We start from the raw sequence: 57671 nt of genomic DNA, 5'->3' as shown, positions 1-57671 counted from the left end.
GATCAGCGTGCAGCAGACCCTCGAGGAAGCCCTGTCGAAAGTGGCCGACGAGCCGATCACCGTGCAATGCGCCGGGCGCACCGATGCCGGTGTCCATGCCAGCGGCCAGGTGGTGCACTTCGACACCCGCGCCATCCGCAACCCCAAGGCCTGGACCATGGGCGCCAACAGCCATCTGCCCCACGACATCAGCGTGTCCTGGTCGCAGGAGATGCCGGCGCACTTCCATGCGCGCTTCAAGGCGTTTGCCCGGCGCTACCGCTACGTGATCTACAACGACCAGATCCGCCCGGCCCACCTCGGCGACCAGGTCACCTGGAACCACCGGCCGCTGGATGTCGAGCGCATGGCCGAGGCCGCCCGCTGCCTGCTCGGCACCCACGATTTCAGCGCCTTCCGTGCCGGCCAGTGCCAGGCCAAGTCGCCGATCAAGACCATCCACCACCTGCGCGTTACCCGCCACGGCAAGATGATCGTCCTGGATATCCGCGCCAGCGCCTTCCTCCACCATATGGTGCGCAATATCGCCGGGGTGCTGATGACCATCGGTGCCGGCGAGCGCCCGATCGGCTGGGCGGCGGAGATTCTGGCCAGCCTCGATCGCCGCCAGGCCGCGGCCACTGCGCATCCGTTCGGCCTCTATCTGGTGCAAGTGGAGTACCCGGAGGAGTTCGTGTTGCCCGAACGTTTCATCGGCCCGCATTTCCTCACCGGTTTCGAGTTCCCGACGGCTGACGACCCGACAGTCATTTGCTAACATCCGGGACTTTCGCCCTCTGGAGATTCGCTGCCCATGTCTGCCGTTCGCAGCAAGATCTGCGGGATTACCCGCGTGGAAGACGCGCTGGCCGCGGCCCAGGCGGGAGCCGACGCCATCGGCCTGGTGTTCTACGCCAAGAGTCCGCGGGCAGTGACCGTGCAGCAGGCGCGGGAAATCATCGCTGCGCTGCCGCCGTTCGTGACCACCGTGGGCCTGTTCGTCAACGCCAGCCGCTGCGAGCTCAACGAAATCCTCGAGGCAGTGCCGCTGGACCTGCTGCAATTCCACGGCGACGAAACCCCGGACGACTGCGAAGGCTACAACCGGCCCTGGATCAAGGCACTGCGCGTGCGTGCCGGGGATGACCTGGAAGCCGAGTGCAAACGCTACGCCCGGGCCAGCGGGATTCTGCTGGATACCTACGTGGCCGGCGTGCCCGGCGGTACCGGCGAAGCCTTCGACTGGAAGCTGGTGCCGGAACACCTGAGCAAGCCGATCATCCTCGCCGGTGGCCTGTCCCCGGACAACGTCGCCACGGCCATCGCCCAGGTGCGGCCGTATGCGGTGGATGTCAGCGGCGGCGTCGAGCAGGCCAAGGGCATCAAGGACGCGGCGCGGATCGACGCCTTCCTCGCTGCGGTACGCGGCGCGTGATGCGTGTCGATGTGACGGCGGCCGACAAGGCATCGTCCATAACTTTCGCAGCCGAGTGCTGCCAGGTCAGGCCCGTGGGCCGGCCATACGAATTGACGAGCGGTCGCACGCCGTCCGGGCCAGCGCACCCAGCGCGCCCGGGGATGCGCCCGGTTTTCCCGAAACATTTTTGAAGCTCAAGGGCATACGCGCGACCCGGCACCCAACCAATGCCTGCCGGCCGCCGCTACTGGAGAAATAAAGCATGAGCAACTGGTTAGTAGACAAACTGATTCCATCGATCATGCGTTCCGAGGTGAAGAAGAGTTCGGTTCCCGAAGGCCTGTGGCACAAGTGCCCGTCCTGCGAAGCCGTGCTGTACCGTCCGGAACTGGAAAAGACCCTGGACGTCTGCCCCAAGTGCAACCACCACATGCGCATCGGTGCACGCACCCGCCTGAACATCTTCCTCGACCCGGAAGGCCGTAACGAGCTGGGTGCCGAGCTGGAGCCGGTGGACCGCCTGAAGTTTCGCGACGGCAAGAAGTACAAGGACCGCCTGGTCGCCGCGCAGAAATCGGTCGGCGAGAAAGACGCCCTGATCTCCATGAGCGGTACCCTGATGGGCATGCCGATCGTGGTCAGCGCCTTCGAATTCTCCTTCATGGGTGGCTCGATGGGTGCCGTGGTCGGCGAGCGCTTCGTTCGCGCCGCCAACTACGCCCTGGAAAACCGCTGCCCGATGGTCTGCTTCTCCGCTTCCGGCGGTGCGCGCATGCAGGAAGCGCTGATCTCCCTGATGCAGATGGCCAAGACCTCCGCTGCCCTGGCGCGCCTGCGCGAAGAAGGCATCCCGTTCATCTCCGTACTGACCGACCCGGTCTACGGCGGCGTTTCCGCCAGCCTGGCGATGCTCGGCGACGTCATCGTCGGTGAGCCGAAGGCGCTGATCGGCTTTGCCGGCCCACGCGTCATCGAGCAGACCGTGCGCGAAAAACTGCCGGAAGGCTTCCAGCGCAGCGAGTTCCTCCTGGAGCACGGCGCCATCGACATGATCATCCACCGCGCCGAACTGCGTTCGCGCCTGGCCTCGATCCTGGCCCAGATGACCGGCAAGCCTTCGCCGAAATACGTACCCTCGGCCATCGACGCCGTGGTCGTACCGCCGGCGCCTGCCACCGTATGACCCAACGTACCCTTGGCGAATGGCTCGCCTACCTCGAGCAGTTGCACCCGTCGGCCATCGACATGGGCCTGGAGCGCTCCCGCGAGGTAGCGACCCGGCTCGGGCTGGGCAAGCCGGCGCCTCGGGTGGTGACCGTCACCGGCACCAACGGCAAGGGTTCGACCTGCGCCTTCATCGCTGCGCTGCTCAAGGCGCAGGGGCTTAAGGTCGGGGTCTACAGCTCGCCGCACCTGCTGCGCTACAACGAGCGGGTGCAGCTCGATGGCCTCGATGCCAGCGACGCACAGCTCTGCGAGGCCTTCGCTGCCGTCGAGGCGGCCCGTGGCGAAATCTCCCTGACCTACTTCGAAATGGGCACCCTGGCGGCCTTCTGGCTGTTCAGTCGCTCGGCGCTGGACGCCGTGGTCCTGGAAGTGGGCCTGGGCGGGCGCCTGGACGCGGTCAACCTGGTGGACGCCGACCTTGCCGTGGTCACCAGCATCGGTGTCGACCATGCCGACTGGCTGGGCAACACCCGTGAATCCGTGGCCTTCGAGAAGGCCGGGATCTTCCGCCAGGACCGTCCGGCCCTGTGCGGTGACCTGAATCCTCCGCAACCACTGCTGGACAAGGCCCGCGAGCTGAACTGCCCGTTCTTCCTGCGCGGTCGCGATTTCGACCTGGCCTACACCGAGCAGTGCTGGCAATGGCGCGGTGTCGATGTACGCGGGGCTGAAGTCGAGTTGCGCGACCTGCCGCTGCTGGACCTGCCGATGGAAAACGCCGCGCTCGCCCTGCAGGCCTATCTGCTGATGGACCTGCCGTGGGATGCGGCGGTGGTGGCCCAGGCCCTGCAGGCGGCGCGGATCGTCGGTCGCCTGGATCGCCGCCAGTTCGACTGGCACGGCAAGCGCCTGAATATCCTCCTCGACGTGGGCCACAACCCGCATGCCGCCGAGTACCTGGCCGAGCGCCTGGCGGCACGTCCGGTCGCAGGCCAGCGCCTGGCGGTATTCGGCCTGCTCTCCGACAAGGACCTCGATGGCGTGATTCGTCCGCTGCTGCCGCACGTTCGTCACTGGGCGGTAGCTACACTGGAGACTGCGCGCAGTCGTCCGGCCGCGGAGTTGCAGGTGGCACTGGAGAACCTTGGTGCTGCGGTGCAGTCATACTCCAGCGTCGCACAGGCCCTGGAAGGGCAGTGCGCGCAGGCGACGGCGGACGACGAGATCCTGCTGTTCGGATCATTTTTCTGTGTCGGCGAGGCCCTCGAGTGGCTGAACCGGCAGGCCAGGGAGGACTGAGCCAATGGCGGGGCTGGACAAGGTCATGAAACAACGCATGGTCGGGGCGCTGGTGCTGATTGCACTGGCGGTGATTTTCCTGCCGATGCTGTTCACCAAGGAAGACGAGCTGCGCCAGGTCAAGGTCGAGGCGCCGGCGGCGCCTGCAGTACCGGCCTTGCCGCAGGTGCAGGTCGAACCGGTGCAGGTGCCCGAGCCCCAGGTGATCCCGGACGAAAGCGTCGCGGCCCAGCCGCAGACGGCGCCGAGCACGCCGATTGCCCCGGTGCAGCAGGCCCCTGCCCAGCAGCCGGTTGTCCAGCAGGAAGCGCCGAAGCCGGCCACCCCGGTACCGACCCCGCCACCTGCGGCCAAGCCAGCGCCGGCTCCGGCAGTCGCGGCGACCCCGGCTCCGGCCAAACCGGCAGCACAAGCGCCGGCGCCCGCCCAGGCCAGCGCCAACAAGGTCGACCCCAACGGCCTGCCGGTCAGTTGGTCGGTCCAGCTGGCCAGCCTGTCCAACCGCGCCAGTGCCGACAACCTGCAGAAGACCCTGCGCAGCCAGGGCTACAACGCCTACATCCGTTCTGCCGATGGCATGAACCGGGTGTTCGTCGGCCCGCTGATCGAGCGTGCCGAGGCCGAGCGCCTGCGCGATGTCATCAGCCGCCAGCAGAAGCTCAAGGGCTTCGTTGTCCGTTTCCAGCCTGAACGTGGCTGAAACCTGCCGTCCAGCGCCTGCGCCGGACGGTAAATCACCGCTTACCCATAGTGTTCCGCTCTGGTAAAATGCGCCGCCTCAACCGTTTGCAGGCAACACCGTGGCATTTACCTGGGTCGACTGGGCGATTCTCGCGATCATCGCCATTTCTTCGCTGATCAGTCTCAAGCGCGGCTTCGTCAAGGAAGCTCTGTCCCTGCTTACCTGGATCGTCGCCGGTGCGATGGCGTGGATGTTCGGCGGCTCCGCCGCGCAGTACCTCGACGCCTATATCCAGACACCGTCCGCCCGGGTCATCGGCGGCTGCGCCATCGTCTTCGTCGCCACCCTGCTGGTCGGGGCGATGATCAATTTTCTGCTCGGCGAGCTGATTCGCGTCACCGGACTGTCCGGGACCGACCGCTTCCTCGGCATGGCCTTCGGCGCCGCCCGGGGTGCACTGCTCGTCGTCGTGGCCGTCGGGCTGTTGAGCCTGGGGCCGGTACAACAGGATCCATGGTGGCAGGAGTCGCGACTCTTGCCACAATTTCTATTGGTGGCTGACTGGTCGAAGAACCTCATCCTGGGGTTGACCAGCCAGTGGCTAGCCAGCGGAATCAGCGCTCCCGCTGATATTCCGTTCAAGGAACAGCTCCTGGGGCCAAAAGTCCCGTGAGCACCGTTCAATCCAGTTTCATTAAGTAGGGGTTGCGTCGCATGTGTGGCATCGTCGGTATCGTCGGTAAGTCGAACGTCAATCAGGCGCTGTATGACGCGCTTACGGTCCTCCAGCACCGCGGCCAGGACGCTGCCGGTATCGTGACCAGCCATGATGGCCGGTTATTCCTGCGCAAGGACAACGGCCTGGTCCGTGACGTCTTCCAGCAGCGCCATATGCAGCGCCTGGTCGGCCACATGGGCATCGGCCACGTGCGCTATCCAACCGCGGGCAGCTCGACCTCGGCCGAGGCCCAGCCGTTCTACGTCAACTCGCCGTACGGCATCACCCTGGCGCACAACGGCAACCTGACCAACGTCGAACAGCTGGCCAAGGAGATCTACGAGTCCGACCTGCGCCACGTCAACACCAACTCCGACTCGGAAGTCCTGCTCAACGTCTTCGCCCATGAGCTGGCGGTGCGTGGCAAGCTGCAACCGACCGAGGAAGACGTATTCGCCGCGGTCACCGACGTGCACAACCGCTGCGTGGGCGGCTACGCGGTCGTCGCCATGATCACCGGCTACGGCATCGTCGGCTTCCGTGACCCGAACGGCATCCGCCCGATCGTCTTCGGCCAGCGTCACACCGACGAAGGCGTCGAGTACATGATCGCCTCGGAAAGCGTGTCCCTGGACGTCCTCGGCTTCACCCTGATCCGCGACCTGGCGCCGGGCGAAGCGGTGTACATCACCGAGGAAGGCAAGCTGCACACCCGTCAGTGCGCGACCAGCCCGAAACTCTCGCCGTGCATCTTCGAACACGTCTATCTGGCCCGTCCGGACTCCATCATCGACGGCGTCTCGGTGTACAAGGCGCGCCTGCGCATGGGCGAGAAACTGGCCGAGAAGATCCAGCGCGAGCGCCCTGACCACGACATCGACGTGGTCATCCCGATCCCGGACACCAGCCGCACCGCGGCCCTGGAGCTGGCCAACCACCTGGGCGTGAAGTTCCGCGAAGGCTTCGTCAAGAACCGCTACATCGGTCGGACCTTCATCATGCCGGGCCAGGCTGCGCGGAAAAAATCCGTACGCCAGAAGCTCAACGCCATCGAGCTGGAATTCCGCGGCAAGAACGTGATGCTGGTGGACGACTCCATCGTCCGTGGCACCACCTGCAAGCAGATCATCCAGATGGCCCGCGAGGCCGGCGCCAAGAACGTCTACTTCTGCTCGGCCGCCCCGGCCGTGCGCTTCCCCAACGTCTACGGCATCGACATGCCGAGCGCCCACGAGCTCATCGCTCACAACCGCAGCACCCAGGACGTCGCCGATCTGATCGGTGCCGACTGGCTGGTCTACCAGGACCTGCCTGACCTGATCGAAGCGGTTGGCGGCGGCAAGATCAAGATCGAGCACTTCGACTGCGCGGTATTCGACGGCCAGTACGTCACCGGCGACGTCGACGCAGCCTACCTGGAACGCATCGAGCGGGCCCGCAACGACCTCGCGAAAGCCAAGAACCAGGCGGTCAGCGCGATCATCGACCTCCACAACAACTGATATAGGAGCAACGGCATGACATTGGAATGGGATGCCGGGCGCCTGGACAGCGACCTCGACGGGGTCGCTTTCGATACGCTGGCGGTACGCGCCGGCCAGCATCGCACGCCGGAAGGTGAGCACAGCGACCCGCTGTTCTTCACCTCCAGCTACGTGTTCCGTACCGCGGCCGATGCCGCGGCGCGGTTCGCCGGCGAGGTTCCAGGCAACGTCTATTCGCGTTACACCAACCCCACCGTACGGGCTTTCGAGGAGCGCATTGCCGCCCTGGAAGGCGCCGAGCAGGCGGTCGCCACCTCCACCGGCATGGCGGCGATCCTCGCCACGGTCATGTCCTTCTGCAGCGCCGGCGACCATGTGCTGGTGTCGCAGAGCGTGTTCGGTTCGACCATCAGCCTGTTCGAGAAGTACTTCAAGCGCTTCGGCATCCAGGTGGACTACGTGCCGCTGGCGGACCTGAGTGCCTGGGAACAGGCGTTCAAGGCCAACACCAAGCTGCTCTTTGTTGAATCGCCATCGAATCCGCTGGCCGAACTGGTCGATATCGCCGCACTGGCGGAAATCGCCCACGCCAAGGGCGCCCAACTGGTGGTGGACAACTGCTTCAGCACCCCGGCGCTGCAGCAGCCGCTGAAACTGGGTGCGGACATCGTCATGCACTCGGCAACCAAGTTCATCGACGGCCAGGGCCGTTGCATGGGCGGCGTGGTGGCCGGTCGCAGCGAGCAGATGAAGGAAGTGGTCGGCTTTATCCGCACCGCCGGCCCTTCGCTGAGCCCGTTCAACGCCTGGATCTTCCTCAAGGGCCTCGAAACCCTGAACCTGCGCATGCGCGCCCACTGCGCCAATGCCCAGGAACTGGCCGAATGGCTGGAGCAGCAGGACGGTATCGAGAAGGTGCACTACGCCGGCCTGCAAAGCCATCCGCAGCACGAACTGGCCAAGCGCCAGATGAAGGGCTTCGGCGCGGTCGTGAGCTTCGAGGTCAAGGGCGGCAAAGAGGGCGCCTGGCGCTTTATCGACGCCACCCGGCTGATCTCGATCACCGCCAACCTCGGTGACGCCAAGACCACCATCACCCACCCGGGCACCACCTCCCACGGCCGTCTGTCGCCGCAGGAACGTGAAGCGGCCGGGATCCGCGACAGCCTGATTCGTGTCGCGGTGGGCCTGGAAGACGTGGCCGACCTCAAGGCCGACCTCGCCCGTGGCCTGGCGGCGCTGTGATCGACTGGTCGGTTGCCGAGAGCAGCCATAACGGTCGCGTGGCGCTGGTCACCGGCGCCGCCCGCGGCATCGGCCTGGGCATTGCTGCCTGGCTGATCGCCGAGGGCTGGCAGGTGGTCCTCACCGACCTTGACCGCGTGCGCGGGGCCAAGGTCGCCAAGGTGCTGGGCGACAACGCCTGGTTCATCGGCATGGATGTGTCCGATGAAGTCCAGGTGACCCTTGCGGTCGCGGAAGTCCTCGGTCAGTTCGGTCGCCTCGATGCACTGGTGTGCAACGCGGCGATCGCCGACCCGCACAACACCACCCTTGAAAGCCTCAGCCTGGCTCACTGGAACCGCGTCATGGCGGTCAACCTGAGCGGGCCGATGCTCCTGGCCAAGCATTGTGCGCCTTACCTGCGGGCGCATTGCGGGGCCATCGTCAACCTGACCTCGACCCGTGCCCGCCAGTCCGAGCCGGATACCGAGGCCTATGCGGCGAGCAAGGGCGGCCTGCTGGCGTTGACCCATGCCCTGGCCATGAGCCTGGGCCCGGAGATCCGGGTCAATGCCGTCAGCCCCGGCTGGATCGATGCCCGTGATCCTTCGGCGCGACGTGCCGAGCCCCTGAGCGAAGCCGACCATGCCCAGCATCCGACGGGCAGGGTGGGGACGGTGGAGGATGTGGCGGCGGCGGTGGCCTGGTTGCTGTCGAAGAATGCCGGGTTCGTCACCGGTCAGGAGTTCATCGTCGACGGCGGTATGACGCGGAAGATGATCTACTGCTAGCGGCAAGCTTCAAGCTCTAAGCTTCAAGCAATATGCGTTACCTGTTCAATTTCACCTGTCTTCGAAACCACGCGTGCTGCTTTTGCCCTTGCTTGCAGCTTACGGCTTGCAGCTTGAAGCTAAAAAATGCCCTTTTTGAAAAAAACTTCAATGGGGCTATTGACTTAGGTTCGTTACCTGCGTAAATTTCGCGGCCTCAGCGAAGCAAACGTAACACAGCGGAAACACAGCGAAAGCGGTGAAGAAGTTTGAAAGTTAGGTTTGATGAGATTGGGTGATTAGCTCAGCCGGGAGAGCATCTGCCTTACAAGCAGAGGGTCGGCGGTTCGATCCCGTCATCACCCACCACTTCCTGAGAGTTCCTGACCCGGATCGCTTCGAAAGAAACGGTCTACCAGAGAGGAACAGGACGCAAGTCCACATCGCGCAGCGGTAGTTCAGTCGGTTAGAATACCGGCCTGTCACGCCGGGGGTCGCGGGTTCGAGTCCCGTCCGCTGCGCCACTTTTCTCCAGATCGGTTCATGACCGGTTTGAGGTCAGAAGGTACCGAAGCCTTCAGGCCAGATCCCAGTTTCAAGCAGACGAAAGTCTGTGCGATACGCAGCGGTAGTTCAGTCGGTTAGAATACCGGCCTGTCACGCCGGGGGTCGCGGGTTCGAGTCCCGTCCGCTGCGCCATATCCGCCTCGAGGCCCTTGAACTCCTCGAGGCAAAACGAAAAAAGCGACCTTAGGGTCGCTTTTTTCGTTTCTGGCGTTTCTCTTTTTCCTTTTCTGTTGCTCTTGAGGGCCTCATCGCTGGCAAGCCAGCTCCCACAGGGATCGCGTGCACCGCTGGACCTGTGGGAGCTGGCTTGCCAGCGATGAGGCCCCTGAGTCATGCCTGTGGGCAGATGCGACTAATTATTTCCACATGCCATCCGTTCTTCTGGGAGACAAGCCCGGCCGTTGTCATGGCCGGGGCGTGCACCTACAGGAAAACGAAAAATGGGCATCGAACGCGACGCATCCGGCCTGACCCTGTTCTGCCTGCCTTATTCCGGCGCCAGCGCCACCTGCTACAGCCCGTGGAAGCACAAGCTGCCCGCCTGGCTGAGCATCCGCCCGCTGGAGCTGCCCGGTCGCGGCATGCGCATGGACGAACCGCTGCACACCGATATGGCCGCCCTGGCCAACCTGCTGGCCGACGAAATCGCCGTCGAGCTGGACCGCCCCTACGCGATCTTCGGCCATAGCCTCGGCGGCCTGCTGGGCTTCGAGCTGGCCCACGTGCTGCGCGAACGCGGCCTGCCGGCACCGCTGGCGCTGTTCGCCTCGGCCACCGCCGGCCCGGCGCGCCGCGATGTCAGCGAGTACGCCATCGCCAAGACCGACGCCGAACTCATTGCCCGCCTGCGCGAACTCGGCGGCACCAGCGAAGGCGTGCTGGCCAACGAGGAACTGCTGGAACTGATCCTGCCGATCCTGCGCGCCGACTTCCTGGTCTGCGGCAGCTTCAGCTACGGCCAGCGCGAGCCGCTGGACCTGCCGATCCACGTGTTCGGCGGCAAGCGCGACACGGTCAAGGTCGAGGAGTTGCTGGACTGGCAGGAAGACACCTGCACCGGTTTCTCCCTCGACATGTTCGAAGGCCATCACTTCTACCTGATCGACGAACAGGCCCAGTTGCTCCGGCAGATCCGCCGCTACGCCGAGGAACACCTGTCCCGCTGGCGCAACCGCGCCGGCCGCCAGCCCGCCAAAGCCACCGGCTGAGCCCACGCGACACACGCGTCGGTTCAGCGCCGGCGCGTTTTCTTTTCGTCACCCGACCTCTTTTTTGCCAAGCCCGAATTCAAGCAGGAACTCTCCATGGACGCGTTCGAACTCCCCGTCACCCTGGCCCAGTCCCTTCAACGTCGCGCCGCGCAGACGCCAGACCAGTTGGCCCTGCGTTTTCTGTCCGACGAACAGGACCAAGGCACGGTGCTGACCTACCGTGACCTCGACCAGCGCGCCCGCAGCATTGCCGCCGCCCTGCAAGGCCAGGCGCAACTGGGCGACCGCGCCATCCTGCTGTTCCCCAGCGGCCCGGACTATGTCGCCGCGTTCTACGGTTGCCTCTATGCCGGCATCATCGCCGTGCCGGCCTATCCGCCGGAGTCCAATCGTCGCCACCACCAGGAGCGCCTGCTGTCGATCATTGCCGACGCCGAGCCGGCCCTGGTCCTGACCGCTGCCGCACTGCGCGACAGCCTGCTGGAGGTCGAGGAACTGGCGGCCGAAGGCGCCCCGGCGCTGCTGTGCGTCGACACCCTGGAGCACGTCGATACCTGGGTCGCCCCGGAACTGACCGGCGACCATATCGCCTTCCTGCAGTACACCTCCGGCTCCACCGCGCTGCCGAAAGGGGTGCAGGTCAGCCATGGCAACCTGGTCGCCAACGAAAAACTCATCCGCCACGGCTTCGGCATCGATATCAACCCGGATGACGTAATCGTCAGCTGGCTGCCGCTGTACCACGACATGGGCCTGATCGGCGGCCTGCTGCAGCCGATCTTCAGCGGCGTGCCCTGCGTGCTGATGTCCCCGGCCTACTTCCTGACCCGCCCGCTGCGCTGGCTGGAAGCGATCAGCGAGTACAAGGGCACCATCAGCGGCGGCCCGGACTTCGCCTACCAGCTGTGCGCCGCCCGGGTCAGCGAGGCGGCCCTGGCGCGTCTCGACCTCAGCGGCTGGCGCGTGGCCTATTCCGGCTCCGAGCCGATCCGCCTCGACAGCCTCGACGCCTTCGCCGGGAAATTCGCCGGCTGTGGCTTCGACGCCAGCAGCTTCTTCGCCTCCTATGGCCTGGCCGAAGCGACCCTGTTCGTCGCCGGCGGCAAGCGCGGCCAGGGCATCCCGCACCTGCGCCTCGACGAGCAGGAGCTGTCGCGCAATATCGCCACGCCTGGGCAGGGCAGCCCGGTGATGAGCTGCGGCACCAGCCAGCCGGAACACGCCGTGCTGATCGCCGACCCGCAAAGCCTGGACGTGCTCGGCGAGAACCAGGTCGGTGAAGTCTGGGCCAGCGGCCCGAGCATCGCCCACGGCTACTGGCGCAACCCGGAAGCCACGGCGAAAACCTTCGTCGAGCACGACGGCCAGACCTGGTTGCGTACTGGCGACCTCGGTTTCATGCGCGACGGCGAGCTGTACATCACCGGTCGCCTCAAGGACATGTTGATCGTCCGCGGCCAGAATATTTATCCACAGGACATCGAGCAGACCGTCGAGCGTGAAGTCGATGTGGTGCGCAAAGGTCGCGTTGCTGCCTTCGCAGTCACCCAGGACGGTATCGAAGGCATCGGCATCGCCGCCGAGATCGGCCGCAGCGTGCAGAAGAACGTGCCTGCCGACGAACTGATCCGCACCCTGCGCGAAACCGTTGCCGATGCTTATCAACAGGCCCCGGCTGTCGTCGTGCTGCTCAACCCCGGCGCACTGCCGAAGACTTCCAGCGGCAAGCTGCAACGCTCGGCCTGCCGCACCCGCCTGGCCGACGGCAGCCTCGACAGCTATGCGGTATTCCCGCACACCGGTGCCAAGGCCAGCGATGCCGCCCTGGCCCAGTCCAACCTCGGTGAGCTGGTCGCCCGTACCTGGCGCGAGCACCTGCAAGTGGACGATATCGCCGCCGACGATCATTTCTTCCTCCTCGGCGGCAACTCGATCCTCGCCACCCAGGTGGTCGCCAGCCTGCGTGACGCCCTGAAGATCGAACTGAACCTGCGCCTGCTGTTCGAAGCGCCGACCCTGCAAGGCTTCGTCGCCGCCATCGAAGGCGCGCAGTCGGGCGCCGTAGAGCAGGACGGCATCGTCCGTCTGGCCGGTGACGAAGGCCTGCCGCAATCCCTGGCGCAGAACCGCCTGTGGTTCACCTGGCAGCTCGATCCGCAAAGCAGCGCCTACAACATTCCCGCCGGCCTCAACCTGCGCGGCGAGCTGGACGAAACCGCTCTACGCAGCGCCTTCCAGCGCCTTGTCGAGCGCCATGAATCCCTGCGCACGCGCTTCTACGAAGCGGATGGTGTGGCCCTGCAACGCATCGACGCTGCCGGCCCGTTCGATATCCAGCGCATCGACCTCAGCGACCTCGATGAGGACGAGCGCCGCAGCCGCGCCCAGGCCCTGCGCGAAGAACAGGCACGCCTGCCGTTCGACCTGGAAAACGGCCCGCTGCTGCGCGTGCAACTGGTCTGCCTGGATGAACAGGAACACCAGTTGCTGGTGACCCTGCACCACATCATCGCCGACGGCTGGTCGCTGAACGTGCTGATCGACGAGTTCTCGCGCCTCTATGCCGCCGCCGTGCAGGACCAACTGCTGACCCTCGAACCCCTCCCGGTGCGCTACGCCGACTACGGCCAGTGGCAGCGCGAATGGCTGGCCCGTGGCGAAGCCGAGCGCCAACTGACCTACTGGAAAAACCAGCTGGGCGACGAACACCCGAGCCTCAGCCTGGCCACCGATCACCCACGCTCCACCCGCCAGCAGCACAGCGCCTCGCGCTACAGCCTGCGCCTGAGTGCGGAGCAGAGCAAAGCCCTGAAAGCCGCAGCCCAGGGCAGCCAGGCCACGCCGTTCATGCTGTTGCTGGCCGGCTTCCAGACCCTGTTGCACCGCTACAGCGGCCAGTCCGATATCCGTATCGGCGTGCCCGGCGCCAACCGTCCGCGCCAGGAAACCCAGGGCCTGATCGGCTTCTTCATCAACACCCTGGTGCTGCGCGCCGAACTGGATGCGCGCCTGCCTTTTGCCGAGCTGCTCAACCGTACCCGTCAGGCTGCGCTGGACGCCCAGGCCAACCAGGACCTGCCGTTCGACCAGTTGGTCGAAGCCTTCCCGCAGGCCCGTGAGCAGGGCCTGTTCCAGGTCATGTTCAACCACCAGCAACGCGACCTCGGCGCGCTGCGTCGCCTGCCGGGCCTGCTCGCCGACGAGCTGCCGTGGCACAGCCGCGAGGCCAAGTTCGACCTGCAACTGCACAGCGAGGAAGACCGCAGCGGGCGCATCAACCTGTCCTTCGACTATGCCGACGAGCTGTTCGAGCGCGCGACCATTCAGCGTCTGGCCGGGCACTACGTGCGGCTGCTGAGCCAGGTCTGCGCGAGCACCGATATCGCCCTCGGCGACCTGCACCTGCTCGACGAGGCCGAACAGGCCCGTCAGGCCACCTGGAGCGTCGCCCCGTGCACACCCGCCAGCCGCTGGCTGCCGGAGCTGCTGAATGAACAGGCCCAGCGCAGTCCCGAGCGCACCGCGCTGGTCTGGGAGGGCGGCAGCCTCGATTTCGCCGGCCTGCATGCCCAGGCCAACCGCCTGGCCAACTACCTGCGTGACAAGGGCGTCGGCCCGGACGTGAAAGTCGCGATCGCCGTCGAGCGCTCGCCGCAACTGCTGATCGGCCTGCTCGCCATCATCAAGGCCGGCGGCGCCTATGTACCGCTGGACCCGGACTACCCGAGCGAGCGCCTGGCCTACATGCTGAGCGACAGCGGCGTGTCGCTGCTGCTGACCCAAAGCCATCTGCTGGGTGATATGCCGAGTGCCGAAGGCGTCAGCGCCATCGCCCTCGACACCCTCAAGCTGGACAACTGGCCGAGCCACGCGCCGGGCCTGCACCTGCACGGCGACAACCTCGCCTATGTGATCTACACCTCCGGCTCCACCGGCCTGCCGAAAGGCGTCGGCAACACCCACGCGGCCCTGGCCGAGCGCTTGCAATGGATGCAGGCCACCTACCAGCTAGACGATAGCGACGTGCTGATGCAGAAAGCGCCGATCAGCTTCGACGTGTCGGTGTGGGAATGCTTCTGGCCGCTGATCACCGGTTGCCGGCTGGTGATTGCCGCACCGGGCGAGCACCGCGATCCGCATCGCATCGCCCAGCTGGTCCAGCAGCATGGTGTAACCGCGCTGCACTTCGTTCCGCCGCTGCTCCAACTGTTCATCGACGAGCCGCTGACGGCCAACTGCACCAGCCTGCGCCGGGTGTTCTCCGGTGGCGAGGCGTTGCCTGCCGAATTGCGCAACCGCGTATTGGCGCAACTGCCCAACGCGCAACTGCACAACCGCTACGGCCCGACCGAAACCGCGATCAACGTCACTCACTGGCATTGCCAGGTCAGCGATGGTGCCCGTTCGCCGATTGGCCGGCCGCTGGGTAACGTGATCTGCCGGGTCCTCGACAGCGAACTGAATGCCCAGCCGGATGGCGTGGCCGGTGAGCTGTGCATCGGTGGCCTGGGCCTGGCCCGCGGTTACCTGGGCCGCGCTGCGCTGACGGCTGAACGCTTCGTGCCGGATGCCGGCGGCGAGCCGGGCTCGCGTCTGTACCGTACCGGCGACCGCGTGCGCTGGGCCGCCGATGGTGCGCTGGAGTACTTCGGCCGTCTCGATCACCAGGTCAAGCTGCGCGGCTTCCGCGTCGAGCCGCAGGAAATCGAAGCCCGTCTGCTGGCGCTGGATGGCGTTGGCCAGGCTGCCGTGGTGGTGCGCCAGACCGTCTCCGGGCCGCAACTGGTCGGCTATTTCACCGCCGAGAAAACGGAGGAGGGCGAGGCCGCACAGATCGCCCGCCTGAAAGCCGAACTGGCCCTGGAACTGCCGGAATACATGGTCCCGGCGCAACTGGTATGCATGGACGTGATGCCCCTCGGCCCGAGCGGCAAGCTGGACCGTCGCGCGCTGCCCGAGCCGCAATGGCAGTCCCGCGAGCATATCGAACCGCAGACCGAGCTGGAGCACAGCATCGCCGCTATCTGGCGCGAAGTGCTGGGCGTGCCGCAGGTCGGCCTGGCCGATGACTTCTTCGAACTGGGCGGGCACTCGCTGCTGGCGACCCAGATCATTTCCCGCGTGCGCAAGGCCTGCGACGTCGAACTGCCGCTGCGGGTGCTGTTCGACCACCGCGAACTGGGCGCCTTCGCCACGCAGATCGCCACGCTGCAAGCCGCTGGCGCACGCAATAGCCAGCAGGCCATCGACAAGGTCGACCGCAGCCAGCCGGTGGCGCTGTCGTACTCGCAGCAGCGCATGTGGTTCCTCTGGCAGATGGAGCCGGACAGCCCCGCCTACAACGTCGGCGGCATGGCCCGGCTCAGTGGCGCCTTCGATATCGGCTGCTTCGAAGCGGCCCTGCAGGCGCTGATCCTGCGTCATGAAACCCTGCGCACCACCTTCCCGAGCGTCAACGGCGTGGCCTGTCAGAAGGTCTCGGAAGAGACCGGCGTGGCCATGCAGTGGCTGGATATCTCCGCGCTGCCGGCTGGCGAGCGCCAGGTCCGCCTGCAAGCCTTCGCCGACAGCGAAGCGCACAAGCCCTTCGACCTGGAAACCGGCCCGCTGCTGCGCGCCTGCCTGGTCAAGGCCGGGGAGCAGGAGCACTACTTCGTCCTGACCCTGCACCATATCGTCACCGAAGGCTGGGCGATGGACATCTTCGCCCGCGAACTGGGCCTGCTCTACGAGGCCTTCCTCGACGGCAAGCCATCGCCGCTGGAACCCCTGGCGGTGCAGTACCTCGACTACAGCGTGTGGCAGCGCCAGTGGCTGGAGTCCGGCGAGCGCCAGCGCCAGCTGGACTACTGGACCGCACAACTGGGCAAGGAACACCCGCTGCTGGAACTGCCCGGCGACCGTCCGCGTCCGGCCGTGCAAAGCCACCAGGGCGAGCTGTTCCGCTTCGACCTCAGCGATGACCTGGCTGGCCGCGTGCGCGCCTTCAACGCGAAGAACGGCCTGACCCTGTTCATGACCATGACCGCCACCCTGGCGGTGCTGCTCTACCGCTACAGCGGCCAGACCGACCTGCGCATCGGCGCCCCGGTGGCCAACCGCATCCGTCCGGAAAGCGAAGGGCTGATCGGCGCCTTCCTCAACACCCAGGTGCTGCGTGTGCAGCTCGACGGGCAGATGAGCGTCGGCGACCTGATCGAGCAGGTGCGCCAGACCGTGATCGATGGCCAGTCCCACCAGGACCTGCCCTTCGACCACTTGGTGGAAGCCCTGCAACCGCCACGCAGCGCCGCCTACAACCCGCTGTTCCAGGTGATGTGCAACGTGCAGCGCTGGGAGTTCCAGCAAAGCCGCGAGCTGGCCGGGATGACCGTGGAGTACCTGGTCAACGATGCCCGCGCCACCAAGTTCGACCTCAACCTCGAAGTCACCGAGCTGGATCACCGCCTGGGCTGCTGCCTGACCTACAGCACCGACCTGTTCGACGAGCCGCGTATCGCGCGCATGGCCGCGCACTGGCGCAACCTGCTGGAGGCGCTGCTGGTCGATCCGCAACAGCGTCTCGCCGAACTGCCGCTGCTGGCCGCCGACGAGCGCCAGCAACTGCTCGACAGCCTCGGCGCGGAAGCCGGCGAGCAACGTCTCGACCAGTGCATTCACAGCCTGTTCAGCGAGCGGGTCAAGGCCGCGCCGCACGCCGGTGCGCTGACCTTCCGTGGTGAAACCCTCAGCTACGCCGAGCTGGATGCCCGGGCCAACCGCCTGGCCTGGGGGCTGCGCGAGCTTGACGTCGGCCCGCAGGTGCGGGTCGGCCTGGCCCTGGAGCGTTCGCTGGAAATGGTCATCGGCCTGCTGGCGATCCTCAAGGCCGGCGGCGCCTATGTGCCGCTGGACCCGGAATACCCGCTGGAACGCCTGCAATACATGATCCGCGACAGCGGCGTGCGTCTGCTGCTCAGCGATGCCAAGCTGCTCGAAGCCCTTGGCGAACTGCCGGACGGCGTGGCGCGCTGGAGCCTGGAAGAGGACTTGCCGAAACTGGCCGGCTATCCGGACAGCGAACCGCCTTTCATCAGCCTGCCGCAGCACCAGGCCTACCTGATCTACACCTCCGGCTCCGCCGGCCTGCCGAAAGGCGTGGTGGTCAGCCATGGTGAAATCGCCATGCACTGCCAGGCGGTGATCAAGCGCTTCGACATGCGCCCGAGCGACTGCGAGCTGCACTTCTATTCGATCAACTTCGACGCCGCCACCGAGCGTCTGCTGGTGCCGCTGCTGACCGGCGCACGCCTGGTGATCCGTGCCCAGGGCCAGTGGGATGCCCAGGAGATCTGCACGCTGATCCGCGAGCAGGGCGTCAATATCCTCGGCTTCACCCCGAGCTACGGCAGCCAGCTGGCGCAGTGGCTGGCGACCCAGCAACAGCGCCTGCCGGTGCGCATGTGCATCACCGGCGGCGAGGCCCTCACCGGCGAACACCTGCAACGCATCCGCGCGGCCTTCGCGCCGGAGCTGTTCTTCAACGCCTATGGCCCGACCGAAACCGTGGTCATGCCCCTGGCTTGCCTGTCGCCGGCCGAGCTGGAGGAAGGCCAGGCCAGCGTGCCGATCGGCAGTGTGGTGGGGGCGCGGGTCGCCTATATCCTCGATACCGACCTGGCCCTGGTGCCGCAGGGCGCCACGGGTGAACTGTATGTCGGCGGGGCAGGGCTGGCGGTGGGTTACCACGAACGTGCCGGCCTGACCGCCGAGCGCTTCGTCGCCGACCCGTTCGCCAGCGACGGCGGCCGCCTGTACCGCACCGGCGACCTGGTGCGCCAGCGCGCCGACGGGCTGGTGGAGTACATCGGCCGGGTCGACCATCAGGTGAAGATCCGTGGCTTCCGTATCGAACTGGGCGAGATCGAGACCCGCCTGCTCGACCATGCCGCCATCCGCGAAGCGGTGGTGCTGGCGCTGGACACCCCGGCAGGCAAGCAACTGGCCGGCTACCTGGTCAGCGATGTGGCGTCGCAGGATGAAGCGCAACTGCGTGACGAACTGAAGGCCGCGCTCAAGGCGCAACTGCCGGACTACATGGTCCCGACCCACCTGATCCTGCTCGATGCCATGCCGCTGACCGCCAACGGCAAGCTCGACCGCCGCGCCCTGCCGGCGCCGGATCCGGAGCTGAACCGCCAGCAGTACGTGGCGCCGACCAGCGAGCTGGAACAGAGCCTGGCGCGGATCTGGGGCGAGGTGCTGAACGTTGCCCAGGTCGGCCTCAACGACAACTTCTTCGAGCTGGGTGGCGACTCCATCCTGTCGATCCAGGTGGTCAGCCGTGGCCGTGCCGCGGGTATCCATTTCACCCCGCGCGACCTGTTCCAGCACCAGACCGTGCAGACCCTGGCCGCCGTCGCCACCACCCGCGAAGTGGTCAGCGCCGAGCAGGGGCAACTGACTGGCATGTCGGCGCTGACGCCGATCCAGCACTGGTTCTTCGAAACCCCGATCGCCAACCGCCAGCACTGGAACCAGGCCGTTCTGCTGGAGCCGACCCAGGTGCTCGATGCCGCACAACTGGAGCAGGCGCTGAAGGCCCTGCAACAGCAGCATGACGCCCTGCGCCTCGGTTTCCGCGAGCAGGATGGCGTGTGGCAGGCGGCGTTCCGCGAAGGCGACGACAGCCTGCTGCGGGTCGCCCAGGTCAGCGACATGGCCCAGTGCACGGCGCTCTACGACGAAGCCCAGCGCAGCCTCGACCTGCAACAGGGCCCGCTGCTGCGTGCCTTGCTGGTCAATGGTCCGCAGGGCAAACAGCGCCTGCTGCTGGCGATCCATCACCTGGTGGTGGATGGCGTGTCCTGGCGCGTGCTGCTGGAAGACCTGCAGAACGCCTACCGCCAACAGCCGCTGCCGGCCAAGACCAGCGCCCTGCGCGACTGGGCCGAGCGCCTGAGCGCCCATGCCGCCAGCGATTCGCTGCGCGCGGAGCGCGACTGGTGGCAAGCCCACCTGGGCACCGACGCCATGTCGCTGCCGGGCACCGATAATGCCGGCGGCCAGGAAAACCGCCATGCCGCCAGCATCAGCGTGCGCCTGGATGCCCAGCGCACCCGCCAGTTGCTGCAACAGGCGCCAAGCGCCTACCGCACCCAGGTCAACGACCTGCTGCTGACCGCCCTGGCCCGTGTGCTTTGCCAGTGGACCGAGCAGCCCTCGGCGCTGGTCCAACTGGAAGGCCATGGCCGTGAAAGCCTGTTCGACGAGATCGACCTGACCCGCAGTGTCGGCTGGTTCACCAGTGCCTATCCGCTGCGCCTGACCCCGGCGGCCGACCTGTCCGGCTCGATCAAGGCGATCAAGGAACAGCTTCGTGCAGTCCCGGAAAAGGGCCTCGGCTACGGCGTGCTGCGCTACCTCGGCGACGCTGCCAGCCGCAGCGCGATGCAGGCATTGCCGGTGGCGCCGGTCACCTTCAACTACCTCGGCCAGTTCGACCAGAGTTTCGCCAGCGATGCGCTGTTCCGCCCGCTGGAAGAGTCCGCCGGCACCGCCCATGACCCGCAGGCGCCGCTGCCCAACGAGCTGAGCATCGATGCCCAGGTCTATGGCGGCGAGTTGGTCCTGCGCTGGACCTTCAGCGCCGAGCGTCACCAGCCGGCGACCATCGAAGCCATTGCCAGCGCCTACCTGCTGCAGTTGCAGGCGGTGGTCGAGCACTGCCTGGAAGAGGGCAGCGGCGGCCTGACTCCGTCCGACTTCCCCCTGGCCAGCCTGACTCAGGCCGAGCTGGACGCGCTGCCGGTGCCGGCGGCACGCATCGAGGATGTCTACCCGCTGACCCCGATGCAGGAAGGCATGCTCCTGCACACCCTGCTGGAACCGGGCACCGGCCTGTACTACATGCAGGACCGCTACCGCATCAACAGCGCTCTCGACCCCGAGCGCTTCACCCGCGCCTGGCAGGCCGTGGTTGCCCGCCATGAAGCCCTGCGCGCCTCCTTCTGCTGGGATATCGGCGAAGGCATGCTCCAGGTTATCCACAAGCCGGGCGATACCCCGGTGGACTACCTCGACTGGCGCGGCGTGCCTGCCGAGCAGCAGGAAGAAAACCTCCAGGCCCTGCACAAGCGCGAGCGCGAGGCCGGTTTCGATCTGCTGCACCAGGCGCCGTTCCACCTGCGCCTGATCCGCGTCGGCGAGGCCAGCTACTGGTTCATGATGAGCAACCACCACATCCTCATCGATGCCTGGTGCCGTTCGCTGCTGATGAACGACTTCTTCGACCTGTACATGGCCCTCGGCGAAGGCCGCGATGCGCAATTGGCCCCGGCCCCGCGCTACCGCGACTACATCGGCTGGCTGCAACAGCGCGGCCTGGAACAGGCCCGTGACTGGTGGCGCGCCAACCTGAGCGGCTTCGAGCGGCCGACGCCGATCCCGAGCGACCGCCCGTACCTGCGCGAGCATGCCGGCGAAAGCGGCGGCATGCTGGTGGGCGATGTCTACACCCGCCTCGACGAAGCCGATGGCGCCCGCCTGCGCGAACTGGCGCAGCGGCACCAGCTGACCGTCAACACCTTCGCCCAGGCGGCCTGGGCCCTGACTCTGCGTCGCCTCAGCGGCGAGCGCGACGTGCTGTTCGGCGTCACCGTGGCCGGGCGTCCGGTGGACATGCCGCAGATGCAGCGCACCGTCGGCCTGTTCATCAACACCATCGCCCTGCGTGTCGGCCTGCCCCGTGATGGCGAGCGGCAGAGCGTGCGCCAGTGGCTGAACGGCCTGCTCGACAGCAACATGCAATTGCGCGAGTACGAATACCTGCCGCTGGTCAATATCCAGGACCTCAGCGAACTGCCCAAGGGCCTGCCGCTGTTCGACAGCCTGTTCGTGTTCGAGAACGCCCCGGTGGAAGTCTCGGTGCTGGACCGTGCGCAAAGCCTGAATGCCACCTCGGATTCCGGCCGCACCCACACCAACTACCCGCTGACCGCCGTGTGCTACCCGGGCGATGACCTCGGCCTGCACCTGTCCTATGACCAGCGCTACTTCGACCAGACCACCGTCGAAGGCATGCTGGCGGAGTTCAAGCGCCTGCTGCTGGCGCTGGTGGAAGGCTTCCATGGCGATATGGCGGCGCTGCCGCTGCTGGGTGAGGCCGAGCGGGAGTTCCTGACCCATGGCGTCAACCAGAGCGCCCGCGAGTACCCGCTGGAGCGCAGTTATGTGGCGCAGTTCGAGGAGCGGGTTGCGGCGCATCCTGAGCGGGTTGCCGTCAGTTATCTGAGTGAGCGGATCAGCTACAACGCATTGAACGAAGCCGCCAACCGCCTGGGCCATGCCCTGATCGCGGTGGGCGCCGGCTTCGACCAGCCGATCGCACTGCTGGCCGAACGCGGCCCGGACCTGCTGGGCATGATCGTCGGCAGCTTCAAGGCGGGGGCGGGTTATCTGCCGCTGGATCCGGCGCTGCCGAACCAGCGCCTGAGTGGCGTGATCGGGCAGAGCGGGGCGCCGGTGCTGGTGTGCAGCGCCGCCTGCGAAGCCCAGGCTCGCGAGCTGCTGGCCGACAATGAGTCGGTGCAACTGCTGGTCTGGGAGCAGGTTCAGCACAGCGCTGATATCACCAATCCTGGTCGCTACAGCGGCCCGGATAACCTGGCCTACGTGATCTTCACCTCGGGCTCCACCGGCCTGCCGAAGGGCGTGATGGTCGAGCAGCGCGGCATGCTCAACAACCAGCTGAGCAAGGTCCCGTACCTCGACCTGAGCGAAAAGGACGTGATCGCCCAGACCGCCTCGCAGAGCTTCGATATCTCGGTCTGGCAGTTCCTCGCCGCCCCGCTGTTCGGCGCCCGTGTGGATATCGTGCCGAACGATATCGCCCGTGATCCGCAAGCGTTGCTGGCGCATGTACAAGCTCAGGGCATCAGCGTGCTGGAAAGCGTGCCGTCGCTGATCCAGGGCCTGCTCGCCGAAGAGCGCGTGAGCCTCGACGGCCTGCGCTGGATGCTGCCGACCGGCGAAGCCATGCCACCCGAGCTGGCCCGCCAGTGGCTGCTGCGTTATCCACAGATTGGCCTGGTGAACGCCTACGGTCCGGCCGAGTGCTCGGACGACGTGGCCTTCTTCCGCGTCGATCTGGCGTCCACCGAAAGCACCTACCTGCCCATCGGTACGCCAACCGACAACAACCTGATCTACCTGCTGGACGACGCGCTTGAACTGGTCCCTATCGGAGCCGTGGGTGAGCTGTGCGTCGCCGGTACCGGCGTCGGTCGTGGTTATGTCGGCGACACCCGCCGCACCGTCCCGGTCTTCGTTCCGAATCCGTTCGGTGCCCCGGGCGAACGCCTGTACCGCACCGGCGACCTGGCCCGCCGTCGCGCCGATGGCATACTGGAATACGTCGGTCGCGCCGACCACCAGGTGAAGATCCGCGGCTACCGCATCGAACTGGGCGAGATCGAAACCCGCCTGCTGGAACACCCGGCGATCCGCGAAACCGTGGTCCTCGATATCGACGGCCCACAGGGCAAGCAACTCGCCGCCTACGTGGTCACCCGCAGCGAGCTGGATATCGATCAGCTCAAGGCCTCGCTGAAAGCCAGCCTGCCGGACTACATGGTTCCAACCCACGTCGTGCAGTTGCCGGCCATGCCGCTGACGCCGAACGGCAAGCTCGACCGCAAGGCCCTGCCGCAGCCGGATACCAGCGTCTCGCAGACCGCCTATGTGGCCCCTGAAAGCGAGCTGGAGCAGCAACTGGCAGCCATCTGGGCCGAGGTGCTGAAGATCGAGCGCGTCGGCCTCGACGACAGCTTCTTCGAGCTGGGCGGGCACTCGTTGCTGGCGACCCAGGTCATCTCCCGGGTCCGCCAGGGCCTGAAGATCGAGCTGGCGCTGCGCAGCCTGTTCGAGGCCCGCGACCTGCGTGGCTTCGCCCGTCAGGTTGCCGCTGCGGAAAGCAGCAAGCAGCAGGCGATCACCCTGGCCGACCGCAGCCAGCCGCTGGCGCTGTCCTATGCCCAGCAACGCCAGTGGTTCCTCTGGCAGCTGGAGCCGCAGAGCGCCGCCTACAACATGCCGGCCGCTCTGCGCCTGCGTGGCGCGCTGGATATCGCCGCGCTGGAACTGAGCTTCGAACGCCTGATCGCCCGCCATGAAACCCTGCGCACCACCTTCCGCCAGGACGGTGCCCGGGCCGTGCAGGTCATCCATGCGCCGGCGCCGTTCATGCTGGAGCTGGAACAACTGCCGGAGTCGGCCCTGCCACGTGACGAGCAGGTGCGCCTGTTCATCGAGGCCGAGACCCTGCGGCCGTTCGACCTGGAAAACGGTCCGCTGCTGCGCGTGCGCCTGCTGCACCTGGCGGCCGACGAACATGTGCTGGTGCTGGTCCAGCACCATATCGTCACCGATGGCTGGTCGATGCCGATCATGGTCGACGAGCTGATGCGCCTGTATGCCGGCCACAGCCAGGGCGAGGACGTGCGCCTGGCGCCGTTGCCTGTCCAGTACGCCGACTACGCTCTGTGGCAGCGTGGCTGGCTGGAAGCGGGCGAGAAAGCCCGTCAGTTGGCCTACTGGACCGCGCAACTGGGTGGCGAGCAACCGGTGCTGGAGCTGCCGACCGACCACCCGCGTCCGCCGGTGCAGAGCACCGCTGGCGCGCAACTCGGCTTCAGCCTCGACCCGCACCTGGCCGCCGACCTGAAAGCGCTGGCGCAAGGGCAGGGCGTGACCCTGTTCATGCTCTTGCTGGCCTCGTTCCAGACCCTGCTGCACCGCTACTCGGGCCACGGCGACGTGCGCGTCGGCGTGCCGATCGCCAACCGCAACCGCGCCGAGACCGAGCCGCTGATCGGCTTCTTCGTCAACACCCAGGTGCTCAAGGCCGAACTGGACTCGCAGACCCGCGTCGGCGAGTTGCTGCAACAGGTCAAGCGCCATGCCCTGGAGGCCCAGGCCCATCAGGACCTGCCGTTCGAGCAACTGGTGGAAGCCCTGCAACCGGAGCGCGACCTGAGCCGCAGCCCGCTGTTCCAGGTGATGTACAACCACCAGAGCGAAGCCGCGCAACTGGTGCCGCAACTGGCCGGCCTGCAACTGGAAGCGGTGCCGTCGGAGAAGCACACCGCGCAGTTCGACCTGATGCTGCATACCGTGGAGCACAGCGACGGCCTGAGCGCCTCGCTGACCTACGCCACCGCCTTGTTCGAAGCGGACACCATCGCGCGCATGGCCGAACACTGGCAGCAACTGCTGCGCTCGATCAGTGCCGATGTGCAGCAACGGATCGGTGACCTGGCCTTGCTCGACGCGACGGCCCAGCGCCGCATCGTCCAGCAGTGGAACGCCACCGCCGCACCGTTCCCCGGCGACACCGGCATCCACCACCTGTTCGAAGCCCAGGTGGCGAAAACCCCGGACGCGCCAGCGCTGGTCTTCGCCGGCCAGCAACTGAGCTATGCCCAGCTCAACCGCCGGGCCAACCAGCTGGCGCACAAGCTGCGCGAACTGGGGGCGCGCCCGGATGCGCTGATCGGCCTCGCGGTGGAACGCAGCCTGGAAATGGTCATCGGCCTGCTGGCGATCATGAAGTCCGGCGGCGCCTATGTGCCGCTCGACCCGGATTACCCGAGCGACCGCCTGGCCTACATGATCGAGGACAGCGGCGTCGAGCTGCTGCTGACCCAGGAAGCCCTGGTGGAGCGCCTGCCGATCCCGGGCCACGTGCAGTCCCTGAGCCTCGACCGCCTGCCGCTGGAACACTACAGCGACGCCAACCCGGTGCCGCTGAGCCTGGCCGACAACCTGGCCTACGTGATCTACACCTCGGGTTCCACCGGCAAGCCGAAAGGTGCCGGCAACAGCCATCGCGCGGTGATCAACCGCCTGCACTGGGGGCAGAAGGCCTATGGGCTGGACGCCAGCGACACTGTGCTGCAGAAGACCCCGTTCAGCTTCGACGTCTCGGGCTGGGAGTTCTACTGGCCGCTGCTTTCCGGCGCGCGCCTGGCGGTAGCCCTGCCGGGCGACCACCGCGACCCGGACCGCCTGCTGGCGACCATCCGCCAGTACGGCGTCACCACCGTGCACTTCGTGCCGTCCATGCTCCAGGCCTTCATGACCCACGAGGACGTCGAGACCTGCACCAGCGTGCGCCGCGTGATGTGCAGCGGCGAGGCCTTGCCGGTGGAGCTGGCGGCCCAGGTGCTCAAGCGCCTGCCCCATGCCGACCTGCACAACCTGTACGGGCCGACCGAGGCGGCGATCGAGGTCACCCACTGGACCTGCAGCGTCGATGACCTGAACGTGCCGATCGGTCACCCGATCGACAACATCAAGACCCATATCCTCGAGGACGGCCTGCTGCCGGCCGCGCCGGGCTGCGCCGCCGAGCTGTACCTGGGCGGCGTCGGCCTGGCCCGGGGTTACCACAACCGTCCTTCCCTGACCGCCGAGCGTTTCGTGCCGGATCCGTTCTCCAGCGACGGCGGCCGCCTGTACCGCACCGGCGACCTGGCCCGCTATCGCGGCGAGGGCATCGTCGAATACGCCGGGCGTATCGACCACCAGGTGAAGATCCGTGGCCTGCGTATCGAGCTGGGCGAGATCGATGCGCGGCTGCAGGAGCACCCGGCGGTGCGCGAGGGCAGCGTCATCGATATCGACGGCGCCAACGGCAAGCAGCTGGCGGCCTATCTGGTGGCCCGCGATCCGCAACAGGACACCGATGAACTGAAGGAAATCCTCAAGGCCCACCTCAAGGTGCACCTGCCGGAATTCATGGTGCCGAGCCACTTCATCTGGCTTGAGCGCATGCCGGTCAACGCCAACGGCAAGCTTGATCGCCGAGCGCTGCCGAAACCCGACCTGAGCCAGAACGCCTCGTCCGGCGTGGCCCCGAGCAGCCCGCTGGAAGCCGAACTGGCCGCCATCTGGCGCGATGTGCTGAAGCTGGAGCAGGTCGGCGTGACCGACAACTTCTTCGAGCTGGGCGGCGATTCGATCATCTCCATCCAGGTGGTCAGCCGCGCCCGTCAGGCCGGGATCCTGTTCAGCGCCAAGGACCTGTTCCAGCGCCAGACCATCCAGGGCATCGCCCAGGTGGCCAGCCGTGCCCCGGCGGTGCGTATCGAGCAGGGCGCCCTGAGTGGCCCGACGCCGTTGCTGCCGATCCAGCGCTGGTTCTTCGACAGCCCGATCCCCGAGCGTCATCACTGGAACCAGTCGGTGCTGTTCACCCCGACCGTGGCCCTGGATGCCGTGCGCCTGGAGGCGGCGCTGCAACGCCTGGTGGCGCACCACGATGCCCTGCGCCTGAGCTTCGTCGACGCGAACGCCAGCTTCCGCGATGCGGTCAGCGGCGAGCTGCTGTGGGTGCGTGAGCTGGAGGCCCGCGAGGGGCTGCGTGCCCTGTGCGATGAAGCGCAGCGCAGCCTGAACCTGGTCGAAGGTCCGCTGCTGCGCGGCCTGCTGGTCAAGCTGCCGGAGGGCGAACAACGCCTGCTGCTGGTGATCCATCACCTGGCAGTGGACGGCGTGTCCTGGCGCATCCTGCTGGAAGACCTGCAGGCGGCCTATAACGGCGCGGCGCTGGCGGACAAGACCCACTCCGTGAAGGTCTGGGCCGAGCAACTGCAAGCCTGGGCCGCTACGCCGCAACTGGCCGCCGAACTCGACTGGTGGCAGGCACAGTTGCAAGGCGTCAGTGACGAACTGCCGCTGGACCACGCCGAAGGCGGGCGCCAGCACCAGCACGAAGTCACCGTCAGCAGCCGCCTCGATGCCGACCTGACCCGGCAGTTGTTGCAGGAGGCTCCGGCGGCCTATCGCACGCAGATCAACGACCTGCTGCTGACTGCCCTGGCCCGTGTAATCGCTCGCTGGACCGGCCGTACCGACACCCTGGTGCGCCTGGAAGGTCACGGTCGTGAAGAGCTGTTCGATGGCATCGACACCCACGGTACCGTCGGCTGGTTCACCAGCCTGTACCCGGTCAAGCTCAGCGCTGGCGACGACCTCGCCAGCTCGCTGAAGACCATCAAGGAACAGCTGCGTGCAGTCCCGAACAAGGGCCTGGGCTACGGCGTGCTGCGCTGGCTCGGCGACGAGCAGGCACAACGCCGCCTGGCGGCACTGGCCCAGGGCCAGATCGTGTTCAACTACCTCGGCCAGCTGGATGGCAGCTTTGCCGGCGACGATGCACTGCTGGCGCCCTCCGGCGAAGGCAGCGGCCAGGGCCAGAGCGACGAAGCGCCGCTGGACAGCCTGCTGGCGATCAACGGCCAGGTCCTCGACGGCCAGCTGGAAATGCTCTGGAGCTTCAGTGGCGAGCTGTTCGATACCAGCACCGTGCAAGGGCTGGCCGATGCCTACGCCAGCGAACTGCGCCTGCTGATCGAACACTGCCTGTCTGCCGGTGCGGGCGGGGTGACGCCATCGGACTTCCCGCTGGCCGGCCTCGACCAGCGCCAGCTCGACAGCCTGCCGCTGCCGGCTGTACAGATCGCCGATATCTACCCGCTGTCGCCGATGCAGCAGGGCATGCTGTTCCACAGCCTGTACGAGCAGGACAAGGTCAGCTACGTCAACCAGATGCGCACTGCAGTGCGCGGTATCGAGGTCGAGCGCTTCGTGGCCGCCTGGCAGGCGGTGCTGGATAACCACGAGGTACTGCGCGCCAGCTTCGTCAGCAGTTTTGGCCAGCCGCTGCAGGTAATCCGCAAGCAGGTCGCGGTGCCGTTCGAACTGCAGGACTGGCGTGGGCGGGATGATGTCGACGCCGCACTGGTCGACTTTGCCGAAGCCGATCGCCAGCGTGGTTTCGATCTGGAACAGGACGCCTTGCTGCGCCTGAGCCTGCTGCACACCGGCGAGGACGTTTACCAACTGGTCTTCACCTGCCATCACATCCTGCTGGATGGCTGGAGCAGCTCGCGGATGTTCGGCGAGGTATTGCAGCGTTATCACGGCGAGGCGGTGCCGGCGGCCGGCGGTCGCTACCAAGACTACATCCACTGGCTGCAACGCCAGGACGCCGCCGTGGCCGAGCACTTCTGGAACGGCCAGTTGGCCGAGCTGGAAGCCCCGACCCGCCTGGCGCCATGCTTCCGCGCGGCGGGGCAGGGCCATGGCGAGCTGCGGCATGACTTCGCCGCGGCCGTGACCGCGCAACTGGGCGAGTTCGCCCGCGAGCAGCGGGTCACCCTCAACACCCTGTTGCAGGCGAGCTGGATGCTCTTGCTGCAACGCTATACCGGGCAGGCCACGGTCACCTTCGGCGCTACGGTTGCCGGGCGTCCGGCGGAGCTGGCGGGTGTCGAGGAACAGCTCGGCCTGTTCATCAACACCCTGCCGGTGGTCGGCAGCCCGCGTGCCGAGCAGCGCGTGCAGGACTGGGTGCAGGAAGTCCAGGCGCTCAACCTGGTGCTGCGCGAGCACGAGCACACGCCGCTGTACGACGTGCAGCGCTGGGCTGGCTGGGCCGGCGAGGCGCTGTTCGACTCGATCATGGTGTTCGAGAACTACCCGATCGCCGAGGCGCTGCAACAGGCGTCGCCGCGCTCGCCAAGCTTCGCCAACGTTGTGAACCAGGAGCAGACCCACTATCCGCTGACCCTGGCGGTGGAGGCGGGCGAGCGCCTGTCCCTGGCGGTGGGCTACGACCTGGCGCACTTCGACCAGGCCGCCATCGAACAACTGCTGCGGCACTTCGAGCACCTGCTGCTGGCCCTGGCCGCCGACGGCCAGGCCCTGCTCGGTGAACTGCCGCTGCTCGACGAAGCCGAGCGCCAGCACCTGCTGCATGACTGGAACGCCACGGCCGTGGACGTCCCCGAAGCCTGCATCCACGACCTGATCGAGCAGCAGGTCCAGGCCACGCCGGAGGCGGTGGCGCTGGTCCTCGGCGAGCTGCAATTGAGCTATGCCGAGCTGGATCGCCAGGCCAACCGCCTGGCTCACCGTCTGCGTGACCTGGGTGTCGGCCCGGATGTGTTGGTGGGGATTTCCCTGGAGCGCAGCCTGGAAATGGTCGTCGGCCTGCTGGCGATCCTCAAGGCCGGCGGTGCCTATGTGCCGCTGGACCCGGCGTACCCGCGCGAGCGCCTGGACTACATGGTCCGCGACAGCGGTATCGGCCTGCTGCTGACCCAGTCGTCGCTGCTCGCCGACCTGCCGCTGAACGACGCCGTGACCAGCCTGAGCCTCGACGAACTGATCGACTGGCAGGACCTCGCCGAGGCCACGCCGCCGCAGGTCCGGGTGAATGCCGACAACCTCGCCTACGTGATCTACACCTCCGGCTCCACCGGCCGCCCGAAAGGCGTGGAGATCCGTCATGGCGCCCTGGCCAACCATATGCTGTGGATGCAGGACGAACTGCAGTTGGCGCCGGCCGACCGCGTCTTGCAGAAGACCGCGTTCAGCTTCGACGCCTCGGTCTGGGAGTTCTGGCTGCCGCTGCTCAACGGCGCGCAACTGGTCCTCGCCAGCCCGGCGCTGAGCGACGACCTGACCCTGCTGTGGCGCGAAGTGGCGGTGCAGGACATCAGCATCCTGCAACTGGCGCCATCGGTGCTGCAGGCGCTGCTCCCGGACGTGCGCGAAGGCCAGCTGGATTCGCTGCGCACCCTGGCCTTCGGTGGCGAGGCCCTGAGTGCCGCGCTGGTGGAGCAGTTGCGCGAGCAGTGGGGCGGGCGGGTCTACAACCTGTACGGCCCGACCGAGGCGACCATCGATACCAGCAGCCTGCTGATCGACGGCCCGGTGGATACGGCGATCGCGGCGATCGGCCGGCCGATCAGCAACGTGCGCACCTATGTCCTCGACACCAACCTGCAGGTCTGCCCGGTGGGCAGTGCCGGCGAGCTGTATGTCGGCGGCGACTCGCTGGCGCGGGGTTACCACAAGCGTCCGGACCTGAGTGCCGAGCGCTTCGTGCCCGATCCGTTCACCCCGGGCGCGCGCCTGTATCGCACCGGTGACCTGGTGCGCTACCGCGCCGATGGGGTGATCGACTACCTGGGGCGGATCGACCACCAGGTGAAAATCCGCGGCCTGCGCATCGAGCTGGGCGAGATCGAAGCGCTGCTGCTGCGTCAGCCGGCGGTGCGCGAGGCGGTGGTGCTGCCGCGGGACAGCGCCAACGGCACGCAGCTGGTGGCCTGGGTGGTGGTGGGGCAGGGCGTGGTCGCGGGCGACGACCTGGTCCATGAACTCAAGGCCCAGCTCGCTCAGGACCTGCCGGGCTTCATGGTGCCGACGCAGTGGCTGTTCCTCGAGCAGTTGCCGCTGACGCCGAACGGCAAGCTGGACCGCAAGGCCCTGCCGCAGCCGGATATCGGCCATGCCCATGCGGCCTATGTGGCGCCGCAGGGTGAGCTGGAACAACAGCTGGCGGCGATCTGGGCCGAGGTGCTCAAGGTGGACAAGGTCGGCATGAGCGACGACTTCTTCGAGCTGGGCGGGCACTCGTTGCTGGCCACGCAGATCGTCAGTCGGATGCAGAAGGAACTGGGGCACCACGTGCCGCTGCGCGCCATGTTCGAGCTGAACACCTTGCAGGCGCTGGCGGCGTACATCGAGGGGCAGCAGGACAAGCGCATCGACGAAGCCAAGGTCGATCGCCTGTCGGACCTGATGGCCGAGCTGGAGGCGCTCTAACCGAGAGCACGCCACCCATCCCTGTGGGAGCTGGCTTGCCAGCGATTGCGATGGTGAATTCACTACAGTAATCGCTGCGGTTCGGCGGTCCGACAAGCCAGCTCCCACAAGGTCCACGCAAAACAGGAAAAATCTGTTTCACCCTGTAAATCCGCACCGCGCTGGAGCGTTTCTCCAGGAAGGAAACTCACCTCATCCAACTTTCTTGAGGGTTGCACAGATGTCAGTCGCTATCAGGTTTGCCGAAGACCAGGACGCCGGCGAAACGCTCTATCAGTTCGACGAGTCGCCCCTGCTGGCCCGGCAAAGCCGCCAGGAATCCAACGCGCGCAGCTACCCGCGGCGGATTCCGCTGGCGCTGAAACGGGCCAAAGGCATCCATGTCGAGGACGTCGAAGGCCGGCGCTTCATCGATTGCCTGGCCGGCGCCGGAACCCTCGCCCTGGGCCATAACCACCCGGTGGTGATCGAGGCCATCCAGCAAGTGCTGGCGGACGAACTGCCGCTGCACACCCTGGACCTGACCACCCCGGTCAAGGACCAGTTCGTCCAGGACCTGTTCAGCATCCTGCCACCGGCACTGGCGGCGGACGCGAAGATCCAGTTCTGCGGCCCGACCGGCACCGACGCCGTTGAAGCCGCACTGAAACTGGTGCGTACCGCCACCGGGCGCAGCACCGTGCTGTCGTTCCAGGGCGGCTACCACGGCATGAGCCAGGGCGCCCTGAGCCTGATGGGCAGTCTCGGGCCGAAGCGTCCGCTGGGTGCGCTGCTCAGCAGCGGCGTGCAGTTCATGCCCTATCCCTACGACTACCGCTGCCCGTTCGGCCTCGGCGGCGAAGCCGGGGTCAAGGCCAACCTGGCCTATCTGCAAAACCTGCTGAACGATCCCGAAGCCGGTGTGCAACTGCCGGCGGCGGTGATCGTCGAGGTGGTGCAGGGCGAGGGCGGGGTGATCCCGGCGGACCTGGACTGGCTGCGCGGCGTGCGTGCCATCACCGAAAAGGCCGGGGTGGCGCTGATCGTCGACGAGATCCAGAGCGGCTTTGCCCGCACCGGCAAGATGTTCGCCTTCGAGCACGCCGGGATCATCCCCGATGTGGTGGTCATGTCCAAGGCCATCGGCGGCAGCCTGCCGCTGGCGGTGGTGGTCTACCGGCAGTGGCTGGACAGCTGGGCGCCGGGTGCCCACGCCGGGACCTTCCGCGGCAACCAGATGGCCATGGCGGCGGGCTCGGCGGTGATTCGCTACCTCAAGGAACACGACATCTGCAGCCACGCCGCGGCCATGGGCGAGCGCCTGGGCGGGCACCTGCGCGACCTGCAGAAGGACTACCCGCAACTGGGTGATATCCGCGGCCGCGGGTTGATGCTCGGGATCGAGCTGGTGGACCCGGAAGGCGAGCGCGATGCCCTCGGCCACGCCCCGTACTTCCCGCGCCTGGCGCCGCTGGTGCAGCGTGAATGCCTCAAGCGCGGGCTGATCCTCGAGCTGGGTGGCCGGCATGGCAGCGTGGTGCGCTTCCTGCCGCCGTTGGTGATTACTGCCGAGCAGGTCGACGATGTCTCGGCGATCTTCGGCCGGGCCTTGGCGGCGGCGGTCGCCAGCCTCTAATTTTCTGGCGTCCCCGCACGTCTATTTGCATATCTATTTTCGGAGAGCAGCAATGACTTCAGTTTTCGACCGTGACGACATCCAGTTCCAGGTAGTGGTCAACCACGAAGAGCAGTACTCCATCTGGCCGGACTACAAGGAAGTCCCGGCGGGCTGGCGCACCGTGGGCAAGAGCGGCCTGAAGAAGGACTGCCTGGCCTACATCGAAGAGGTCTGGACCGACATGCGTCCGCTGAGCCTGCGGCAGAAGATGGAAGCGCAGGCCGCGCAGTAAAGCAAAAGCCCCGGTGAAGACCGGGGCTTTTTTGTGTTTGTGTCGCGCCGCAGACCCTGTGGGAGCTGGCTTGCCAGCGATAGGCATAGGTATCTACACAACTCCCATCATGGTCTATAAAAGAACCGCATGGATTCGAAATGACCGGGCTCGATGCCCGACTGATCAAGCGGTACGACGAGTTAGTGATGGGACATACCAACGCACTGGCGGGCTTGGCCGCCGGAATGAAGGCCCTGCCGCGTAGCGACAGGGCCTTTTCGCAAACACAGGCCATGTGGCGGTTTCTGGGAAACGACCGGGTTAAACCCAGTGATCTGGTGAAACCCTTGCTGGCATTGGCTCATGAGGGATGCAGCGAGGATTGCGATGAGTACGCACTGGTCATGCATGACTGGTCGCGTATCAATTTCATGCACCACCACAGCAAGACTGATCGCCTGCAGATGACCCATAAGGGCGATGTCGGTTACGAACTGCAAAGCAGCCTGCTGGTGAGTGATCGTGATGGATCACCCATCTGCACACCCGCTCAAAACCTGTCGTTCAAGGATGGAATACTCAGCACCCGGACTGATGAACTCATTGCTCATGGCAAGCACATGGACGAGTTGGTGGACCGTGCTGCATGGCTTGAACAGCAAGGCTTTGCCAAACCTTTGGTGCATATCGTCGATCGAGAAGCAGACTCGGTGGGGCATCTGAGGCAACTGCAAGCTGGCAACCATCTTTGGCTGGTGCGAGCCAGGATGAACTCCACGGCTAAGTACCAGGATCGATCGCGCTCAGTGAAGCTCATCGCTGAAGACCTGTCCTTTAGAGCCGCTCGGGACGTCGTTTTCAAGGGAAAGCCGGCGATACAGTGGGTCGCAGAAACAGACGTAGTGCTGACCCGAAAAGCCCAACCAACTGCCAAAAGCAGGGCAGAACGATTCAAGCTCCGCCAGCCAGGAGATCCTCTTCCTGCGCGCCTGGTTGTCAGCCGGGTCATGAGCGAATCGGGAGAACTCTTAGCCACTTGGTATCTGCTGAGCAATGTGGGCGGGAAAGCCAGTGCTGAGCAGATTGCGCTTTGGTACTACTGGCGGTGGCGAATCGAGTCCTACTTCAAACTGCTCAAGGAAGGTGGGCAACAGCTGGAAAGCTGGCAGCAGGAAAGTGGTGAGGCTGTGTTCAAACGACTGCTTATCGCAAGTCAGGCCTGTGCAGTGGCTTGGCGATTGATGCGTGCCGAGGGTCAGTTTGCCGAGCAAACCCGAACATTCCTGGTGCGATTATCTGGCCGCCAGATGAAACGATCCCAGCCTGTGACTGCTTCAGCGTTATTGGCAGGGCTGTACATGCTGTTAGCCATGACAGAAACGCTGGAGCAGTACAGTCCTCAGGAGCTTGCCGCGTTTGCAAATGAAGCTGTTGGCTGGCTACCGAGGCAAAGGCGTTAGAGATGTGTAGATACCCATGCAGCGATAGGGCCCCGAAGGTCACCGCATCCTCATCTGCCCGCCTGCGATTCCAACCACTCCACCGTCCGCGGCGAAGCCTGCGCCAACGGAATCGCCGCCTGGTGCACCGCCCCGTCCCAGCCCTCCATGGTGATCCACAACTGCGCATCCACCGGCGTATTCCTGGGCACCGGCAACCCCGCCCCCAGCCGATGCGCCGAACCGAAGAAAATCACCCCCGCCGCCCGCAGGCTGCGTGGCTTGCCGATCCGCAGATAGGTCGCCTTGACCCGCCTGGCGCAGGCCTCGCACAGCTCGGCATTGAAGCTCTTCATATACCCGGACGCACCATCCAGCTCCGGCCCGCGCTCCTTCAGCTCGGCCAGCCTCAGGCTCCACGGCCCGACCTGGATATCACCGACCACCCGCTGCCCCAGCCCCCGGTCCCCACGAAACAACGCCGTCTCGGCGAAATACCGCGGCATGAAGCCCAGCGGAATCAGGATCAGCAGGATATTCAGATGAAAGCGCCACTTGCGCCAGAAACGCCCCAGGGCCGATTCGGGCCGGGCAGCGAGGTCCTTGCTCACAGGGTGTTCTCCACGGTCTTGCCGGGACGCGGCTTGCGCTCTTCCCGGGCTTCACGCTTGAGGGCGGCGGCGGTGGCGAGGGCGGTGCGCTTGGTCCAGATCAGCAACCCGCTGAGCACCATCAGGCTCAGCACCAGGCCGAAGAAGGCCCAGATCGCCTTGATCCAGAACCCGCCGAAATCCCCGGTATGCAGCGGGCGCATGGATTCGGTAAGCAGCTCCACCCCGGTACGGTCCGAGAGCAGATGGGACGCCGCGATCTCGCCGGTATAGGGATGGATATCCACCAGTTGCGGAATCAGCGGATACCAACTGCGTCCACCGACCTGCAGGGTGCCGTAGGTGTTGCTCGGCATGATGATGTTGCTGGTGTCCAGGCTGGGGATCTTCTCCCGGGCGATGGCCACGGCGCGGTCCAGGCTGATCATCGGCGGCGGTTCGCCGTCGGCGGTGAGGGGTACGCTGTTGTGGGCCATCACCAGGGTCGCCGGGGAATAGCTGGAAATGCTCACCTGGTTGTCCTCCAGCAGCGCCTGGACCAGGAACCAGGTACCGGTGATGGAGATGGTCGCGATAAACCAGATCGACCAGATGCCGCTCAACCGGTGCAGGTCGCCCCAGAAGATCCGCGCGCCGTGGCGCAGGCGCAGCACCGGGTTGAAGAAGCCTTTCCAGAAGCGCTTGTACACCACCAGCCCGGTGATCAGCGACGCTAGCAGCGGCAGGCCGAGGAAGGACACCAGGTACCAGCCCCAGGAATGACCGTTGGTCGCCGGGATCAGCCACCAGCCATGCAGGGCGCGGGTAAAGCGGCGGAAGTCGAACTGTGGGGCGAAGCCCTGGATCTCGCCGCTGTACGGGTTGACGTAGGCCATGCTGGTGCGCCCGCCGGGCAGGTTGATGGTGGCGTTGAGGGCGAAATAATCGCCGTCCGGCTGGTACAGCGCGGCGATGATCGCCTCCGGGTGCTTCTGCGCCAGATGGTCCTTGATCGCCTCGAAGCTCAGGCGCCGGGCATCGTCGGACGGCGCGGTCGCGCGCATTTCCGGGTAGGCCAGCCACATGATCTCCTTGCTCACCACCGCCAGGGTCCCGGTGACGCAAACGATCAGGACGAAGAACCAGATCGGCAGGGCCAGCCAGCTGTGCACCAGAAACCAGAGTTTCGAGCGGGACTTCTTCGACATGGGTAACGCTCTCGCTGCAAATCCGTGAAAGACATCCATTTCTTTACGAACAAGGGCAGGGCGGCTTTAAGCCAAACCGCCTCTGTAGATGCAAGCAAATGTTTCTGCCCGCCATTGCACTGCCCGGCGGGGTTAATTTTCCGCACAGGCCAAACGTTCCATCAGCAGACCAGGCGTGCCCGACCGTTGTGGACCGGGCGGCCGTACCCTTCAGGGAGAACTTTCATGAGTCATGCGTTGAGTTTGGACATCCGCCCCTTGCTCGCCGGGGCGGGCACCCTGCCCATGTTGATCGAGGCGCCGGAGCCGGGGCTGGACCTGATGGAAGCACTTGGCGAATTCAAGCCGCTGGTGGCGCAGCACCTGTACAGCGCCGGCGGAATTCTCTTCCGCGGTTTCGAGGTGGGTGGCGCCGAGCGCTTCCGTGAATTCGCCGCCGGCTTCGGCGACCCGCTGCTCAGCTACGAATTCGGCTCGACCCCGCGCAGCAACGTGACCAAGGGCGTCTACACCTCCACCGAATACCCGGCCCACCAGAGCATCCCGCTGCACAACGAACAGGCCTACACCCTGGACTGGCCGATGCGCATCTGGTTCTACAGCATGATCGCTGCCGAGACCGGTGGTGAAACGCCGATTGCCGACAGCCGCGAAATCTACCGACGCATCCCGGCGCGGATCCGCGAGCGCTTCGTCGAGAAGAAGCTGATGTACGTACGCAACTACGGCAACGGCCTGGATGTGGAATGGAGTCAGGTGTTCAACACCGAGGACGAAAGCGTGGTCGAGGCGTACTGCCGGGCGCACGCGATCCAGTGTGAATGGAAGGATGACGGCGAACTGCGCACCCGGCAGATCTGCCAGTCGGTGGCCCGGCACCCGGTGACGCAGGATATGGTCTGGTTCAACCAGGCACACCTGTTCCACGTCTCCAACCTGCCGCCGGAAGTGCGTGAGAGTTTGCTGGATGTGGTGGACGAGGAGGATCTGCCGCGCAACGTCTATTACGGCGATGGTTCGCCGATCGAGGTGGACTTGCTCGATGAGGTGCGGGGTGTGCTGGATGAATGCACCATCAAGTTCCCGTGGCTGGAGAACGACGTGATGATGCTCGACAACATGCTCGCGGCGCATGCGCGGTCGCCGTTTACCGGGAAGCGGAAGGTGGTGGTGGCGATGGCGCAGGGGTATTCGGAGCGCTGAGCAAGAAGCGAGCACGGACTGCTCTTGAGCGTGGCTTGTCGGGCCGCCGAACCGCCGCGAAGGTCCGACAAGCCACGCGTCCGAGGTATGCGGCGATCTGTCAGACCTGAACACTCAAGGTCGAAGCCGCCACCGCCACCGTCATCAACGCCTTGCTGATCTGCAGATCGAGCAGCGCATTGTTGAGCATTTCCAGGTGGTGCTCCATGGGTGGAGCCGGCAGGAGGGACACATTGGTGAGGGCCTTGCCGAGGTGGTCCAGCGCATGCTGCATGGCTTCCTCGCGGGTGAGGCCGGGTGTGGTGCAGAGTACATAAGGTGGATCAGGGACGAGCTTTTTCATGGTTTCTGTTCCTAGGTTTCAAGGATGAAAAACCACAATTCGCTGCTAAACGAAGGGTGGCGACTGTACGCGGGTTAGCAGACCGAGCCCTAGGAACCAAATACCCGGCGCACCCGAAGGTGCCCACACGTACAGCCGCCATAAAAAGGTTGGCTGGTGGTTTTTACTAGGGCTTCGGACTGCTAATCCGGTCACTGCATTAGCAACGACCGACGCAGACTAGGCACCCTTTCCACCCTACGCAACCAAAAAACAGGCCGGCGAGTATGCTTGGGAAATTGCCTACAAGAAAGTCGGAAATTGGTGAAGTTCGCAGCTGATATGCAACATCTTGTAGAGCACAGATTCATTCCTACGTGAGGCGCTTCCTCTTCCTAACGTCGCTCGGACAGATTGCCGAAATTTCCCACATAACACTGGGAATCGCCCTGCTGACCCCGCCCCCTTCTCACATCAATGATCCGCCCCCTCAACAACTACGGAGGGTTTATGGCGAGACCATTGGCATGCCTTGGCGACAAAACGACCTACGGCCAGGTCCTATCGGCTACCGCCACCTGGTACGAAGGGGACAAACCCATCGTCCAGACTGGCGATCTGGCCCGATGCGACAAGTGCGACGGAAGCTTCCCGATCGTTGGCACGGCCATCGACTGGTGCGAAGACCAACCTTATGTGGCCACTGGCGACCGCGTGGCCTGTCGCTGCCCGGACCATGTGGTCTATGGCTCCACCACCCAGATCACCAGCAGCCCGGCATCAGCCCGAACCACGGCGGCACAGGCAGCGACCCTGGCTGAAACACCGGCCGCCAATACGACAACCAGCACTACGCCCGGCGCTGCAACGACGATGCCTGCCCGGGTATTCGCCCGGTCCTGCCTTGGCACCACCAAAGACACCTGCTCTCCGGAGCCCATCTCCAACTTCGGCAGGGTCGCGGTCATCGGGCCAACCGCTCGAGAAACAGCAGCGGGAACAGCGCTGGCGGGCGTGTCGATTGGTCGGGTCGCTGGCAGCGGTCTGCTGGAAGGTCTTGGAACCTGGGCGGTCCGTGGGCTTGGCGCGGCCGCCTCGTCACTCTCCAGTGCCGCCAACCCCTTGCTGCTGGCGCTATGGCCATCCGACCTGGCCGACGGAACGCTCTACACCGAAGAACAGCTCCGGGAAATGAGCCAGGCCCTGACCCGAGTGCGTTTCCAGTTCCGCCGGGATGTGCAGGGCGTCGTGCAGATCTACGGCTTCCACACGTTCAGCCACTACGGTGGCGAAGATCGCGTCCAGGTCCAGCGAGCGCACTGGAATGCCGACAAGAGCGCGATGGTGGCTCACCTCGATGGCCTGACGATCACCTGGACGCCCAACAACGGCCCGCTGGTCACCGCGCCTACGACCTACCCCGGCGCCCGCCCGGACGTACTGGACAACATTCTCGTCCATCCCATCCCCAACGGGCGGGACAGTCAGATCACGACCTATCCGGGGCAGGATGCCGAGGACATTACCTGGCAAGACGTGATCCTGACGTTCCCGGCGGACTCAGGGGTGCCGCCGCTTTATCTGGTATTTGCCAAGCCGGCGGTGGAGGTGCTGGAGGTTGATATCTATGGTGCATTCAGTGGACGTCCTCGTAATGGGCTACATGTGGATCACATGCCCTAACAAGCAGCGGTGCGTCGTTATCTGAGATACCACATGGCGAACCTTACAACTGAACAAGTCGATCGACTGATGGGGGGCGTCGCTAGCATTGCGATACCCGCAACAACGCATCAGAAGTACAGCGAAACTTACGGCGGACGAAACACCCATGACAAACAATTTTTAGATGCCGGAGATCTGCGCGCTGCAGTGGATAGCAACTTCAATGCAATCAAGCCTAACCTTTTAGAAAGCGGTTTTTCGGAAGAAACGCTCGAAGAAAAGCTGTCTACGATGCATAAAATCAATGAAAAACAAGGGTGGTACTAAATGAACGCCGAGAAACTGATTAGCTTGGTTAAGGGGTTGGGCCGCACCTACAAAGAACTCATAGCAGAAAATCTAATCCGCAACGAGCCACTACGCCCTCTTTTCAAGGAAGGCGAGAATGAAGACTTGATTCAAAAAGTCGAGCCTGGCATGGAGTTATGGTTCTGGGAGAAAACTGAAAGATTAGAGCGAATCACTGTAACTTTGGCCTCGTATTTCGAGGGAGAGACTGTGTATGTCGGTGAGTTGCCCCTGCCTTTTACCCACAAGATGGATCAACCCAGTGTGCATGCGAGGCTAGGAGTACCTGATCGCTCACTGGGGCCAACAAAACTCCCACTGCCGATTGGAATGACTGGAGGCTGGGATGCCTACCGGCTTGATGGATCTCTACACCAGAATGCCGAGGTCGCAATTCAGTTCGGGGCAGATAAGGTTGCTGTTGGCTTGGCTTTCCGCTTGATCAATACCGGTCACGACTGAAAGGCTGGCCTGCTTCGTGAACAATCGCGAATAAATCCGCTCACCCATAGACCCACCTGTGACTTACTGACTTGCGCTGTCTGGAGCGTGGCTTGTCGGGCCGCCGAACCACGCTCCAGCCCTGTGTGGAACCAACATCTGCGCATCGGCGCGAGATGTGTAGATCCCCATGCCGCGAAGGACCGCGTCAGCGATCCAAAACTCTTACTGTTCACACCGTCGTGTGAGCGTTGCGTGGCCCTTCGCGGGCAAGCCAAGCGCCTACCTTGATCGCGTCGTCGGCGAACGCCAATCCTTGCTAAATATTTCCCTCCCAGTTCGTTCTTGTTGATACGACCAAACCACGGTCACGCCGATCAGCAAGGACCCACTGCATGAATGCCGAACAAGCCCGGACACTCGCCCGCCGTTTCGTCGAGTTGCCTGCCGCCAAGCGCAGCCTGTTCCTTGACGCGCTGCGTCGGGAAGAGGTGGACTTCGCCCAGTTTCCGATCCCGTCCTGCGCAGGGCTCGCCGAGCGCGATGGCCTGTCCCATGCCCAGCAACGCATGTGGTTCCTCTGGCAGTTCGATCCGCAGAGCGCGGCCTACAACCTGCCGGTCTCGGTGTGCCTGAACGGTCCCTTTGACCTGAGCGCCCTGGAGCGCGCGTTCAACCGTTTGATCGAGCGCCATGAAAGCCTGCGCACCACCTTCTTCCAGGAGGGCGAAGACGCCCTGCAACGGGTCGCCGAAACCGGCCAGGTGGATATCGGCCTGCGCGACCTGAGCGCGCTGCCCGAGGCACAGCAGTGGACCGCCGCCCGCGAAGAGATGGCGACCCAGGCCCTGACCCCCTTCGATCTGCAACAGGGCCCGCTGTTTCGCGTCCGCGTGCTGCGTCTGGCCGAAGAGCAACACGTCCTGCTGCTGACCCTGCACCACATCATCACCGACGGCTGGTCCATGGGCGTGCTGATCGACGAGTGCCTGGCCTGCTATGACGCGCTGGTCACCGGCCAGCCGCTGGCACTGGCGCCGCTCCCGGTCCAGTACCGCGACTACGCCCTGTGGCAGCGCGCCTGGCTGGACGCCGGCGAGCAGGCGCGGCAACTGGAATATTGGCGCGCGCACCTGGGCGATGAGCATCCCTTGCTGGAGCTGCCCACCGACCGTCCCCATCCCGTGCTGCCGAGCCAGCAGGGCAAGTGCCTGGAGATCAATCTCGATAGCGGTCTGCTGAAGAACCTGCAAAGCCTGGCCCAGCAGCAGGGCGTGACCCTGTTCGTGGTCCTGCTGGCGTCGTTCAAGGCCCTGCTGCACCGCTACAGCGGCCAGCGCGATATCCGCGTCGGCGGGCTGATCGCCAACCGCACCCGCAGCGAGACCGAAGGCTTGATCGGCTTCTTCGTCAATACCCAGGTGCTGCGTACCGAAGTGACCGGCGACACCCGCTTCGACCAGTTGCTGCAGGCCGTGCGCCAGACCGCCATCGGCGCCCAGGCCCATCAGGAGCTGTCCTTCGATGCCATCGTCGACGGCCTGGACATCCCCCGCAGCCAGAACCGCAACCCGCTGTTCCAGGTGATGTTCAACCACCGTCCGCTGGTCAATGCCATCGAGAGCCGCGAGCTCGCCTGCGGCCTGAATGTCGCCGGCCTGACCGCCGAGCAACTGGGCGAAGACCAGCGCCCGCAGGCGGCCGGCAGCGATTTGATGCTGGAAACCAGCGGCGAAGGCGAACACCTGAAGGCGCACTTCACCTACGCCACCGATCTGTTCGACGAAGCCACCGTGCAGCGCATGGCCGGGCATTGGCGCACCTTGCTGGGCGGGATCTGCGCCAGGCCGCAGGCGCGGATCGAGGCCTTGCCGTTGCTGGCACAGCAGGAGCGTGAATTCCTGACCCAAGGCTGCAACCAGAGCGCCCGCGAGTATCCGCTGGAGCGCAGCTATGTGGCGCAGTTCGAGGAGCAGGTGGCGGCGCATCCTGAGCGGATTGCGGTCAGCTATCTCCAAGAGCAACGCAGCTACAAGCAGCTCAACGAAGCTGCAAACCGCCTGGGCCATGCCCTGATCGCGGCCGGTGTCGGCTTCGACCAGCCGATCGCACTGCTGGCCGAGCGCGGCCCGGATCTGCTGGGCATGATCGTCGGCAGCTTCAAGGCCGGCGCGGGTTACCTGCCGCTGGACCCGGCATTGCCGAACCAGCGCCTGAGTGGCGTGATCGGGCAGAGCGGGGCGCCGGTGCTGGTGTGCAGCGCCGCCTGCGAAGCCCAGGCTCGCGAGCTGCTGGCCGACAATGAATCGGTGCAACTGCTGGTCTGGGAGCAGGTCCAGCAGAGTGCTGATATCACCAATCCCGGTCGCTACAGCGGCCCGGACAACCTGGCCTACGTGATCTTCACCTCGGGCTCCACCGGCCAGCCGAAAGGCGTGATGGTCGAACAGCGCGGCATGCTCAACAACCAGTTGAGCAAGGTCCCGTACCTGAACCTGAGCGAAAAGGACGTGATCGCCCAGACCGCCTCGCAGAGCTTCGACATTTCCGTCTGGCAGTTCCTCGCCGCCCCGCTGTTCGGCGCCCGTGTGGATATCGTGCCGAACGATATCGCCCGTGATCCGCAAGCGTTGCTGGCGCATGTACAAGCTCAGGGCATCAGCGTGCTGGAAAGCGTGCCGTCGCTGATCCAGGGCCTGCTCGCCGAAGAGCGCGTGAGCCTCGACGGCCTGCGCTGGATGCTGCCGACCGGCGAAGCCATGCCACCCGAACTGGCCCGCCAGTGGCTGTTGCGTTATCCACAGATCGGGCTTGTGAATGCCTACGGTCCGGCCGAATGCTCGGACGACGTAGCCTTCTTCCGCGTCGATCTGAACTCCACCGAAAGCACCTACCTGCCCATCGGCACCCCGACCGACAACAACCTGATCTACCTGCTGGACGATGCCCTGGAACTGGTCCCTATCGGCGCAGTGGGCGAGCTGTGCGTCGCCGGTACCGGCGTCGGTCGCGGCTATGTCGGCGACACCCGCCGCACCGTTCCGGTGTTCGTCCCGAACCCCTTCGGTGCCCCGGGCGAACGCCTGTACCGCACCGGCGACCTGGCCCGCCGCCGCGCCGATGGCGTACTGGAATACGTCGGCCGCGCCGACCACCAGGTCAAGATCCGCGGCTACCGCATCGAGCTGGGCGAAATCGAAACCCGCCTGCTGGAGCACCCGGGGATCCGCGAAACCGTGGTCCTCGATATCGACGGCCCACAGGGCAAGCAACTGGCCGCCTACCTGGTCAGCCGCGAAGCCGTCGATGCCGACCAGCTCAAGGCTGCGCTCAAGGCCCGGTTGCCGGACTACATGGTCCCGACCTTCTTCATCCCGCTCGACGCCATGCCCCTGACCCCCAACGGCAAGCTCGACCGCAAGGCCCTGCCGCAGCCGGATGCCAGCCAGGCCTTGGCGCGCTACGTGGCGCCGGTCAGCGAGGTGGAGCAGCAGCTCGCGGCGATCTGGAGCGAAGTCCTGAAGGTCGAGCGCGTCGGTCTCAACGACAGCTTCTTCGAGCTCGGCGGGCATTCCCTGCTGGCCGCGCAGATGGTCGCGCGGATCAAGAAACACCTCGGCGTCAGCCTGCCGCTGCGCACCCTGTTCGAGAAGCCGCTGCTGAGCGAGCTGGCCGCCGCCGTTGCCGCCCTGAACACCACGACGACCGAAGACGACTGGGACGAGATGGACCAGTTCATGGATTCACTGGAGGAAACCGAAGCATGAGCGGGACCACCACTGCACGTATTGCCAAACGCTTTGTCGGTCTGTCGCTCGATCAGCGCCGTCAGTTCCTCGCCAAATTGCGCGCGGACGGCAAGGATTTCAGCCTGCTGCCCATTGTCGAAAGCCGCCACGACTTCGCGGCGATCCCGCTGTCCTACGCCCAGCAGCGCCTGCTGTTCCTCTGGCAGCTCGACCCGACCAGCGATGCCTACAAGATGAGCACCGCCCTGCGCTTGCGCGGGCAACTGGACGAGCAGGCCCTGCAACGCGCCTTCGACCATCTGCTGCAACGCCATGAAGTGCTGCGCACGGTGTTCAGCACCGATGGCGAGCAGCCGCGCCAGGTGATCCTGCCGGCGCTGGCGCTCGACCTGCAACGCGTCGAAGTCAAGGACGACGCCGAACTGGCGCGCCTGGCTGGCGAGTTCATCGCCCGGCCGTTCGACCTGCTCAAGGGCCCGCTGCTGCGCGCCAGCCTCTACCGCCTCGGCGACGAGGAGCATGTGCTGGTGGTGTGCATGCACCATATCGTCTCCGATGGCTGGTCCATGGAAGTGATGGTCAAGGAGTTTGCCCAGAGCTATCAGGCCTGTGTTCAAGGCCGTGAGCCGGAGCTGCCAGCGCTGGCCCTGCAATACGCCGACTACGCCATCTGGCAGCGCCAGTGGCTGGAAGCCGGGGAGGGCGAGCGTCAGCTTGACTACTGGCGCCGCCAGTTGGGCGACGAGCAACCGCTGCTGGAAGCGGCCCAGGACTTCCCGCGCCCGCCGGCCCAGAGTTTCCGGGGCGAGCACCTGAAATTCGATTTCGGCGGCGAGCTGTCGCAACGCCTGAACGCCTTCGCCCGCAGCCAGGGCATGAGCCTGTTCATGCTGGTGCTGGCCGGTTTCTCGCTGTTCCTCTCGCGCCAGTCCGGGCAGCGCGATATCCGCATCGGCGTGCCCAACGCCAACCGCGGCCGCAGCGAGACCGAGGGGCTGATCGGCTTCTTCATCAATACCCAGGTGCTGCGCTGCCAATTGGACGAGCGCCTCAGCTACCTCGACCTGCTGGCGCAGATCCGCGAGACCTCGTTCGAGGCCCAGGCCCATCAGGACGTGCCTTTCGAGCAACTGGTGGACCAGTTGGCGCCGGAGCGCAGCCTCGGGCATAACCCGCTGTTCCAGGCCAAATTCAACCAGAACGTGGTGCTCAAGCAGGAACTGTCGCTGAAGCTGCCGGGGCTGGAAGTCAGCGAGTACCCGATGCACCGCGAAGGCGCGCACTTCGACCTGGCCCTGGATATCACCGACGACGGCCAACTGATCCATGGCGATCTCGCCTATGCCAGCGACCTCTACCAGCGCGCCACCGTCGAGGCCTTTATCCCGCAACTGCTGGGTCTGTTCGAAGCCCTGCTGGCCGAACCACAGGCGCCACTTTTCCATCTGGCAGCCCTGCCGCAGGCCGAACCGGCCCCGGCACCGAGTACTGCGCCGTCGGTCCTGAGCCAGTGGCAAGCCAATGTCGCCCTGCAGCCTGAAGCCATCGCCGCCCGCTGCCTGAACGACAGCCTGACCTTCCGCGAACTGGACGAAGCGGCCAATCGCCTGGCCCACCACCTGTTGCAACAGGGTGTCATCCAGGGCCAGCCGGTGGCGGTGCTGATGGAGCGCTCGCTACCGTGGCTGACCGCCTTGCTGGCGATCTTCAAGGCCGGCGCGGTGTATATGCCGCTCGATGTGAAAGCCCCGGATGAACGCTTGCAACAGATGCTGGAACGGGCGGGCGTCACCGCCGTACTCCGGGCTGAAGGCGACAAGCGCCTTGATGTGCCCGTCGATATCGCCTGGCAGCCCGCGCTCTGGCAGCAACAACCGGCCACTGCGCCCGCCATCGCGCTGCACGAGCAATCCCCGGCCTACGTGATCCACACCTCCGGCTCCACCGGCCAGCCCAAGGGTGTACTGGTCAGCCACGGCGCCCTGGCCAGCTATGTGCGTGGCCTGCTGGAACGCCTGCAACCGGCGCCGGGGGCGAGCATGGCCCTGGCTTCGACCATCGCCGCCGACCTCGGCCATACCGTGCTGTTCGGCGCGCTGTGTGCCGGTCGCACCCTGCATGTGCTGCCCGAGGCCCTGGGCTTCGACCCGGATGCCTTCGCCGACTACATGGCCACCCACCAGGTGGGCGTGCTGAAGATCGTTCCCGGCCATCTTGCCGCACTGCTCCAGGCCGCGCGGCCGGCGGACGTGCTGCCCCGGCATTTGCTGATCGTCGGCGGCGAAGCCTGCCCGGCCGGCCTGGTGCAGCGGGTGCGCGAGCTGCGGCCGCAGTGCCGCGTCGTCAACCACTATGGCCCGAGCGAAACCACGGTCGGCGTGCTGACCCATGAAGTCACTGGCGACGTGCCGCAGGTGGTGCCGGTGGGTGTAGCGCTGCCCGGCGCCGTAGTGCGGGTGCTGGACGATGTCTTCAATGCGGTGGCCGAGCGCGTGCCGGGCGAGCTGTATATCGGTGGCGACAGCCTGGCCGATGGGTATCTCGGCCAGCCGGCACTGACCGCCGAGCGCTTCGTCCCGGACCCGCATGGCCCCGCAGGCGCCCGCCTGTACCGCAGCGGCGACCGCGTGCGCCGCAACCGCGCAGGCCAACTGGAATTCATCGGCCGCGCCGACGACCAGGTGAAGATCCGCGGCTACCGCGTCGAGCCGGCGGAAGTTGCCCGCGTCCTGCAGGGCCTGGTGCACCATGCCGTGGTCCTCGCCGTGGCGCAGGACGACGATGCCAGCCGCCTGCAACTGCTGGCCTGGGTCGTGGCCGAGGGCGTGACCGGCGAAGCCCTGCGCCAGCAACTGGCGCAGGTGCTGCCTGAGTACATGGTGCCGGCGCAGATCGTCCTGCTGGAGCAACTGCCGCTGACCGCCAACGGCAAGCTGGACAAGCGCGCCCTGCCCAAACCGGGCGCGGTGCAGCAGCGTTATGTCGCCCCGCAGGGCGAGATCGAGGAAAAACTCGCGGCGATCTGGCGCGAAGTGCTCAAGCTGGAGCAGGTCGGGACCACCGACAACTTCTTCGAGCTGGGCGGCGACTCGATCCTCAGCCTGCAGATCATCGCCCGGGCCAAGCGCCAGGGGATCAAGCTCAATCCCAAGCAGCTGTTCGAAAAGCAGACCATCGGCCAACTGGCTACGGTCGCCAAGCTGATCGAGAAGAAGGCCGCCGCGCCGCTGGTCGAGCAGGTCAGTGGCAACCTGCCGCTGCTGCCGATCCAGGCGCGCTTCTTCGAAACCGATATCCCGCAGCGCCAGCACTGGAACCAGTCGGTGCTGCTCAAACCGATCCGCAAGCTGGACAGCGCCGATCTGCAGAAGGCTCTTCACGCCCTGCTGGAACAGCACGATGCCCTGCGCCTGAACTTCGCCCGGCAGTACGCGGGCTGGCAGGCGGTGTTCGCGCCGCTGAACAGTGCCGAGGTGCTGTGGACCCGCGAACTGGCGAACCTGGAAGCATTGCAAGATCTGGCCGACGAAGCCCAGCGCAGCCTCGACCTGAAGAACGGCCCGCTGCTGCGCGCCGTGCTGGCGGACCTGCCCGGGGGCGAGCAGCGCTTGCTGCTGGTGATCCACCACCTGGTGGTGGATGGCGTGTCCTGGCGCGTGCTGCTGGAGGACCTGCAACAGGCCCTGGCCGGCGCGGCCCTGCTGGCCAAGACCACTTCGTACAAGGCCTGGGCGGAGAAGCTGCATGCCTGGGCCAACAGCCCGGCGCTGGAAGCCGAGCGTGACTACTGGCACGGCGTGCTCGACGGCGCAGCCGACACGCTGCCGCAGGACAACCCACAAGGCAGCCTGCGCATCGACAGCGCCGCCCATGCCACCTCGAGCCTCGACGCCGAGCTGACCACGCAACTGCTCAAGGTCGCCCCGGCGGCCTACCGCACCCAGGTCAACGACCTGCTGCTGACCGCCCTGGCCCAGGTGCTGTGCCAGTGGAGCGGGCAGCCGTCGGCACTGGTGCAACTGGAAGGCCATGGCCGCGAGGACCTGTTCGACGACATCGACCTGAGCCGCACCGTCGGCTGGTTCAGCAGCCTGTTCCCGGTGCGCCTGACCCCGGCCGCCGAGGCGGGTGCTTCGATCTGTGCGATCAAGGAACAACTGCGCGGCGTGCCGGCCAAGGGCATCGGCTTCGGTGTGCTGCGCTATCTCGGTGACGGCGATTTCGCCCACCAGCTGGCGGCCTTGCCGCAGCCACGGGTGACCTTCAACTACCTGGGCCAGTTCGACGGCAGCTTCGACCAGGAGCAGGGCGCTTTCGCCCTGGCCGCCGAGGGCAGTGGCCAGCCGCTGTGCCCGCAAGGTCCGCTGGGCAACTGGCTGAGCATCAATGGCCAGGTCTTCGAGGGCCAGTTGCGTCTGGAATGGGCCTACAGCCGCGAGATGTTCCGCGCGGAAACCATCGAGGCACTGGCCCGTGCCTATGAACAGGCGCTGGTCGGGCTGATCCGCCATTGCCAGGGCGCAGACCAGGGCGTGACGCCATCGGACTTCCCGCTGTCTGGCCTGAGCCAGGAACAACTGGATCGCCTGCCGCAGGCCGTCGCCACCATTGAGGACATCTACCCGCTGGCACCGATGCAGCAGGGCATGCTGTTCCACAGCCTGTTCGCGAAAGAGGCCGGCAACTACATCAACCAGCTGCGGGTCAGCGTCAGCGGGCTGGAAGCGGCCCGCCTGCACCAGGCCTGGCAGGCACTGCTGGATAACCATCCGGTCTTGCGCAGTGGCTTCGTCAGCGATGCGACCCAGCCCGTGCAGGTGGTGCAGCGCCGGGTCGGACTGCCGTTCGTGGAGATCGATGCCCGCGAACGCGCCGACCTCGACGCCTGGCTCGACGACTGGGCGCGGATCGAGCGCGACAAGGGCTTCGAGCTGAGCCAGGGCCCGCTGCTGCGGGTGGCGCTGATCCGTACCGCTGACGACCGGCATGAGCTGATCTACACCAGCCACCACATCCTCATGGACGGCTGGAGCAGTTCGCGCATGCTCGGCGAAGTCCTGCAGCGCTATGCCGGGCAGGTGCCGGCACGCCAGGGCAGCCAGTACCGCGACTATATCCACTGGCTGCAAGGCCAGGACGCAGCCGCTGGCCAGCGCTTCTGGCTGGAGCAGTTGGCCGCATTCGACGAGCCGACCCGGCTGGCCCAGGCCCTCAAAGGCGCAGCGCACGGCCAAGGTTATGGCGAATACCTGCAGGACCTGGACGCGGAGCTGACCCGTCGCCTGGCGGAATTCGCCCGGGAGCAACGGGTTACCCTCAACACCCTGGTGCAGTCTGCCTGGCTATTGCTGCTGCAACGCTATACCGGGCAGTCCAGCGTGACCTTCGGCGCCACCGTGGCCGGGCGCCCGACCGAGCTGGCGGGTATCGAGGAACAGCTTGGCCTGTTCATCAACACCTTGCCGGTTGTCGCGAGCCCGCGCTCCGAACAGTCCGTGGCCGGGTTCGTGCAGCAAGTGCAAGTACAGAACATCGCCCTGCGCGAGTTCGAGCACACGCCGCTGTACGAAGTGCAGCGCTGGGCCGGCTGGAGCGGCGAGGCGCTGTTCGATTCGATTCTGGTGTTCGAGAACTATCCGGTGTCCGAGGCGCTGCAACAGGCGGCGCCGGAGGGGTTGCGCTTCGGGGATGTACGTACCCAGGAGCAGACCCACTATCCGCTGACCCTGGTGGTCAATACCGGCGAGCGCCTGTCGCTGCGCATCAGCCATGACCGCCGTGCGTTCGGCGGGCAGGCGGTCGAGCAACTGGCGGCGCATTTCAATCATCTGCTGGCGGAACTGATCGTCGATCCCGCGCGGGCGCTGGGTGAGCTGGTGTTGCCAGCGGCCACCAGCCAGGACGTGGCGGTGTATCCGAGCGAGCACTGCATCCACCAGCGCATCGAAGCCCAGGCGGCGCGGGTGCCGGAAGCGGTCGCCGTGAGCTTCGGCCGTGAACAGCTGACTTATGCACAGCTCAACCGCCGGGCTAACCAGCTGGCGCACAAGCTGCGCGAGCAGGGCGTGGGGTCGGATGTGCTGGTGGGGCTGTCCGTCGAGCGCAGCCTGGAAATGCTGGTGGGCATCCTCGGCATTCTCAAGGCCGGTGGTGCCTACGTGCCGCTGGACCCGGATTATCCACAGGACCGTCTCGACTACCTGCAGCAAGACAGCGGCATCAAGCTGCTGCTGACCAAGGCGGATCTGCTGGGCTCGTTCGAGGGTTATAGCGACGAGAACCCGGTCAACCTGACCTCGCCGGACAACCTGGCCTATGTGATCTACACCTCGGGTTCCACCGGCAAGCCGAAGGGCGCGCTGCTGCCGCACCACAACGTGCTGCGCCTGTTCAAGGCCACGGACGCGTGGTTCGGCTTCGACGACCAGGACGTCTGGACCCTGTTCCACTCCTATGCCTTCGACTTCTCTGTCTGGGAGATCTTCGGCGCGCTGATGTACGGCGGCCGCCTGGTCGTAGTGCCGCGTGAAGTGACGCGCTCGCCGGAAGACTTCAACCAGTTGCTGGTGGATGAAAAGGTCACCGTACTGAACCAGACGCCATCGGCATTCAAGCAACTGTCCCGGGTTGCCAGTGAAGCACTCAGCCTGCGCTATGTGGTGTTCGGCGGTGAAGCCCTGGACGTCGGCAGCCTGCAACCGTGGTTCGAGCGCTTCGGCGACGAGAAACCGCGCTTGATCAACATGTACGGCATCACCGAAACCACGGTGCACGTGACCTATCGCCCGATCACCAAGGCTGACCTGGTACAGGCCGAGGTCAGCCCGATCGGTGCAGCGATCCCGGACCTGTCGATGGTCGTGCTGGATACCGATTTCAACCCGGTCGCGACTGGCGTCTGCGGCGAGCTGCATGTCGGCCACGCCGGCCTGGCTCGCGGCTACCACAACCGCGCCGCCCTGACCGCCGAACGCTTCGTGCCGAACCCGTTCGCCACCGATGGCAGCCGCCTGTACCGCACCGGCGACCTTGCCCGTTTCCGCGAAGAGGGCGTGATCGAATACGCCGGCCGTATCGACCATCAGGTGAAGATCCGTGGCTTCCGTATCGAACTGGGCGAGATCGAGGCGCGCCTGCAAGAGCACGAAGGTGTTCGTGAAGTGGTCGTGCTGGCAGTCGATGGCCCGGCGGGTCAGCAACTGGCGGCTTACCTGATCCCGGCCAACCCGGACCAGGCCGATCTGCGCGAGGCCCTGAAAACCCATCTGAAAGCCAACCTGCCGGACTACATGGTCCCGGCCCACCTGATTCTGCTGGATGCCTTCCCGCTGACCGCCAACGGCAAGCTGGACCGCAAGGCCCTGCCCAAGCCGGACGCGGCCAACCTGCAAGGCGTCCATATCGCCCCGGTCAGCGAACGTGAGCACCAGCTTGCAAGTATCTGGGCCGACGTCCTGCAGGTAGACAAGGTCGGCCTGAGCGACAACTTCTTCGAGCTGGGCGGCCACTCCCTGCTGGCGACCCAGGTCATTTCCCGCATCCGCCAGCAACTGAACCTGGAACTGACCCTGCGCAACCTCTTCGAAGCCGCCGACCTGGCCGCCTTCGCCGCGCTGGCCGGGCAGGGCGAGGGCAGCCGTGCCCCGGCCTTCGTGCGGGCCGACCGCAGCCAGCCGCTGGAACTGTCCTACGCCCAGCAGCGCCAGTGGTTCCTCTGGCAGCTCGAGCCTGAAAGCGCCGCCTACAACATCCCGGTGGCCCTGCGCCTGGACGGCGCGCTGGATATCGAAGCCCTGGAGTCCAGCTTCGCCGCCCTGATCGCCCGCCATGAAACCCTGCGCACGACGTTCCGCCAGGACGGCGAGCGCGGCGTGCAGGTGATCCACCCGGCCACGCCGTTCGTGCTGGCGCTGGAGTCTCTGGCAGCCGGCGAAGTCCTTGAAGCCTGCATCGCCGCCGAGGTCCGTCGGCCGTTCGATCTGCAACAGGGCCCGTTGCTGCGGGTCAAGCTGCTGCATCTCGCCGAAAACCGGCACGTGCTGGTGCTGACCCTGCATCACGCCGTGTCCGATGGCTGGTCGATGCCGATCATGGTCGACGAGCTGGTGCGCCTGTACGCAGGCTTCAGCCAGGGCCAGGACATCGCCCTCGATGCCTTGCCATTCCAGTACGCCGACTACGCCCTGTGGCAGCGCCAGTGGATGGAAGCCGGCGAGCAGGCGCGCCAGCTCGCCTACTGGACCGCGCAACTGGGCGGCGAACAGCCGGTCCTGGAACTGCCCACCGACCGTCCGCGCCCGGCGATCCAGCAACTGGCCGGCGCCCGCCGGGCCATCGCCCTCGATACGCAACTGGTGGACCGCCTCAAGTCCGTGGCCCGGGAGCAGGGCGTGACCCTGTTCATGCTCCTGCTGGCCTCGTTCCAGACCCTGCTGCAGCGCCATAGCGGGCAGACGGATATCCGCGTCGGCGTGCCGATCGCCAACCGCACCCGGGCCGAGACCGAGAAGCTGATCGGCTTCTTCGTCAACACCCAGGTGCTCAAGGCCGAGTTCAGCGCCGACGGCACCTTCAGCCAGCTGTTGCAGCAGGTCAAACAGACTGCCCTGCAAGCCCAGGCCCATCAGGAACTGCCGTTCGAGCAACTGGTGGAAGCCTTGCAACCGCAGCGCAGCCTGAGCCACAGCCCGCTGTTCCAGGTGATGTTCAACCACCAGGCCGAAGCCCGGGGTGTGGCGCGGCAACTGCCGGACCTGAGCGTCGAGGTGCTGGGCGCCGACAGCCAGTCGGCGCAGTTCGACCTGACCCTGAACACCGTCGAGCATGCCGCCGGCCTTGAGGCGGAACTGAGCTACGCCACGGCGCTGTTCGATGTCGCCACCATCGAGCGCCTGGCCCGGCACTGGCGCACCCTGCTGCAAGGCATCTGTACCGACGCCAACCAGCGCATCGCCGAGCTGCCATTACTGGATGCCGAAGAGCGCCAGCAGATGCTCGTGGACTGGAACCAGAGCCAGCTCGACTATCCCCGCGAGCACACCCTGCCGACGCTGTTCGAAGCGCAGGTGCGGGCGACGCCGGAGGCCGTGGCGCTGGTCAGTGGCGAAGCGTCCCTGAGCTACGCGCAACTCAACGCCTATGCCAACCAGTTGGCGCACAAGCTGCGTGAACTGGGCGTCGGCCCGGATGTGCTGGTGGGCGTGGCCCTGGAGCGCGGGCCGGAGATGGTCGTCAGCCTGTTGGCGATCCTCAAGGCCGGCGGCGCCTATGTGCCGCTGGACCCGGATTTCCCCCGCGACCGCCTGGCCTACATGATGGAGGACAGCGGCCTGCAACTGCTGCTGAGCCAGACCTCGCAGCTGGAGCAACTGACCATCCCGCAGGGCGTTCAGACCCTCTGCGTGGATCAGAGCGGCGACTGGCTGGCGGGTTACGCCAGCGACGACCTGCCCGCCACGGCCAGCCCGGGCAACCTGGCCTATGCCATCTACACCTCCGGCTCCACCGGCCTGCCCAAGGGCGTGACCATTCATCATCAGGCGCTGGTCAACTTCCTTTTCAGCATGGCCGACCAGCCCGGGCTGAAGGCTCAAGACCGGGTGCTGTCGCTGACCTCGCTGTCCTTCGATATCGCCGGTCTGGAGCTGTACCTGCCGCTGATTCGCGGCGCGTCGGTGGTGCTGCTTGCGCCGCAGCAGAACAAGGACCCGCAGGCCCTGTTGCAGGTAATCGCCGAACAGCAGGCCAGCGTGATCCAGGCCACGCCGTCGAGCTGGCGGATGATCCTCGATGCGGCGCCAGTCGGCGCGCTGAAGGGCAAGACCATTCTCTGCGGTGGCGAAGCCCTGGGCGCCGAACTGGCCCAGCGCCTGATCGACCAGGCCGGCCATGTGTGGAACGTCTACGGCCCGACCGAAACCACCATCTGGTCGGCCCGGCATTACCTCACCCGTGCCGACGATGTCTGGCTGGGCAAGCCGCTGGCCAACACCACCCTGCACATCGTCAGCGACGACCTCGACGTGCTGCCGGTTGGCGCCCGGGGCGAACTGCTGATCGGCGGCGACGGCCTGGCCCGTGGTTACCATCAGCGTCCGGCGCTGACCGCCGAGCGCTTCGTGCCGGATCCGTTCTCCACCACGGGCGGGCGCCTGTACCGCACCGGCGACGTGGCCCGCTACCACGCCGACGGGCTGATCGAGTACGTCGGGCGCCTCGACCACCAGGTGAAGATCCGCGGCTTCCGTATCGAGCTGGGCGAGATCGAGGCGCGCCTGCTGGAGCACCCGGCGGTCCACGAAGCCGTGGTCATCGATATCGATCACCAGCTGGCGGCCTACCTGATCGCGGAGCAGGACACCGCGGAACTGCGCAGCGCCCTCAAGGCCCACCTGAAAGCCGGCCTGCCGGACTACATGGTCCCCAGCCATTTCACCTGGCTGGAAACGATGCCCTTGACCCCCAACGGCAAGCTCGACCGCAAGGCCCTGCCAGCCCCGGACGCCAGCCTGGCGCAACGCGCCTACGTGGCCCCGGTCAGTGAGCAGGAACAGCAGATCGCGGCGATCTGGGCCGAGGTGCTCAAGGTCGGCCGCGTGGGCCTTGCCGACGACTTCTTCGAACTGGGCGGGCATTCGCTGCTCGCCGCCCAGCTCGTTTCCCGCCTTCAATCCGGCCTCGGTATCGACGTACCGCTGCGCCTTATCTTCGAGAAACCGCAATTGAACGACTTTATCCAGGCAATTGCCGACAGCGGCCTGTCGCTGACCGAGGACGGCCTGTCCGATATCGAAAAACTGATGAATGAAATGGCAGGAGCCTGAGATGGACAAGACTACCGCAGAGCGCATTGCCAAACGTTTCGTCGGCCTGCCCCTGGAGCAGCGCCGGCAGATCCTCGACAAGATGCGCGAGACCGGGCAGAGCTTCCGCCTCCTGCCGATTGCCGTGACCCGTGCCGATACGCCGCGTATCCCGCTGTCCTACGCCCAGCAGCGCATGCTGTTCCTGTGGCAGATGGAGCCGGACAACAGCGCCTACAACGTGCCCATGGCGGTGCGCCTCAACGGTCCGCTGGACCACGCCGCGCTGGGCCGTGCACTGGAGCAACTGGTGCAGCGGCATGAAACCCTGCGTACCCGCTTCGTGTCCGTGGAAGGCGAGTTCCACCAGGAAATCCTCGACCAGGTGCCGGTGGCGCTGGAGCTGGTCGAAGTGGCTGAGGAAAGCGCGCTGGCTGCGCTGGTCGAAGCCGAATTGCAGGCGCCGTTCGACCTGCTGGGTAACCGGTTGCTGCGGGTCAAGCTGTTCCGCCTCGGGGCCAGCGAGCATGTCCTGACCCTGTGCATGCACCATGTGGTCTCGGACGGCTGGTCCGGGCAGTTGCTGGTGCGCGAGTTCGTCCAGTTCTACCAGGCGCAACTGAGCGGTCAACCGGCGCCTTTGCCGGAACTGGCGATCCAGTACGCCGACTATGCGATCTGGCAGCGCGCCTGGCTGGAAGCCGGCGAGGGCGAGCGTCAGTTGGCTTACTGGAAGGAACAACTGGGCGACGAGCAGCCGGTGCTGAGCCTGCCGCTGGATCATGAGCGTCCGCTGCAACCGAGCTACCGCGGCGCCGTGCTGCGCGCCGATCTGCCGGCGGACCTGTCGGCGCAGCTCAAGCAGGTGGCGCGCAACAATGGCGTGACCCTGTTCATGCTGACCCTGGCCGCCATGTCGGTGGTGCTGGCGCGCTACAGCGGCCAGGCCGATATCCGTATCGGCGCGCCGAACGCCGGGCGTACCCGCAGCGAACTGGAAGGGCTGATCGGCTTCTTCATCAACACCCAGGTGCTACGTGTCCAGGTGGACGAGCGCCAGCCCTTCGCCGCCCTGCTGGAACAGGTCAAACAGGTGGTCAGCGGTGCCCAGTCCCATCAGGAGCTGCCCTTCGAGCACCTGGTGGACGCCCTGGCCCCGGAGCGCAACCTCGGGCACAACCCGCTGTTCCAGTTCAAGATCAACCAGCAGGTGTTCGTTGCCGATGAAGGCAGTGAGGCGGAGCGCGGCGTCGATGGCCTGAGCGTGGAAAAGTACGCTTCCGGCTCCAGCGATGCACGGTTCGACCTGGCCTATGACTTCGTCGATGGTCCGGACGGTGTGCGCGGCTACTTCACCTATGCCACCGACCTGTTCGAAGCGGCGACCATCGCGCGCATCGCCGGGTCGCTGCGCACGGTGCTGGAAAACCTCGTGGCCCATGTCGCCGAGCCGGTGCTGGTGTTCCCCGAGCAGGCGCCGCAACTGGCTGCGCCACAGGCGCCGGCATTGACCGGTGGCAACTTCATTTCCTTGTGGCAGCAAGGCTTGCAGACCGGTCGCGGCAAGCTGGCCCTGCGCGCTGGCGAGCAGACCCTCGACTACGCGCAACTGGAGACGCAATCCAACCAGCTCGCCCATTACCTGCAAGGGCAGGGCGTGCAGGCCGGGCAGGTCGTAGCCCTGTGTCAGGAGCGCGGGATCGAGTGGGTGGTCAGCCTGCTGGCGGTGCTCAAGCTCGGCGCGGTGTACCTGCCGCTGGACAGCCGCCAGCCGCAGGAGCGCCTGCGCCAACTGGTACGTGACAGCGGCGCGGTGTTGCTGATCCAGGGTGTCGAAATGGACCTGGGCTGCCCGGCGCTGAGCTGGACACCATCGCTGTGGGGCGCTCTCGATACCTGCGCCCCAGCGGTGCAGATCCATGCCGAGCAACCGGCCTACATCATCTACACCTCCGGCTCCACCGGTCAGCCCAAGGGCGTAGTGATCAGCCATAGCGCGCTGGGCAACTACATTCAGGCAGTGCTGGAACGCCTGGACCTGAGCGCCGACGCCAGCCTGGCGATGGTCTCGACCATCGCTGCCGACCTTGGCCACACCATGTTGTTCGGCGCCCTGGCATCCGGTCGTGCGCTGCACCTGTTGTCCCATGAACACGCCTTCGATCCGGACCGCTTCGCCGCCTACATGGGCGAGCACCGTATCGACGTGCTGAAGATCGTCCCGAGCCATCTGCAAGGCCTGTTGCAGGCGGCGAAAGCGGCGGACGTGCTGCCGCGCGAGTTGCTGGTGCTCGGTGGCGAAGCCAGCAGCTGGAGCCTGCTGGAACAGATCCGCGGCCTGAAGGACTGCCGCGTGCTCAACCACTACGGCCCGACCGAAACCACCGTGGGCATCCTCACCCACGAAGCTGGCGAGCGCCTCGACGGCTGCCGCAGCGTGCCGGTCGGTCAGCCATTGGCGAACGGTACAGCACAGGTGCTGGATGCCTGGCTCAACCCGGTCGCCGAAGGCGTTGCCGGTGAGCTGTACCTCGGTGGCGAGGGCCTGGCCCAGGGCTATCTGGGCCAGCCGGCGCTGACTGCCGAGCGTTTCGTCCCGGCCGACAACGGCCAGCGCCGTTATCGTGCCGGCGACCGTGCGCGCCTTGTTGGCGGTGTGCTGGAATACCTGGGCCGCGCCGACGACCAAGTGAAGATCCGTGGCTACCGTGTCGAGCCGGGCGAGGTCGGCCATCTGCTGCAAGGCCTCGACGGCGTGGCCGAGGCGGTGGTCCTGGCCCTGCCGCAAGACAGCGATGAATCGCGCCTGCAACTGGTGGGCTACTGCGTCGCGGCCAGCGGCGTCACCCTGCACGCC

General features: G+C 65.8%; 24 protein-coding genes, 3 tRNA genes and 1 pseudogene (2 of these 28 running past the window's edge). 25 read left to right on the top strand and 3 right to left on the bottom strand.

The features are described from left to right. The 18 genes and pseudogenes from truA to AC2CQI_RS12045 all read left to right on the top strand — a co-directional run. Window positions 1-757 carry the 3' portion of a tRNA pseudouridine(38-40) synthase TruA gene (truA, locus tag AC2CQI_RS12130; RefSeq protein WP_086937232.1) on the top strand. 119 nt of this gene lie to the left of the window's left edge, so 757 of the gene's 876 nt are visible here — the last part of the coding sequence; its start codon lies beyond the left edge, outside the window; it ends in the stop codon at window positions 755-757. Between the two features lie 36 nt (window positions 758-793). Continuing rightward, the gene (locus AC2CQI_RS12125) at window positions 794-1414 is read left to right on the top strand and encodes a phosphoribosylanthranilate isomerase (protein ID WP_075803921.1); all 621 of its coding nucleotides are present in this window, start codon (window positions 794-796) and stop codon (window positions 1412-1414) included. 244 nt (window positions 1415-1658) lie between these two features. Further along, complete coding sequence (accD, locus tag AC2CQI_RS12120) at window positions 1659-2579, top strand: acetyl-CoA carboxylase, carboxyltransferase subunit beta (RefSeq protein WP_484580298.1); 921 nt, start codon at window positions 1659-1661, stop codon at window positions 2577-2579. Beyond that, window positions 2576-3862, top strand: coding sequence for a bifunctional tetrahydrofolate synthase/dihydrofolate synthase (gene folC, locus AC2CQI_RS12115; protein WP_484580297.1), 1287 nt, complete (start codon window positions 2576-2578; stop codon window positions 3860-3862). Before accD ends, folC begins: the two co-directional genes overlap by 4 nt. A 4-nt stretch (window positions 3863-3866) precedes the next feature. Then, window positions 3867-4562: an SPOR domain-containing protein gene (locus AC2CQI_RS12110; RefSeq protein ID WP_484580296.1), complete on the top strand. Its 696-nt coding sequence runs from the start codon at window positions 3867-3869 to the stop codon at window positions 4560-4562. A gap of 100 nt (window positions 4563-4662) precedes the next feature. Further along, window positions 4663-5217, top strand: coding sequence for a CvpA family protein (locus AC2CQI_RS12105; protein WP_075803925.1), 555 nt, complete (start codon window positions 4663-4665; stop codon window positions 5215-5217). 41 nt (window positions 5218-5258) lie between these two features. After that, complete coding sequence (purF, locus tag AC2CQI_RS12100) at window positions 5259-6764, top strand: amidophosphoribosyltransferase (protein ID WP_075803926.1); 1506 nt, start codon at window positions 5259-5261, stop codon at window positions 6762-6764. Window positions 6765-6779: 15 nt separating this feature from the next. Then, window positions 6780-7991, top strand: a complete 1212-nt coding sequence (locus AC2CQI_RS12095) for an O-succinylhomoserine sulfhydrylase (RefSeq protein WP_484580295.1) — start codon at window positions 6780-6782, stop codon at window positions 7989-7991. Then, entirely contained in the window at window positions 7988-8761 is a 774-nt protein-coding gene (locus AC2CQI_RS12090) for an SDR family oxidoreductase (protein ID WP_484580294.1), read from the top strand. The genes AC2CQI_RS12095 and AC2CQI_RS12090 overlap by 4 nt, the downstream gene beginning before the upstream one ends. 272 nt (window positions 8762-9033) lie before the next feature. Continuing rightward, window positions 9034-9109, top strand: a tRNA-Val gene (locus tag AC2CQI_RS12085). Between the two features lie 78 nt (window positions 9110-9187). After that, window positions 9188-9264, top strand: a tRNA-Asp gene (locus tag AC2CQI_RS12080). Window positions 9265-9362: 98 nt separating this feature from the next. Beyond that, a tRNA-Asp gene (locus tag AC2CQI_RS12075) sits at window positions 9363-9439 on the top strand. A 308-nt stretch (window positions 9440-9747) separates the two neighbouring features. Next, window positions 9748-10515 carry a thioesterase II family protein gene (locus tag AC2CQI_RS12070; protein ID WP_484580293.1) on the top strand — a complete coding sequence of 256 codons (768 nt, stop codon included), beginning with the start codon at window positions 9748-9750 and terminating at the stop codon, window positions 10513-10515. A gap of 96 nt (window positions 10516-10611) precedes the next feature. Then, window positions 10612-29283: pseudogene (locus AC2CQI_RS12065) on the top strand (non-ribosomal peptide synthase/polyketide synthase); the annotation flags it as partial. Window positions 29284-29337: 54 nt separating this feature from the next. Then, window positions 29338-31176 (top strand): amino acid adenylation domain-containing protein, encoded by a 1839-nt coding sequence (locus AC2CQI_RS12060; RefSeq protein WP_484580613.1) that lies wholly within the window; start codon window positions 29338-29340, stop codon window positions 31174-31176. 220 nt (window positions 31177-31396) lie between these two features. After that, entirely contained in the window at window positions 31397-32791 is a 1395-nt protein-coding gene (locus tag AC2CQI_RS12055; RefSeq protein WP_484580292.1) for a diaminobutyrate--2-oxoglutarate transaminase, read from the top strand. A gap of 52 nt (window positions 32792-32843) precedes the next feature. Beyond that, window positions 32844-33065 carry an MbtH family protein gene (locus tag AC2CQI_RS12050; protein ID WP_075803932.1) on the top strand — a complete coding sequence of 74 codons (222 nt, stop codon included), beginning with the start codon at window positions 32844-32846 and terminating at the stop codon, window positions 33063-33065. A gap of 140 nt (window positions 33066-33205) precedes the next feature. Next, the gene (locus tag AC2CQI_RS12045; protein ID WP_484578524.1) at window positions 33206-34507 is read left to right on the top strand and encodes a transposase; all 1302 of its coding nucleotides are present in this window, start codon (window positions 33206-33208) and stop codon (window positions 34505-34507) included. A 50-nt stretch (window positions 34508-34557) separates the two neighbouring features. On the opposite strand, the gene AC2CQI_RS12040 is transcribed toward AC2CQI_RS12045, so the two are convergent. Both AC2CQI_RS12040 and AC2CQI_RS12035 read right to left on the bottom strand, forming a co-directional pair. After that, window positions 34558-35097, bottom strand: a complete 540-nt coding sequence (locus AC2CQI_RS12040) for a thiamine pyrophosphate-binding protein (RefSeq protein ID WP_484580291.1) — start codon at window positions 35095-35097, stop codon at window positions 34558-34560. Beyond that, window positions 35094-36284, bottom strand: a complete 1191-nt coding sequence (locus AC2CQI_RS12035) for a PepSY-associated TM helix domain-containing protein (RefSeq protein WP_484580290.1) — start codon at window positions 36282-36284, stop codon at window positions 35094-35096. The genes AC2CQI_RS12040 and AC2CQI_RS12035 overlap by 4 nt, the downstream gene beginning before the upstream one ends. Window positions 36285-36509: 225 nt before the next feature. Here AC2CQI_RS12035 and AC2CQI_RS12030 point away from each other — a divergent pair, with 225 nt between their 5' ends. Continuing rightward, entirely contained in the window at window positions 36510-37487 is a 978-nt protein-coding gene (locus tag AC2CQI_RS12030) for a TauD/TfdA family dioxygenase (RefSeq protein ID WP_484580289.1), read from the top strand. Window positions 37488-37587: 100 nt separating this feature from the next. Here the strand turns inward: AC2CQI_RS12030 and AC2CQI_RS12025 are convergent, their stop codons facing one another. Then, entirely contained in the window at window positions 37588-37830 is a 243-nt protein-coding gene (locus tag AC2CQI_RS12025) for a hypothetical protein (RefSeq protein ID WP_075803936.1), read from the bottom strand. A gap of 489 nt (window positions 37831-38319) precedes the next feature. Between AC2CQI_RS12025 and AC2CQI_RS12020 the strand changes: the two genes are divergently transcribed. The 6 genes from AC2CQI_RS12020 to AC2CQI_RS11995 form a co-directional block, all read left to right on the top strand. Further along, window positions 38320-39492, top strand: coding sequence for an S-type pyocin domain-containing protein (locus AC2CQI_RS12020; protein WP_484580288.1), 1173 nt, complete (start codon window positions 38320-38322; stop codon window positions 39490-39492). Window positions 39493-39525: 33 nt separating this feature from the next. Further along, entirely contained in the window at window positions 39526-39801 is a 276-nt protein-coding gene (locus AC2CQI_RS12015) for a hypothetical protein (protein ID WP_484580287.1), read from the top strand. After that, complete coding sequence (locus tag AC2CQI_RS12010; RefSeq protein ID WP_484580286.1) at window positions 39802-40284, top strand: DUF6392 family protein; 483 nt, start codon at window positions 39802-39804, stop codon at window positions 40282-40284. It begins immediately after the preceding gene. 374 nt (window positions 40285-40658) lie between these two features. Next, window positions 40659-44030 carry an amino acid adenylation domain-containing protein gene (locus AC2CQI_RS12005; RefSeq protein ID WP_484580285.1) on the top strand — a complete coding sequence of 1124 codons (3372 nt, stop codon included), beginning with the start codon at window positions 40659-40661 and terminating at the stop codon, window positions 44028-44030. Continuing rightward, window positions 44027-54835, top strand: a complete 10809-nt coding sequence (locus tag AC2CQI_RS12000; RefSeq protein WP_484580284.1) for an amino acid adenylation domain-containing protein — start codon at window positions 44027-44029, stop codon at window positions 54833-54835. The genes AC2CQI_RS12005 and AC2CQI_RS12000 overlap by 4 nt, the downstream gene beginning before the upstream one ends. Before the next feature lies 1 nt (window position 54836). Further along, a protein-coding gene (locus tag AC2CQI_RS11995) for a non-ribosomal peptide synthetase (RefSeq protein ID WP_484580283.1) crosses the window boundary here: on the top strand, window positions 54837-57671 show its start. The gene runs 9342 nt beyond the window's last position; only the first 2835 of its 12177 coding nucleotides appear in the window; its start codon is at window positions 54837-54839; the stop codon falls past the right edge of the window.

The organism is Pseudomonas sp. P2S-1 (assembly GCF_057197725.1).
Note: the sequence above shows the minus strand (reverse complement) of the source record. Positions and strands in the feature narration are given on the sequence as shown.

Excerpts from the sequence above, each read along its gene's own strand:
- AC2CQI_RS12125 (WP_075803921.1), top strand. The coding sequence starts at position 794 with ATGTCTGCCGTTCGCAGCAAGATCTGCGGGATTACCCGCGTGGAAGAC.
- accD (WP_484580298.1), top strand. The coding sequence starts at position 1,659 with ATGAGCAACTGGTTAGTAGACAAACTGATTCCATCGATCATGCGTTCC.
- folC (WP_484580297.1), top strand. The coding sequence starts at position 2,576 with ATGACCCAACGTACCCTTGGCGAATGGCTCGCCTACCTCGAGCAGTTG.
- AC2CQI_RS12110 (WP_484580296.1), top strand. The coding sequence starts at position 3,867 with ATGGCGGGGCTGGACAAGGTCATGAAACAACGCATGGTCGGGGCGCTG.
- purF (WP_075803926.1), top strand. The coding sequence starts at position 5,259 with ATGTGTGGCATCGTCGGTATCGTCGGTAAGTCGAACGTCAATCAGGCG.
- AC2CQI_RS12095 (WP_484580295.1), top strand. The coding sequence starts at position 6,780 with ATGACATTGGAATGGGATGCCGGGCGCCTGGACAGCGACCTCGACGGG.
- AC2CQI_RS12070 (WP_484580293.1), top strand. The coding sequence starts at position 9,748 with ATGGGCATCGAACGCGACGCATCCGGCCTGACCCTGTTCTGCCTGCCT.
- AC2CQI_RS12055 (WP_484580292.1), top strand. The coding sequence starts at position 31,397 with ATGTCAGTCGCTATCAGGTTTGCCGAAGACCAGGACGCCGGCGAAACG.
- AC2CQI_RS12050 (WP_075803932.1), top strand. The coding sequence starts at position 32,844 with ATGACTTCAGTTTTCGACCGTGACGACATCCAGTTCCAGGTAGTGGTC.
- AC2CQI_RS12045 (WP_484578524.1), top strand. The coding sequence starts at position 33,206 with ATGACCGGGCTCGATGCCCGACTGATCAAGCGGTACGACGAGTTAGTG.
- AC2CQI_RS12035 (WP_484580290.1), bottom strand. The coding sequence starts at position 36,284 with ATGTCGAAGAAGTCCCGCTCGAAACTCTGGTTTCTGGTGCACAGCTGG.
- AC2CQI_RS12030 (WP_484580289.1), top strand. The coding sequence starts at position 36,510 with ATGAGTCATGCGTTGAGTTTGGACATCCGCCCCTTGCTCGCCGGGGCG.
- AC2CQI_RS12025 (WP_075803936.1), bottom strand. The coding sequence starts at position 37,830 with ATGAAAAAGCTCGTCCCTGATCCACCTTATGTACTCTGCACCACACCC.
- AC2CQI_RS12020 (WP_484580288.1), top strand. The coding sequence starts at position 38,320 with ATGGCGAGACCATTGGCATGCCTTGGCGACAAAACGACCTACGGCCAG.
- AC2CQI_RS12015 (WP_484580287.1), top strand. The coding sequence starts at position 39,526 with ATGGCGAACCTTACAACTGAACAAGTCGATCGACTGATGGGGGGCGTC.
- AC2CQI_RS12010 (WP_484580286.1), top strand. The coding sequence starts at position 39,802 with ATGAACGCCGAGAAACTGATTAGCTTGGTTAAGGGGTTGGGCCGCACC.
- AC2CQI_RS12005 (WP_484580285.1), top strand. The coding sequence starts at position 40,659 with ATGAATGCCGAACAAGCCCGGACACTCGCCCGCCGTTTCGTCGAGTTG.
- AC2CQI_RS12000 (WP_484580284.1), top strand. The coding sequence starts at position 44,027 with ATGAGCGGGACCACCACTGCACGTATTGCCAAACGCTTTGTCGGTCTG.